The following is a 57,492-nucleotide window of genomic DNA, read 5'->3' as shown; positions in this document are numbered from 1 at the left end:
CCGTCTCACCGTCTGCGGACCCGACGAGTACCGCGGCAGCGAAGCCCTGGTCCACCCGGCGATGGCCGCCGGCCCGGACGCCCGCGTCCTGCTCCTCGGCGGCGGCGACGGCCTCGCCCTGCGCGAGGTGCTCCGGCACCGCGGCGTCCGCTCCGTCCGGCTCGTCGACGCCGACCCCGAGCTCCCCCGGCTCGCCCGCACCGACCCCGGGCTCGCCGCCCTCACCGACCACTCCCTCGACGACCCGCGCGTCCACGCCACCGCCGCCGACCCGATGGCCTGGCTGCGCGGCGCCACGACCGGCGGACCGTACGACGTGGTGCTCGCCGACCTGCCCGCGCCCGCCGACGGCGGACCGGTCACCTTCCACTCCCAGGAGTTCTACGGCCTCGCCACCCGGCTGCTCTCCCCCGGCGGCCGCGTCGCCGTCCGGGCCGGCGGCGACCCGGGCGGCCTCTGGCCGATCGAGTCCGGCCTGCGCACGGCTGGGCTGCAGACCGTCCCGTACGCCGTCCAGGGCAGCGCCACCGCGAGCTGCCGCCCCGACCCGCCGGGCGCCGCCCAGACCTTCCTCCTCGCGGCCGCCGCCCGGCCCCCGCTCACCCTCGCCCCCGACGCCCCACCGCCCCGCGCCCTCACCCCCGACGCCCTCCGCGGCTCCGCCACCCGCCTCGCCGCCCTCCGCCCCGCCCACCCCCCGGCCGCCCTCACCCTGCTCGGCCCCCGCTGAGCCGGGGGCGCGGGGCGGGACACCGGTGGTCCCGGGGAAGTCGGGTGGCGGTGGGTAGGGACCGGGCGGGGTCGGGTCGGTAGGCTCCCTGACATGGAGCATGAGGTTGTCGTCCCGATGCCCGCCGAGTTGGTGCGGCAGGCCTTGCAGGATCCGGCTCTGCTGGCCCGTAGCGTGCCGGGGCTGAGCACCGAACCGGCCGCGGTCGGCGCAGGGCCGGCGGAGGAGATCGGCGGCCGGCTGAAGCTGCGGATCGGCGGCTCCACCATCACGTACAAGGGCGTGCTGTCCCTGATCGAGGGACGCGAGGGCGTGCTGACCGTGTTCGCCGAGGGCCAGGAGGCCCGCGGCAGCGGCGAGGCGACCGCCACCGTCCGGGTCAGCGTCGCGGACGGCGCCGAGGACGGCACCGCGGTGGTCCGCTTCACCGGCGACCTGAGCGCCACCGGCCGGCTCACCGAGTTCGACGAGGAGACCCTCGACGCCGCCGGGCGCCGCATGCTGGACCGGTTCGCCACCGCGCTCGCCTCCCCGGACGCCGAGCCCGAGCCGGAGAGCGAGAACGACGGCGAGGGCGACCCGGAGACCGGCAGCGAGGCCGAGGCCGGGACCGAGACCGAGACCGGGACCGACGCCAGCGTGGTGTTCATCGAGGAGCACCAGGACCAGCCCGGCGACGACCTCGACGACGACCTGTCCGACCTGATCGCCTTCTCCGACGCCGACGCCGAGCGCTTCGGCCTGCCCACCGGCGGCGGCGACGAGGACGGGCCCGAGGAGGGCGTCGCCGAGGAGCTCCCCGCCGAGCCGCTCTTCGAGTACGAGGAGGAGCCGGCGGGCGGCGGCCCGGTGCGCCGCAGCATCGTCGGCCGCTCGGCCGAGGAGGTGGACCACGCGCCGCCGCGCGGGCGGTACGCCCCGGCGCTGCCGGCCCGCAGTGCCCGGGCCCGGGCGGCGTCCCGGTGGGGCGGCGAGGCCGGCGGGATCGTGGTGCCGGGTTCGGGCGGCCGCAGCGCGGTGCCGTGGGTGATCGGCGGCGGGGTCGCGCTGCTGGGTGGCGCCGTGGTGCTGGTCAGGGCCTTGCGTCGGCGCTGACCCACGGGAGAGGGCCTAGACTGGACGCTCATGAGCAACGACCGCGACGCCCTGCTGGCACAGATCAAGGACAAGGCCGTCGTACACGGCAAGGTCACCCTTTCCTCCGGCAAGGAGGCCGACTACTACGTCGACCTGCGCCGGATCACGCTGGACGGCCAGGCCGCCCCGCTGGTCGGTCGGGTGATGCTGGACGCGACCTCGCACCTGGAGTACGACGCCGTCGGCGGTCTGACCCTGGGCGCCGACCCGGTGGCCGCCGCGATGCTGCACGCCGCCGCCGCGCGCGGGCGTGAGCTGGACGCCTTCGTGGTCCGCAAGGCGGGCAAGGCGCACGGCCTGCAGCGCCGGATCGAGGGCCCGGAGGTCAAGGGCCGCCGGGTGCTGGCGGTCGAGGACACCTCCACCACCGGTGGCTCGGTGCTGACCGCCGTCGAGGCGCTGCGCGAGGCGGGTGCCGAGGTGGTCGGCGTCGCGGTGATCGTGGAGCGCGGCGGCGCGGCCGCGGTCGAGGCGCAGGGCCTGCCGTACGTGACCGCCTACAACCTGGACGACCTGGGCCTCTGAGCCCGGCCGGACCTGACAGCACGAAGGGGCCGGGTCCTGTTTCACGTGAAACGTGAGACGGGACCCGGCCCCTTCGCGTGTACTGCGCGAAGCCCCGGTGCTCAGCCGCGCCGGTGGCGGCCGCCGCTCTGCACGGCGTCGGCCTCGGTGCTCTCCACGGCGCCGCCGGCCTTCCGCTTCTTGCGCTCGCGCAGGACCTCGATCAGGATCGGCGAGATCGAAAGCAGGACGATCAGCAGCACCGCCGGGATCAGGTACTTGTCGATCACCGGGGCGAGCGCGTCGCCGAAGAAGTAGCCGATCAGCAGCATGGACTCGGTCCAGAGCACGCCGCCGACGACGTTCCACAGGAAGAACGTCCGGGCGGGCATCTCCAGGGTGCCCGCGACCGGGTTGAGGAAGGTCCGGACGATCGGCATGAAGCGGGCCAGCACCACGGCCTTGCCGGGCCCGAACTTGTTGAAGTACTCCTCCGCCTTCATCACGTACTCGCGGCGGAAGATCTTCGACTCGGGCTTGTCGAACATCTTCGGCCCGACCTTGACCCCGATCAGGTGCCCGAGCTGGGCCCCCGCGACCGCGGCCACCGGGGCGCCGACGAGCAGGACGGCGATCGGCAGCTTGGCGCCGTCGCCGAGCACCGACGAGGCGGCGTTCGACGCCGCGACGCCGGCGATGATCAGCAGTGAGTCACCCGGGAAGAAGAAGCCGACCAGCAGGCCGGTCTCCGCGAAGATGATCGCGATCAGCCCGATGGCGCCGACGGACGAGATCAGTGATTTGGCGTCGAGAAGGTTGACGGCCAGCTGGTTGTAGTCCACGGCCGCAGGATAGCTGGCCGTTCTGTCCGGAGGCTTCGCCCGGCAGGTGTATCCGGTGTCCGCCGAACGTCGTAGGAGCGGGCCGTCCGCGTCGTCGCCGGCGACGGTCCGACTGGCGGGCTCCTGCTGACCTGCGGGCACGAGTCTGGGAGGATGGCACGGGCGTCCGGTCCGCAGCGGCACACCACCCTCATTGCCGTACCGCGGAGGTCGCTCGAACCTTGGTGCCGGAGAGCCACACCGCAGCGCCGCGCGTCGGCGGCCGGCACGGAGTCGTACCGAAGGCGTACACAGCGTCGGACAGCACCGTCCGTACGCCGCAACCCGACAGGAGCGGATCGCATGCCCATCGCAACTCCCGAGGTCTACAACGAGATGCTGGACCGGGCCAAGGCGGGCAAGTTCGCCTACCCGGCCATCAACGTCACCTCGTCGCAGACGCTGCACGCCGCACTGCGTGGTTTCGCCGAGGCCGAGAGCGACGGCATCATCCAGATCTCGACCGGTGGCGCGGAGTTCCTGGGCGGCCAGCACAACAAGGACATGGTGACCGGCGCCGTGGCGCTGGCCGAGTTCGCGCACATCGTCGCCGCCAAGTACGACATCACCGTCGCGCTGCACACCGACCACTGCCCGAAGGACAAGCTGGACGGCTACGTCCGCCCGCTGCTGGCGGTCTCCGCCGAGCGCGTGGCCAAGGGCCAGAACCCGCTGTTCCAGTCGCACATGTGGGACGGCTCGGCCGAGACCCTCGCCGACAACCTGGCGATCGCCCAGGAACTGCTGGCCCAGGCCGCCGCCGCCAAGATCATCCTTGAGGTCGAGATCACCCCGACCGGCGGCGAGGAGGACGGCGTCACGCACGAGATCAACGACGAGCTGTACACCACCGTCAACGACGCCGTGCGCACCGCCGAGGCGCTGGGCCTGGGCGAGAAGGGCCGCTACCTGCTGGCCGCCTCGTTCGGCAACGTGCACGGCGTCTACAAGCCGGGCAACGTCGTGCTGAAGCCGGAGCTGCTGCGCGAGCTGCAGGACGCGATCGGCAAGCAGTACGGCAAGACCGACCCGTTCGACTTCGTCTTCCACGGCGGTTCGGGCTCGACCGCGGCGGAGATCGCCACCGCGCTGGAGAACGGCGTCGTGAAGATGAACCTGGACACCGACACCCAGTACGCCTTCACCCGCCCGGTCGTGGACCACATGTTCCGCAACTACGACGGCGTGCTGAAGGTCGACGGCGAGGTCGGCAAGAAGAACACCTACGACCCGCGCACCTGGGGCAAGCTCGCCGAGGCGGGCATGGCCGCCCGCGTGCTGGAGGCCGCGCAGCAGCTGCGCTCGGCCGGCAACCGCCTGAAGTGAGCCCGGTGGCCGGGCTGAGCCCGGCCACCGTGTGAACGCGGATGCGCCCCCCGGTGGACTTCACCGGGGGGCGCACCTGTGTTGTGGGTCCGCTGCCTCAGCAGCCGTGCGGGTCTACTGCTTCAGCTCCGCGTACGCCTCCGCGCTGCTGTCCTTCAGGAACTGCCAGCAGCGGGCCTCCTCCTCGGTGTCCTTGATCGCGCCGGCCGCCCGTGCAAGCCCGGCCAGGCAGCGCAGGAAGCCGCGGTTGCCGCGGTGCTCCCACGGCACGGGGCCGTGGCCCTTCCAGCCGTTGCGGCGCAGTGCGTCCAGGCCGCGGTGGTAGCCGGTGCGGGCGTAGGCGTAGGACTCGACGTAGCGGCCGGCCGCGTAGGCGTCGTCGGCGAGCATCGCCCAGGCGAGGCAGAAGGTCGGGAAGTCGGCGGCCACCTGGGTGGGTGAGGCCGATTCCTCCGCCAGCATGCGGTAGGGCTGCTCGTCCTCCGGGAGAAGGGTCGGGTCGGGGCCGTCGAGAAGATTCCGGTGAATCGCCATGCAGGCAGTCTGCCACCCGAGACGCCAGGGTCAACCGCCGTCCCGGGATCAGCGGCGGCCGCCGGGCGTCTGCATACCCGGTATGTGGACATTCACCCGTTCGCCATGTCAGGGTGTCGATCATGCCCGCAGCCAGATCCGCCGCCAGGAGCAGCAGTGCCCGCGGCCGCCGACGCCGCCGGCCGCCGCGCCGGCTCGGGCCCGGCATGCTCGCGGCGCTGGTCACGGCGGTGGCGGTGCTGGGCGGTACAGCGGCCGTGCTGACCCGCTCCTTGGACGCGCCCGACGGCGGGCCGACCGCCCAGGCGCGGATCGCCCCGCCGACCGAACAGGCCCCCTCGCCCGCCGGCCCGACACCGACCCCGACGCCGACCGACACCCCGAGCGAGCCCCCCGCCCCGCCCTCGCCGCCCGCCCCCACCACGCCCGACCCCGGCCCGGCCAAGGGCGCGGGCACCTTCAGCATCGCCGCCGCCACCGCCCAGCCGGTCGGACGCGGCACCGTGCGCCGCTACCGGGTGGAGGTCGAGGACGGCATAGGCATCGACGCCGCCTCCGCCGCCGCCCAGATCCACGGCTTCCTCGGCGACAAGCGCGGCTGGACCAACGACCGCAAGAACGGCTTCCAGCTGGTCGCCGGCGGCGGGTACGACTTCACCGTGAAGATCGCCTCGCCGGCCACCGTGGACCGGATCTGCGGCGCCTCCGGCCTGGACACCCACGGCGAGGTGAACTGCAACGTCGGCAACCAGGTGCTCGTCAACTCCAAGCGCTGGAACACCGGTTCACCGCAGTTCAACGGCCCGCTCGACGAGTACCGGGCGCTGATCATCAACCACGAGGTCGGCCACCGGATAGGCCACGGGCACGAGACCTGCCCCGGCCCGGGCAAGCCGGCGCCCGCGATGATGCAGCAGATCTACGGGCTCAAGGGCTGCGAGCCGAACGCCTGGCCGTACTCGGAGAACGGCACCTACCTCAGCGGGCCGTCGGTGCCGTAGGACGCCCCCTGAAGCGCGGCTACCCGAGCACCGGCAGGTACTCCCGCAGGTCGCTGCGCTCGCCGGAGGCGGAGACCGCCGCCGCGTCCACCGCGGCCGCCCAGTCGGCCCGGCCGGTGGCCAGCCGGATCCAGGTCAGCGGGTCGGTCTCGACCACGTTCGGCGGGGTGCCCCGGGTGTGCCGGGGGCCCTCGACGGCCTGCACGACGGCGTACGGCGGGATCCGCAGCTCGACCGCGCCGCCCGGCGTGCGGTCGGCGAAGGCGTCGGCCAGCAGCCGGGTGACGGCGGCGACGGCCTGGCGGTCGTGCGGGAAGCCGTCGAGGCCGAGCGCGGCGGCCAGGTCGTCGGCGTGCACGACGGCCTCCACCAGCCTGGTCACCAGCATGTCGGCGAGGGTCATCGAGCCGAGCCGGATCTCGAACCGCCGTACCGGGTCGGCGGCTTCGGGCCGGTCCAGCAGGCCGGTCAGCGCGTCCGCCGCCCGGGTGAAGGCCTGCGCCACCGAGGCCGCGTCCCCGCCGAAGTCGCCGGCGGCCCTCGCCCGGGCCTGCTCGTCGAGCAGCGGCGCGACCGTGCCGACCGCGGCCACCCACCCCGGCAGGTCCAGCGGCGCCCGCCCCTCCAGCGGATCGTCGAGGTGCTCGGGGACGAAGGCGAGCTGGACGGCGAGGTGCGCGATCAGCTCGCGGACCGTCCACTCCCCCAGCCTGGTCGGCCGGGCCAACCACTGCTCGGCGTCCGGGCGTTCACAGAGCTGCCGGACGGCGTCGCGCAGCGCGCCGGTCTGCGCCGCGAGCGCGGTGCGCACCTTCTGCGGCTGGTAGGTACGGGGCTTGGGGGGCATGGCCCCCAACATACGCCGAAGGGCGGACGGCCCCGTCGGACCGTCCGCCCCTCGAACCGTGCGGGTCAGGCGAGCAGAGCCTCGATGACGCCGGTGTGGGCGTCCTTCAGCTCGGCCAGCGAGACGGTGAACTGGCCCTGGACGTCCAGGGATTCGCCGTCCACGACACCGATGCGGGTGGCCGGCAGGCCGCGCGCGGTGCACATGTCGTTGAACCGGAGCTCCTCGCTGCGCGGCACCGCCACGACGGCGCGGCCGGCCGACTCGGAGAACAGGAACACGAACGGGTCCGCGCCCTCGGGCACGATGATCCGCGCGCCGTGGCCGCCCTTGAGGCAGCTCTCCACGAGCGCCTGGCCGAGGCCGCCGTCGGAGAGGTCGTGCGCGGCGTCGATCATGCCGTCGCGCGAGGCGGCGATCAGGATGTCGCCGAGCAGCCGCTCGCGCTCCAGGTCGACCTTGGGCGGCAGACCGCCCAGGTGGTCGTGGACCACCTGCGACCAGGCCGAGCCGCCGAGCTCGTCCGCGGTGTCGCCGAGCAGGTAGAGCAGCTGCCCCTCCTCGGCGAAGGCGGCCGGGGTGCGCCGGGTGACGTCGTCGATGACGCCGAGCACCGCGACCACCGGGGTCGGGTGGATGGCGACCTCGCCGGTCTGGTTGTACAGCGAGACGTTGCCGCCGGTGACCGGGGTGCCGAGCACCAGGCAGGCGTCGGCCAGGCCGCGGGTGGCCTCGGCGAACTGCCACATCACGTCCGGGTCCTCGGGGGAGCCGAAGTTGAGGCAGTCGGAGATCGCGAGCGGCTTGGCGCCGCCGGCCGCGACGTTGCGGTAGGCCTCGGCGAGGGCCAGCTGGGCGCCGGTGTACGGGTCCAGCTTGGTGTAGCGGCCGTTGCCGTCGGTGGCGACCGAGACGCCGAGGTTGGTCTCCTCGTCGATCCGGATCATGCCCGAGTCCTCGCCGACCGAGAGCACGGTGTTGCCGAGCACGTAGCGGTCGTACTGGTCGGTGATCCAGGACTTGGAGGCCTGGTTCGGGGAGCCGGCGACCTTCAGCAGGTCGGCCTTGAGGCCCTCGCCGGTGGTCGGGCGGGCCAGCCGCTCGCCGGTGGGGGCGTCGGCCTGCAGCGCGTCCTGCCAGCTCGGGCGGGCGTACGGGCGCTGGTAGGTCGGGCCCTCGTGGGCGACGGTGCGCGGCGGCACGTCGACGACGAGTTCGCCGTGCCAGAAGATCTCCAGGCGCTCGCCGTCGGTCACCTCACCGATGACGGTGGCGATGACGTCCCACTTCTCGCAGATCTCCAGGAAGCGGTCGACCTTGCCGGGCTCGACGATGGCGCACATGCGCTCCTGCGACTCGCTCATGAGGATCTCCTCGGGCGAGAGCGTGTTGTCGCGCAGCGGCACGGTGTCCAGCTCGACCCGCATGCCGCCGGAGCCGGCGCTCGCCAGCTCCGAGGTCGCGCAGGACAGGCCGGCGCCGCCCAGGTCCTGGATGCCCTTGACGAGCTTCTCCCGGAAGATCTCCAGGGTGCACTCGATCAGGAGCTTCTCCTGGAACGGGTCGCCGACCTGGACGGCCGGGCGCTTGGTCGGCTTGCTGTCGTCGAAGGTCTCGGAGGCGAGCACGGAGACGCCGCCGATGCCGTCGCCGCCGGTGCGGGCTCCGTACAGGATGACCTTGTTGCCGGCGCCGGAGGCCTGCGCGAGGTGGATGTCCTCGTGCTTCATGACGCCCACGCACAGCGCGTTGACCAGCGGGTTGCCCTGGTAGCAGGAGTCGAAGACGACCTCGCCGCCGATGTTCGGCAGGCCCAGGCAGTTGCCGTAGCCGCCGATGCCCGCGACGATCCCGGGCAGCACGCGCCGGGTGTCCGGGTGGTCGGCCGCACCGAACCGCAGCGGGTCCATCACGGCGACCGGGCGGGCGCCCATCGCGAGGATGTCGCGCACGATGCCGCCGATGCCGGTGGCCGCGCCCTGGTAGGGCTCGATGTACGACGGGTGGTTGTGCGACTCGACCTTGAAGGTCACGGCGTAGCCCTGGCCGACGTCGACCACACCGGCGTTCTCGCCGATGCCGACGAGCATCGCGTCCGAGTCGGGCTTCTTGTCGCCGAACTGCTTCAGGTGGACCTTGCTGCTCTTGTACGAACAGTGCTCCGACCACATGACCGAGTACATCGCGAGTTCGGCGCCGGTCGGGCGGCGGCCGAGAATCTCGCGGATGCGCGTGTACTCGTCCTCCTTGAGGCCGAGTTCGGCCCAGGGCTGGGCGACGTCCGGGGTCTGCTCGGCGTTCTTGACGGTGTCGAGGCTCATCAGGCGTTCACCAGCTGCTTCAGGACGGAAGTGAAGAAGCCCAGGCCCTCGACGGTCGGACCGGTGAGCGGCTCCACGGCGTGCTCCGGGTGCGGCATCAGGCCGACGACATTGCCGGCGGCGTTGGTGATGCCGGCGATGTCGCGGTACGAACCGTTCGGGTTACCGCATCCGTCAGCGGCATCGCCGCGGGCCACGTAACGGGCCACCACCCGGCCCTCCGCCTCCAGTTGGTCCAGGACGCGCTCCTCGGCGACGAACCGGCCCTCGCCGTTCTTCAGCGGAACGACGATTTCCTGGCCCGCCGAGTAATCCCGGGTCCAGGCGGTACCGGTGTTCTCGATGCGCAGCTTCTGGTCGCGGCAGACGAAGTGCAGCGAGTCGTTGCGGGTGAGCGCGCCGGGCAGCAGGTGCGATTCGCAGAGCACCTGGAAGCCGTTGCAGATACCGAGGACCGGCATTCCCAGCTTCGCCTGCTCGATGACGGTGTCCATCACGGGCGAGAAGCGGGAGATCGCGCCGCAGCGCAGATAGTCGCCGTAACTGAATCCGCCCGGCAGGACGACGGCGTCGACCTGGTGGAGATCCTTGTCACGGTGCCAGAGCGCGACCGGCTCGGCGCCGGCCAGGCGGACCGCGCGCTGGGCGTCACGGTCGTCGAGGGAGCCGGGGAAAGTGACGACGCCAACGCGGGTGGTCACTTCGCCGCCTCCTCGACGCGGACGGTGAAGTCCTCGATCACGGTGTTGGCGAGAAAGGTCTCGGCGGCTTCGCGGATACGGGCGAGCGCGGCGTCGTCGACCGGGCCCTCCACTTCCAGCTCGAAACGCTTGCCCTGGCGGACGTCGGCGATCCCGGTGAATCCGAGACGGGGCAGTGCACGCTGCACCGCCTGGCCCTGGGGGTCGAGGATCTCCGGCTTGAGCATGACGTCGACTACGACGCGTGCCACTGGCACTCCCGGTGGTGTCTTCGGTGAGGCGGGGGAACTCCAGACTACCGGGGGTTTCGGGCGGGATTGCTGGCCGGGGCAGGCGACGCGCGTAGACCCGAGACCCTTACGCGGCAAGGGATCCACGCCCGTGAACCCCCGGCGGGGCCGCGCGGTTTCCACGGATTCGGCCCCCGGAACGAGAACACCCGAAGAACACCCGAATACGGCACTCCGGGACAGATCGACCCGTCCCGCACTCCGGTATCCGGCACTCCGGCGAAGACACGTGAATATCCGGAAAAGAATGCCGGACTCTTCGATTTCGACCCCCTTCGGGTGCAGAATAGGGCCACCTGTCGCGGCAAGTGCTGCGTATCCGGCGGGCCACCAGGCCTGCCCGTATGCGCTTGCGCGAGTGGTGCACATCAGGCCCCCGGACGCACCCCGCGGACCGGCGGCCGAATTGCCCGAGAGGATTGACACCCATGGCTCAGCGTGTAGTTGTCACGCTCTCCGACGACCTGGACGGCGGCGCCGCGGCGGAAACCGTCCACTTCGGCGTCGACGGGAAGTCGTACGAGATCGACCTGTCCGTGGACAACGCGGAAAAGCTGCGGGAGGCCCTCGCTCCGTTCGTCGCGGCCGGCCGCCGCCAGAGCCGCACCGGAAAGTCCTTCCGCCGCACCGCGCTCACCCCGGACCCGGCCGCGGTGCGCGCCTGGGCCCTGTCGCGCGGCATGGAGCTGCCGGCCCGCGGACGCATCCCCAAGCACGTGTACGAGCAGTTCGCCGAGGCGAACTGACCGCCCCGGGCGCCCCGGTCGCCCCGCCCGCCTGGACCGAAAGGGTGGGGCGACCACCCCGAACGATGCTGTAGAGTAATCCTCGTCGCCGCAACGGAGAGATCCGAAGAGGCGGTGGGTGCCCCACCAGGCACCGTGCGGACGTGGCTCAGTTGGTAGAGCATCACCTTGCCAAGGTGAGGGTCGCGAGTTCGAATCTCGTCGTCCGCTCGCAGTGTGCGAGCACAGCACAACTCCATAGTTAGACCTGCGGACGTGGCTCAGTTGGTAGAGCATCACCTTGCCAAGGTGAGGGTCGCGAGTTCGAATCTCGTCGTCCGCTCCAGAACGAAAGGCCCCCTCGATCGAGGGGGCCTTTCGGCATTCCCGCGCCACCTTGATCCCGGGCCCATGACATTTGTCATCGCCGACCCGTGGATCTCCACCGCCGGTTCATGACGGCGCGCACTGCCCGCCCGACCGGGGAGGCGGAAGGCTTGAGCCATGGAAACGAGCCAGCCCCTGCGCCCCGGCGACAGCGTGATCGAGGTCACCGACCTGCACCGCCACTACGGCACCGGCACCACCGGCTACCACGCCGTCCGAGGCATCGACCTGACCGTCGGCCGCGGTGAGCTGTTCGCCCTGCTCGGCACCAACGGGGCGGGCAAGACCTCCGCCATGGAGCTCATCGAGGGCCTGGCCGCCCCGTCCGGCGGCACCGTCCGGGTGCTCGGCCACGACCCCCACCGGGAGCGCGCCGCCGTCCGCCCGCGGATCGGCATCATGCTCCAGGAGGGCGGCTTCCCCGGCGACCTCACCATCGCCGAGACCGGCCGCAGCTGGGCCGGCATGACCAGCGGCGCCCGCCCGGTCGACGAGGCCCTGGAGCTGGTCGGCCTCGGTCACCGCCGTGACGTCCGCGTCAAGCAGCTGTCCGGCGGCGAGCGGCGCCGGCTCGACCTCGCGATGGCCCTGCTCGGCCGCCCCGAGGTGCTCTTCCTGGACGAGCCCAGTACCGGCCTCGACCCCGAGGCGCGCGCCGCCGTCTGGCGGCTGGTCCGCGAACTGCGCGCCCAGGGCACCACCGTGCTGCTCACCACGCACTACCTGGAGGAGGCCGAGGAGCTCGCCGACCGGCTGGCCATCATGCACGGCGGCCGGGTCGTCACCACCGGCACCGTCGCCGAGGTGATCGCCGGCCGGCCCTCCCGGATCAGCTTCGACCTCCCCGAGTTCACCGGGACCGCGCTGCCGGTCCTCGCCGGGGCCGAGATCGCCGTCGACGGCCGCAAGGTCACTGTGCAGACCGGCGGCCTCCAGCGCACCCTCTTCGAACTGCTCGGCTGGGCCCAGCAGCACGGGATCGCGCTCGGCTCCCTGGACGCCCGCAGCGCCTCGCTGGAGGAGGCCTTCCTCGCCATCGCCTCCGAGGCCGCCCACCAGGCCCCGCCCCAGTCGCCCGCCGCCCCCACCGCCCGCACCGCCCGCCGCCGCCTGATCGGATCCGCCCGATGACCACCGCCACCGCCGCCAAGACCGCCGCCGGCCCGCAGAGCACCACCGCCCGCCGACTGCTCTCCCTCGGCCGCGCCGAGGCCACCCTGCTGCTGCGCAACCGGGCCGCCCTGTTCACCGCGCTGCTGCTGCCGCTGCTGCTGATCGCCGGCCGGCGCAACATGCTCAAGCAGCAGGCCGAGTCCCACCCCGGACTGGACGTCGACACGCTGCTGATCACCGGCACCATCGGCGGCATCCTCGCCTTCGTCGTCTACTACAACCTGACCGCCGCGTACGTCGCCCGCCGCAACGAGCTGGTGCTCAAGCGGCTGCGCACCGGCGAGGCCCGGGACATCGAGATCCTGGCCGGCACGGCGGTGCCCTCGGTGAGCCTCGCCCTGATGATGTGCGCCGTGGTCGGCGTCGGCGCAGCCGCCCTCCTCAAGCTCAGCACGCCGGTGAACCCGCTGCTGCTGGCCGTCGGGCTGGTCCTGAGCATCGCCGTCTTCATCGCACTGGCCGCCATCTCCAGCGCCTTCACCAAGACCGTCGAGACCGCCGGCATCACCACCCTCCCGGTGCTGCTGGTCTCCCAGTTCGGCTCCGGCCTGCTCATCCCGCTGGAGATCATGCCCCCCGGGCTGGCCGACTTCTGCCGCCTGCTGCCCACCACCCCGGCCTTCCAGCTGATCCGGATCGGCTGGACCGGCAGCGACGGCTCGGCCGCCGCCACCGGCTTCGCCGGCACCTGGTCCACCGCCGCCCCGCACCTGGTGACCGGCGCCGTCTGGCTCGGCCTGGCGGTCTGGGGCGCGGTGCGCTACTTCCGCTGGGAGTCGCGCCGCTGACGCCCCGGCGGGCACCCTCTCTGGAAGTGCGAAGGTCAGACCCCCGTTCCGCCTCTGATATGAAGGTAGCGACACGATCTTGATCGATACGGGGAGCGATTCGATGGCCATCCAGGGGCCGGTTCGCAGATGGAAGGGCTTCGGCAAGCCCCAACGCGCCGAGCTGTACTTCCGCTGGTCGCTCTACATGGTGGCCTGGTGCATCGTTCCGGTGAACCTGGTGCTCAGCGCCTCCTCCGTCGCGAACCTCGACCGGTCGGTCGGCGCCGTCCGGGTCACCCTGGTCGTCTCGCTCGCGTCCACCCTGCTCTGCCTCCGGGCGTTCCGCACCTCGCTCGACCACTACCTGCACCGCCCCGCCGAGCACCTGCGCTGGCTGATCGTCAACAGCGCGCTCTCGGTCGCCGGTTCCTGGGCCGTCCTGCTGCTGGGCCCGTCCGCCGCCGAATCCGGGCAGCCCGGAGGAACGCCGTTCACCGCGGCGATCGCCATCGCCATGCTGTGCGCCGCCATCGGTCCGATCAGCGTGGGCCTGCCCCTGCGCCAGGTCTTCCCCGCCGGACTCGGCCTGATCCTGCTGACCGCCCCGGCGATGCTGCTGACCGGGGTGAGCCCCGCCACCACGGCCGGACTGGCGGTCGGGGCGGCGATCAGCCTGACCGCCCTCGTCGGCACCTGCCGCAGCTTCGCCTGGGTGACCGCGATCATCTGGGAACTGGAGACCGCCCGCGAGGCCCAGTCCCGGCTGGCCGTCGCCGAGGAGCGGCTGCGGTTCTCCCGCGACCTGCACGACGTGATGGGCCGCAACCTCACCACCATCGCGCTCAAGAGCGAACTCGCCGTCCAGTTCGCCCGCCGCGGGCGCCCGGAGGCCGCCGACCAGATGGCCGAGGTGCAGCGGATCGCCCAGGAGTCGCAGCGCGAGGTCCGGGACGTCATCCGCGGCTACCGCACCGCCGACCTGCACGCCGAGGCGATCGGCGCCCGCGCGGTGCTCCGCAGCGCCGACGTCGCCTGCGAGATCGACCTCGGCGAGAACGCCGACCAACTGCCGCCGCCGATCCAGTCGGTGCTCGGCTGGGTGATCCGCGAGGCCACCACCAACGTGCTGCGGCACAGCGAGGCCGCCCACTGCCTGATCCGGCTGGACCTCCAGGACGGCCGCGCCGTCCTGGAGCTGGAGAATGACGGGGTGCCCGCCGTCCCGCTCCCCTCGCTGGGCGGCGGCACCGGACTGCGCGGCCTGCGCGAACGGCTGGCCGCCCACGACGGCGAACTGACCATCCCCGAGACCGCCCAGGGCACCTTCCGGATGCTCGCCGCCGTACCGCTCTGACCCGCACCCACCGACGGAGGACCGCCCGATGACCGACCCCGCACCCGTGCGCGTCCTGCTCGCCGACGACGAGCACCTGATCCGGGGCGCGCTGGCCGCGCTGCTCTCCCTGGAGGAGGACATCACCGTGGTCGCCGAGGCCGGCTCCGGGCCGGAGGCGCTGGCGATGGCACAGGCCCACCGCCCGGACGTCGCGGTGCTGGACCTCCAGATGCCCGGCAAGGACGGCATCGAGGTGGCCACCGAACTGCGCCGGCTGCTGCCGGACTGCCGCTGCATGATCGTCACCGGCCACGGCCGCCCCGGCTACCTCAAGCGGGCGCTGGAGGTCGGGGTGCGCGGCTTCCTGCCGAAGACCGTCTCGGCGGCCGACCTGGCCGGCATCATCCGGACCGTCCGGGCCGGCGGCCGGTACGTGGACCCGGAGCTGGCCGCGGACGCGATCAGCGCGGGCGAGACCCCGCTCACCCCGCGCGAGACGGACGTCCTGGAACTGGCCGCCGACGGCACCTCGATCACCGAGATCGCCGAACGGGCGGCGCTGTCCCCCGGCACCGTCCGCAACTACCTGTCCTCGGCGGCCGGGAAGCTGGGCGCCGAGAACCGGCACGCGGCGGTGCGGATCGCCCGCGAGCACGGCTGGATCTAGGCCGATCCAGATCGGTCCAGGACCGGGCACCGGCTCGCGGGCGGCCGGGCGTCAGGCCCAGGCGGTGCCGGTCAGCCGCTCGTACACCTCGATGTACTTGGCGCGGGTCTGCTCGACCAGCTCGGCCGGCAGCTCCGGCGGCGGCTGCTCGCTGTAGCGGTCCCAGCCGGAGGCCGGGGAGACCAGCCAGTCGCGGATCAGCTGCTTGTCGAAGGACGGCTGCGAGCGGCCGGGCTGCCACTCGTCGGCCGGCCAGTACCGGGAGGAGTCCGGGGTGAGCACCTCGTCGCCGATCAGCAGCTCGCCGTCCAGCAGGCCGAACTCGAACTTGGTGTCGGCCAGGATGATGCCGCGGTCGCGGGCGATGTCCCGGGCCCGGCCGTAGACGTCCAGGGTGGTGCGGCGCAGCTGGGCGGCCAGGTCGGCGCCGATCCGGCGGGCGGTCTCCTCGTAGGAGACGTTCTCGTCGTGCTCGCCGACCTCGGCCTTGAGCGCCGGGGTGTAGATCGGGGCGGGCAGCTCGGAGCTGTTCTCCAGGCCCTCCGGCAGGGCGATGCCGCAGACCGTGCGGTTCTCCTGGTACTCGGCCAGGCCGGAGCCGGCCAGGTAGCCGCGGGCGACCGCCTCGACCGGGACCATGTCCAGGCTGCGGCAGATCAGCGTGCGGCCCTTCCAGTCGGCGGGGGCGCCGGACGGGACCTCGGTGGAGATCACGTGGTTGGGGACGATGTCGGCGATCCGCTCGAACCACCACAGGGACAGCTGGGTGAGGACGCGACCCTTGTCGGGGATCTCGTTCGGCAGCACCCAGTCGTGGGCGGACATCCGGTCGCTGGCGACCATGACCAGCTCGCCCGACTCGGTCCGGTAGAGGTCGCGCACCTTGCCGGTGTGCAGGTGGACCAGGCCGGGCACCTGGACCGGCTCGGGCTTGGTGACAAATCCGCTCAAGGTGTCTCAGTCCTCAGGGGTCGTTCGCGGGCGTGGGGCGCGCGAAAGGGGAGGTCACTGCCCCCGCAGTCTTTCACGAACCCCCGAGGCCCCGTTTCTGGCCGAGGGCGGCCCCGCTCCGGCCGAGGGCGGCACCGTTCTTGCCGGGGGCGGGCTCGTTCTTGCCGAGGCGGTCGAGCAGGTTCGCGGTGGCCCGCTGGATCCGCTCGTCGGTGAGGCCGGGGCGGCCCAGCGCGGGCGACCAGGCGAAGGTGCCGGCCGCGAACACGTACGCGCCGCTGGGCGCCCGGTACAGCGAGGTCTCCTGGTAGCGGGTGCGGCCGCCGAGGTCCTGGTACGGCGAGTGCGCGAGCAGCACCCGCTCGGTGTGCTCGGGCAGCGCCACCTTGGGGTAGTAGCGGTCGGCCTCGCCGGCGACCAGGCCGGGCAGTTCGTCGCCCTCCTGCAGGCCCGTACCGTCCCAGAGCCAGTGCGCGGTGTGCCGGGCGATCAGCGGGACGGGCGCGGCGACCCGGCCCGAGTACTGCAGGCCGAGCACCTGCTGCTCGGGCTCGCCGGCGTCCCGCCACAGCGCGCTGGCCGAACCGGGCACCCCGACGGCCGGGCTGCCCGGCTGGACCTTCTGCCGCTTGCGGCAGTTGAGCAGCCGGTTGGGTTCGCCGGAGGCGGCGGCGGTCAGCTCGACCCGCCAGTACATGGTGTTGGCGGACAGGAACACCAGCGAGGTGCCGTCGTCCCTGGCCTGCTCGACGGCCCGGCGCATCGGCTCGGACCAGTACTCGTCGTGGCCCGGGAAGATCAGCGCCCGGTGCCGCCCCGGGTCGACCAGGCCCGCGTGCAGGTCGGTGGCGGTGGCGTAGGAGAGGTCGTAGCCGTAGCGCTCGGCCCAGCGGATGAAGTCGTAGGCGTGGCCGACGTGCAGCGGCAGCCCGGCGGTGGCGTGCGGGCGGTCGAAGGAGACCGTGACGGCCGCCTCCGGCTCGCCGACCAGGCCGCCCAGGCCGTCCCAGGCGTGGTAGAGGCTGGCGCCGCTGCGGCCGTCCTCGGGGAACAGGTTGTAGGCCTGCCAGGTCACGTCCGGGACCACCAGGAGCAGCTCGGCGGCGTGCTCCCGGTCCTCGAAGTCCCGGACGGTGAACGGGATGTGGCTGCGGTGCAGCATGTCCGCGGTGGTCAGCACGGCGACGTACGCGCCGGGCTTCCAGTGCACCGGGATCTGCAACCGCCAGGAGTGCCACCAGTGGTGGCAGGAGACCGTCCGCTCGACCACCAGCGGGGCGGGCTGGGCCAGCCCGGCGATCAGCGGGCTGGACGTCATGTGGCGGGCGCCGTCGCCGCCGTAGTGGCCGATCCGCCAGACGTCCACGGTGAACTCGCGGGGCGGGTTGACGGTGACCCGGAAGTCCACCGAACCACCGGGGCGGATCACCCCGGCCGAGGCGAAGCCCTTGATCTGCTGGTCCACGTCGTTGGCGCTCTGCGGGGTGCCGACCGGCGGCTTGGGCCGGGCGCCGACCGCCAGCGGCCGCTGGCCGGGCGCGTTCACCGAGACGTACCAGGGGACGGCGCCCTCGGCGCCGGCCAGGTACTGGTCCGGGCTGCGCAGCCAGGGCAGCGGGCCCTGGCCGAAGGGGTCGGAGACGCTGTAAGCGTGCGTTCCGGACTCCCAGCGGCGGTTGAGTTCCGTGCCCACGCGCCCCTCCCAGGTGCACTTCCGCCCGGTTGGCACGTGCCCCCCGGATGTGCGTGCGGTCTAATACACCACAGAGTGCTGGCGCTCCGTCACCCTGTGGTCGCAATTGGTGCCGGGAATCTCACGCCCTCCCCCGGCCGGGCCTCCGGCCTGCGAAGACGGCCGCCCGCCGGTCGGTTTGGGGGCGCGCGCCGGAGCGCCGAGCGCCGCCTGTCCGGCTCACAACCGGACGGGTTTCTCCAGACGGACGTCGGCGGCGTCCAGCCAGGCCCGCAGCGGGCCGTCCTGGCCCTGCTCGACGGCCTGGGCGACCGGCCCGGCCAGGTCGGTACGGCGGATCCCGCCCAGCAGCAGCACCGGACCGTCCAGCCAGTCCAGGCCGGGCGCGCCGCCCGCGGTGTCCACGGCGGCGCAGCAGACCATCGCGGTGACGTGGTCGACCAGCAGGTCACGGCCGCTGCGGGCGGTTTCGAGCAGCGGGGCCGGGGCGGTCGTGCGGGCCAGCTGGGCGGCCAGCGCGGCGGCCAGCTGCTCCCCCTCGCCCTCGGCGAGCCGGACCAGCAGCCGGGTGAGCGTCGGGGAGCCGGGGCGGGCCTGCGGGGCGAGCCGGTCCAGGGCGGTCTGGAGGGCGGCAGCACGGGCCCGCCAGCCGGCGTCCACCACGTCGGCCGGGTAGTCGGTCCACTCCAGCTCGTGCCAGGCCCCGGCGGCCGGGCTGCCGAAGAACAGCTCGGCGGCGAGCCGGGAGACCGCCCGGTCGACGGTGCCGGGCTCCTCCAGCAGGTCGCAGGCGGGGCGGTCGCCGAGCCGGGTGCCGTAGCCGTCGGCCAGGCGGTCGCGCCGGGACAGCTCGGTGAGGGCGGAGACGACGCCGGCGTTGAGATGGGCGGGGTGGCGGCCGAGCCGCCAGGCGGGCAGCGCGACCCGGGTGAGCAGCCGGTCCCAGCCCGCGTAGGCCAGGCCGACCTGCTCCTGGGCGGCGATCCGCAGGCCGTAGTCGACCGTCCTGGCCTGCTCGGAGGCCCAGCTCGCGACGGAGCGCTCCAGCTCGGCGGCGTGGCCGCGGCAGGCACCGAGCAGCCGGCGGGTGATCCCGCGGGTGATCCGCTCGGCGAGCGCGGCCGGACCGCGGCGCTCCGGCCGGGGCGGGCCCGCCAGGGTGCCGCCGCCGAGGCCGGGGGCGGCACCCTGGCCGGAGTCCAGGCTGGCGTCCAGGCTGCGCAGGAAGCGACGGGCGGCGGCGATCTCCGGGTCGGCGGAGGCGGCGGTGCCGGCCACCACGGGGGCGAGCAGGGCGCGCAGTTCGCCGGCCCGCATCCACCACAGGAAGGGCGAGCCGATCACCAGGACCGGACCGGGCGGCTCGGGGTGCGGCCGCAGCGGGCGGGCCCGCCGAGCCTGCGGCACGTCCTCCAGCCAGCTGTCGCAGTCCGGGGTGAGGGCCACCGCGGAGGGCGCGGGCACGTCCAGCCGGTCGGCGAGTTCGTCGATCAGCCGGTACAGCTCGGGCGCCTCGACGCGTTTCAGCGGGACGGCCGGGGTCCGGGGCGGGACGGCCCGGTGGTAGGCGCGGGCGGTCAGCCCGGCCACCAGGAGGGTCAGCGCGGCCACTGCGCAGACCGCCCAGCGGGCGGCGTCCCACCCGGCGGCGTCGGAGGAGCCGGGTGCGCCGATCCGCCCGGTGAACCGACCCGCGAGCAGGACCACCGCGACGGCGGCGGGCATGACGGCGGCGGCCAGGGCGAGACCTCGGACCCGCAGGACCGCCTGGGCGTGAGCGCGCGCGGTGTCGACTGCGGCCATACGGTGCGGCACCCCCTTCGGAGCCCTCGGGCGCCCGGCGACGGGCCCTGAGCCGACTCGAAACGATCAGTTCCGACCGGGAAGCGGAGGCGTCCGATCCCCGGTAGTGCATGCTGTGTGGCGCTTCTGCCATGTTCGACGCACCGGCCCGGGTGGGTGTTCCGGATCGCCCCGGTTTCCACTCGTCCCGGTGACACCGCCCGGATTCCGGACGGTCACGACCGGTCCGGTGCGAAGCACCCGGGCACCCGCCCGGCCGGACGCCGTCCAGCATCCCCCCGTGGGAACACCGCTACCCGGCGGCGACCCCGGCGCACGGCCACGTCGCACTGCGATCCAGCGCACCATAAGGCCGGGCGCCCGGCTACGTCAGCCGGATGCGGGTGCTGTCACCCGATGGGCTGGAATCCGACCGCCGAACGGTGCGCCGGCCCCCGGAGTCACTCCCGCCCCGGAAACGCCGCAGGGCGCTGCGTCCATGGGGGGAAATCCCACGGTGCGCGGCGCCCTGCGGGCGGAGGCGGGGCAGGGCCTACTCGGTGGCTGCCTTCAGGGCGATGTCGGTGCGGTGCTGGCCGCCCTTGAGGGTGATCCGGTCCACGGCGGCGTACGCGCGGTCGCGCGCCTCCACCAGGTCGGCGCCGGTCGCGGTGACCGACAGGACGCGGCCGCCGGCGCTCAGCACCCGGCCGTCCTCGTCGGCCCTGGTACCGGCGTGCAGGACGAACGCGGTGCCGTCGGCCTCGGCCTCGGCCAGGCCCTCGATCGGGTCACCGGTGCGCGGCGCGGCCGGGTAGCCCTCGGAGGCGACGACCACGGTGACGGCCGCGCCCTCGTCCCAGCGCAGCGGCTCCAGCTGGTCCAGGGTGCCGGTGGCGGCGGCCAGCAGCACGGCGGCCAGCGGGGTGCGCAGCCGGGCCAGCACGACCTGGGTCTCCGGGTCGCCGAAGCGGGCGTTGAACTCGATCACCCGGGTGCCGCGCGAGGTGAGCGCGAGGCCCGCGTACAGCAGGCCGGAGAACTCGGTGCCCCGGCGGCGCAGCTCGTCGACGGTCGGCTGCAGGACGCTCTGCTGGACCTCCTCGACCAGCCCGGCGGGCGCCCACGGCAGCGGCGAGTAGGCCCCCATGCCGCCGGTGTTGGGGCCCTCGTCGCCGTCCAGCGCGCGCTTGAAGTCCTGCGCGGGCTGGAGCGGGACGACGGTGGTGCCGTCGGTGATCGCGAACAGCGACACCTCGGGGCCGTCCAGGTACTCCTCGATGACCACGCGCTCGCAGGAGGCGGCGTGCTCCAGCGCGGCCGCGCGGTCGGAGGTGACCACCACGCCCTTGCCGGCGGCCAGGCCGTCGTCCTTGACCACGTACGGCGCGCCGAAGGCGTCCAGCGCCTCGGCGGCCTCGGCCGGGGTGGTGCAGACGTAGGAGCGGGCGGTGGGCACGCCGGCCCCGGCCATCACGTCCTTCGCGAAGGCCTTGGAGCCTTCCAGTTGGGCGGCTTCGGCGGACGGGCCGAACACCGGGATGCCGACCGCGCGCACGGCGTCGGAGACGCCCGCGACCAGCGGGGCCTCCGGGCCGACGACGACCAGGGCGGCGCCGAGCCGCACGGCCAGGTCGGCGACCTGCGCGCCGTTCAGCTGGTCGACCGGGTGGACCGTCGCCACCTGCGCGATCCCGGCGTTGCCCGGGGCACAGTGCAGCTCGGAGACAGCGGGATCTTGGGACAGAGAGCGGCACAGGGCATGTTCGCGGGCGCCGCCGCCGATGACGAGGACCTTCACGCTTGGCAAGGGTAGTCGGTGGCCAGTTCCGGCCGCTCTCCGGTCCCGTCCGATCCTCCAGTCGGGGAGGTCCGTACGCCGAGGATGTCGGAGAAACCTCCAACTCGGACCGGCTCGGTGCGCACCGGGTGCCCGAGTCAGGACGGCGGGTCACCGGACCCTCCCTCGGACGGGTGAAATCTCGCCGCCCCCCGCATCCCTTCCACCTCGGGCTCCGGTGGCCGAATCCGGTAACGATCACCGGGGAAGCGACCCCATGGTCAGCCATTTGGCGGTAAGAAGTGCTGTTGGACAACCAACGGCAGACGCCGCGTCAGCCGATGGACCGCCAGACCGCCAGACCCAGCAGTCCGCCCGCCACAGGGAGCCCCACAGGTGAGCCAGCCGGAAATGCAGCCCGAGGAGAGTGCCTGGGGCAAGGAGATCGGCGAGGAGGACCCGCCCGCCGCGACCATCGCCCGCCAGGCGTCCACCCGCCGACGGACCGATCTGAGCACTCGACAGTTCCCCCTCGGGGACTGGGGCGAGCCGGCCGAGCGCCTGGAGGAGCTGTACCGCTGGTCCGAGGAGCGGGCGGTCGAGGCGATCGAGTGGTACCGCAAGGACCGGATCTGGAAGCGCCGCTGGGCGCGCCTGCTGCGGTTCGGCACGGCCGGCTTCGCGGTGGGCGGGGTGACCGCGCCGCTGGTCGACCTGACCGGCGCGGTCTCGCACGGCACCAGCTGGGGCTACGTCGGCCTGGCCCTCGCCGCCGCCTGCTACGGCACCGACCGGGTGTTCGGCCTCACCTCCGGCTGGATGCGTGACGTCAGCACCGCGCAGGCGCTGCAACGCCGGCTGGAGGCCTTCCAGTTCGACTGGGCGTCGGAGTGCGTGCGCGAGGTGCTCGGCCCGACCGAGGGCACCGCGGGCGAAGCCGCCGAGCGCTGCCTCGGCGTGCTGCGCCGGTTCTGCGAGGACGTCTCGGACATGGTCCGCACCGAGACCTCGGAGTGGATGCTGGAGTTCCGCGCGTCCATGACCCAGCTGCCCACCCAGGCCCCGGGCACCTGGGGCGGGCGCAGCGAGAACGGGGTGGGCGCCCAGGTGCGGGTGCTGCCGCCGCCGGGCACCCGGCCCACCATGCCGCGCCAGCGGCCGCCGGAGGGGCCGCTGCGGTAGCGGGCGGGAGGGCCGCCTGCCGTGGCGGGCGGGAGGATGCAGCGGGCGGCGCCTCGGGCGGAAGGCGGCCGGGCGCCTCAGGCGAAGACCACCATCGAGCCCTGGGCGAGGCTGCGAGTCGCCGCCGCGTACAGGCCCGCCCACGCGTGCCGCTCGCGAGCGAAGGGGTGCAGGTCGTCCAGCGGCGGCCCGAACGGCTGCTCCAGGCCGGTCGGGCCGAGCGGCCGGGTCGGGCCCGGCGGGTTGAGCGGGTCGAGGCCCAGCGCCGGGGCGACGGCCTGCAGTTCGCGCAGCAGCCCGTGGCTGGAGCCGAGCGGACCACCGGAGGCGAGCAGTGCGTCGTCCACCAGCGGCGCCGGGAACTCTATCGGCACGTAGGCACCCGCGTGGTCGAAGTGCCAGACCAGGTGCGACTGTTCGGCGCTGCTCTCGAACATCTCCAGCAGCTGCTCGTAGTCGCCGCCAAGCGAGTCCACCGGCGTGATGTCCAGCCCGGTGAGGCCCAGCAGGTAGGCGCGGCGCAGGAAGTGCAGCGAGTCGTAGTCGAAGGCGGCTATCGGCTCGACCGCCCCGCTCAGCCCCGGCACGTACTGGTAGACCGGCACCTCGGGCAGCCCGCGGGAGGCCAACACCGAGTTGTAGAGGGCGAGATCGTCCCTGAAGGGATTGTCGGGGCTGTGGCTCAGCACGTCCACGAGCGGGACGAGCCAGAGGTCGCAGGCCATGGCCGGCAGTTCCTCTCCGGGCGGCGGGGTCGCCCGCAGGACGGGACGACGACGGGGGCGGGGTCGGTACCCGGACGGCCGTTGTGCGGGACGCCCGGTTCGACGACCGCCCACCCTACCGGCCCGGGGCGGGGCGCGGGTCGGGCCGTCCCTGCGGTGCGTCCGGGGGCGGTTCGGGCAGCCGCCGGCCGAACCGGCCGTACGGCACCGAGCGCGGCTGCGGCACCAGGCCGAGGCCCAGCCCGAGTTCGCGGCCGAGCTCCCGGCCGACCTCCCGGCCGACCTCCTCGCCCGGCCGGCGTCGGCCCCTCCCGACCTGGTCGAACGCCTGGCCGGGAACCGGTTCGGCCGCCACCGACGGGACTTCGGCGGACGGGGCCGGCGGCACGGGCTCGCCGCCCAGGAACCCGCCGCCGGGCCCGCCGCCATCGGGCTCGCCGTCCAGGGGTTCGCTATTCAGGAGTTCGCTGTCCAGAGGCTCGCCGTCCAGCGGCTCGTCGTCCAGGGGTTCGTCGTCCAGGGGTTCGGTGAGCAGCCCCAGCACCGTCACCGACTCCAGCGGCCGCCCGGCCAGCCCGGCCAGCAGCCGGGCGGTGTACAGGTTGTACTCGCAGATGATCCGGTGCGCGCCGACCAGGTCCCGCGCGCCGATGGCGTCGACCAGGTCGAGGTGGCGGTCCCAGCAGATCTCGGCCAGGACGGGCAGCTCCCGCAAGTAGGGCGCGGCGAACATCCACGACTGCACCCGCAGCCAGTCCAGGTAGTCGCCGATCCGGCGGTTGCCGATCAGCGCGGCGACCTCCTGCCAGAACCGGCGGTCGCAGCCCACCATCACGTCCAGGTTCCCGGCCCGGGCGGCCCGGACCGCCGCGTCGGCCCGGCGGCGCAGCGAGGGCAGCCTGGCGAGGTCCGGCAGCGCCCGGCGGGCGGAGAACTGGCGGTAGTAGCTGTCGGTGACCAGCACCCGGGACTCGAAGATCTCCAGGAAGTCGTCCCAGCCCAGCTCGGGCACGGTGAACCCGCGGTGGTGCTCGGCCCGCAGCAGGCCCTGCGCACCGAGGTCGACCAGCGCCTCGCGGGCCGGGGTCGCCGAGACTCCGTACAGCTCGGCGATCTCCTTGACGGTGAAGTTGCGGCCGGCCGCCAGCCGGCCGGCCATCATCTCCTCGCGCAGCGCACCGGCGATCTGCTCGCGCAGGCTGTTGCGCTGGATGACGGGACGGGTGTCGCCTGCGCCGTTGCCGGGCATGCGCGCAACCTCCTGGGGCGGGCTGATCAGGCCGCCCCTCGGCGGACCGGCCAACGAGCGGCGGGGAACACGACGAGTGCTCATCTTCTCAAACCCGCCCCGAGAAGGTACAAACCAACCCCCCGGAGGCCTCCGACACCCCCGGACTCCCCCCGCCAGGGCCGTGCCGGGCGGGGCGGGGCCGAGCGGGGCGGGGCCCGGGTCAGCGCTGGACCGGCGCCGGGATCCCCAGCAGGCGGTCCCGCAGCACCGGGAACTCCTCGCGGGCCCTGCCCACCTCGGCCGGATCGAACTCGACGGTCAGCACCTGCTCCTCCGTACCGGCCTCGGCCAGCACCCGGCCCCACGGGTCCACCACGATGCTGTGCCCGGCCTGCTCGACCCCGGCGTGCGTCCCGGCGGTGTTGCAGGCCAGCACGAACGCCTGCTCCTCCACCGCGCGCGCCCGCGCCAGCAGCGTCCAGTGCTCGCGCCGCCGGGCCGGCCAGGCCGCCGGAACCACCAGCAGCTGCGCGCCGGCGTCCAGCAGCGCCCGGAACAGCTCCGGGAAGCGCAGGTCGTAGCAGGTGGCCAGGCCCAGGGTGGCGAAGTCGGTGGCCGCGGTGACGATCTCCTGCCCGGCGCCCATCACCACCGCCTCGCCGCTGTCGAAACCGAAACGGTGGATCTTGCGGTAGGTGTGCACCAGCTCGCCGTCCGGGGCGAACAGCAGCGAGGTGTTGTAGATCGGCCCGTCCGGATCGCGCTCGACGATCGAACCGGCGTGCAGCCAGACCCCGGCCGCCCGCGCGGCCGCCGCCATCGCGTCCGACGTGGGCCCGTCCAGCGTCTCGGCGCCGTCCGACCACAGGTCGTAGGCGAAGCCGCCGAGCGGCCACAGCTCCGGCAGGACCACCAGGTCCGCACCCTGCTGCGCCCGGACCAGCGCGGCGGCCCGGGCCCGCCGTTCGGCGGGCGGCTCGGCGTCGGAGACCCCGAGTTGGATCAATGAAGCGCGCACAGTACCACCGTCCACGGCAAGAGACCTACGATCGTCACCCGAAAGCGCTGCCCAGCTGTCTCCCGGCAGCGTAACGTGCGGTTAGCTTGTGCGCCCGGAAGCCGGACCATCCCGGCCGACCGGGGAGGCCGGGCGCAGAGGGCAAGGAAGCTGACGGAGGGCCGGAGATTCCCGTGACGGACAACCAGACCGTGCAGGCTTACACGGAGGCGTGGGCCCAGAGCATCGAGTCCATATCGGAGCTGGTCGCCCCCCTCCCCGAGGGCTCCTGGAACCGGGCCACCGAATGCCCCGGCTGGTCGGTCCGGGACGTCGTCTCGCACATCATCGCGGTCGAGTCCGAACTCCTCGGCGACCCCCGCCCGATCCACTCCCTGCCACGTGACCTTCGCCACGTCACCACCGACTTCGCCCGCTACATCGAACTGCCGGTCGACAAGCGCCGCTGCCACACCGCGCTGGAGATGACCAGCGAGCTGGAGTACACGATCATCCGCCGCTCCCGGGCGCTGCGGAACGCCAAGCAGATGCCCCTGGAGCCGGTGCGCTGGCCGGGCGGCCCGAACAGCCGCGACGTGCCGTACCACGAGCTGCTGCGCCTGCGGGCCTTCGACGTCTGGGTGCACGAGCAGGACCTGCGCCGCGCCCTGGGCACCCCCGGCAACCTCGACTCCCCGGCCGCCCTGATCGCCCGGGACGTCCTGCTGGGGCTGCTGCCCAAGGCCGTCGCCCACCAGGCCGGCGCCCCGGCCGGAACGGCCATGGTCCTGGACGTCACCGGCCGCGTGGAGTTCCTGCGCACCATCCGGGTCGACTCGACCGGCCGCGGCACCGTCGACGAGTCGATCAGCCTGGCCCCCGACGTCCAGCTCACCATGGGCTGGGAGACCTACCTCCGGCTCGCCTGCGGCCGCGGCCGCCCCGGCCCGGTCACCATCGACGGCGACAAGGAACTCGCCGACCGCGTCCTGTCCGCCTTCGCGGTCACCATCTGACCCCAGCCACCCCACAGCGCACGCCACCCGGCGTACACGCACGAGTGCGCGCCGGGTCGGCACCACTCGCGCATCCATCCGTCAATCCAGCACCAACACCTCACCCGTTCGACCTCGTTGTTCCGGGCACTCCCACCATCACCCGGAAGAAGGAGAAACGTCCCCATGGACGACGAACAGCAGCAGATGACTCTGGTCCGGTCCAGCTTCCCGGTCACAGGCCAACCGATCAGAGTCGTGATGATCGACGGACAACCGTGGTTCGTCACAGCGGACGTGTGCACGATTCTCGATCGAGGCAGCGCAAGCCGCGCGAGCAAGACCGTGGATCCCAAGGACACTCGCACTGTCGATATGCGATCCGTATGCCTGACTAAAAGTCAGGCATACGGCGTTTCCGCAGGTGGGAAGCTGTACAACGGCGGAAATCCCTTCCTGAACCTCGTCAACGAGGCCGGCTTGTACAGCCTGCTGATGAGGTCCAACAATCGGTCATCCAAGCCGTTCAGGGACTGGGTCACCCGCGACCTCCTTCCCTCCGTCCGTCGCGGGGACACCGACATCCCCATCCAGCAGCGACGGATGGCGGAGACCCTGACCGAGGCGATCGGGCAGAACGTACGGATCGTCGCCGAGATCAACCACGAGGACTGGCCCGGCCTGACCGTCCACTCGGACGGGACGGTCCACTGCCAGCACGGCGAGATGGTCCTCCACCTGCCGAACCGCGAAGAGGACAGCGGACCACCGTTCGGCGCCTACTTCGCCTGCCCAGGCGAGGAACGGGTCGGAATCCGGGCCAGCCGGATCGTCCCCGGCTGCCCCAAACTGAAGCTGGTGGACCTGATCCGCATGCGGCGCGAAGCACTACCCAGGTCGGACCGTGAACCCGAGCCCGATCGCGGGCTCATGTACGCAGAAGTGAACGACGGCCACATTGGCCGCATCTACGGGACGCCGCCACAGCTCGCCGAACTGCTGCGTGAGTACCGGCGCTGAACCACCGATGCCGTATACCGGGGGCATGACGCTCGAGACCCTCGCTGAAAGCTAGGGTTACGAGGTTTTCGCAGGTCAGAAACCCTACGCCCCCGCCGCCACAACCTTCCAACGCAGACGCAGGAGCTCGCCGACCGCGTCCTGCCCGCCTTCGCGGTCACCATCTGACCCCGACCGCCCCACAGCGCACGCCACCCGGCGTACACGCACGAGTGCACGCCGGGTCGGCACCACTCGTGCATCCATCCGTCAATCCAGCACCAACACCTCACCCGTTCGACCTCGTTGTTCCGGACACTCCCGCCATCACCCGGAAGAAGGAGGGGCGTCCCCATGGACGACGAACAGCAGCAGATGACTCTGGTTCGATCGAGCTTCCCGGTCACGGGGCAACCGATCAGAGTCGTGATGATCGACGGACAACCGTGGTTTGCCGTGGCGGACGTGTGCCGAGTCCTGGGCCGACGCAATCCGACCGATGCAGTCAAAGGGCTGGAGCCCCACCAGCACAGCACTGTCGACCTACGGTCGGTAACCATCGCCCAAGGTGATGGTTACGGCGTTTCCACAGGTCAGAAACCCTACCGGCAGGGAAATCCGTTGCTCGGCGTGGTGAGCGAGGCAGGACTGTACAGCCTCCTTATGAGGTCGGAGAAGCGCTCTGCTCGACCCTTCCGAACCTGGGTTACCGACGAGCTGATCCCCTCCGTCCGCCGCGGGGACACCGACATCCCCATCCAGCAGCGACGGATGGCGGAGACCCTGACCGAGGCGATCGGGCAGAACGTACGGATCGTCGCCAAGATCGACCACGAGAACTGGCCCGGCCTGACCGTCCACTCGGACGGGACGGTCCACTGCCGCCACGGCGAGATGGTCCTCCACCTGCCGAACCGGGAGGAAGACAGCGGGCCGCCATTCGGCGCCTACTTCGCCTGCCCAGGCGAGGAACGGGTCGGAATCCGGGCCAGCCGGATCGTCCCCGGCTGCCCCAAACTGAAGCTGGTGGACCTGATCCGCATGCGGAACGCGGCGCAGCAGAAGTCCCCACCGGATGACGGGCTCATGCACGCGGAGCTGCACGGCGCCCGGATCTACGGGACACCGCCGCAGATGGCCGAGATGTTGCGGGAGTACGGGCGCTGATCCGCCGGTGCCGTATACCCTCAGAAATTCTGAGACTAATCGCGTTTCCGCAGTTCAGAGACCCTACGCCCCCGCCGCGACCTTGCGGCGCAGGCGCAGGATCATCGCCGTGCCGACCGCCAGCGGGACGTACTGCCAGCAGAACGCCCAGCGGAAGGCGTCGGCCGAGTAGGAGTCGGTGCCGGCCGGGGAGAGGCCGTCCAGGAGGACGCCGATGCCGAAGAGGGTGATCATCGTGCCGATGAAGCCGCCCATGTTGACGATCCCGGAGGCGGTGCCGAGGCGCTCCACCGGGTTGCGGGCGCGGGCGTAGTCGAGGCCGACCAGTGAGGCCGGGCCGTTGCTGCCCATCACCACGATGATGGCGGACAGCAGCCAGATCGGCGGGTGTCCGCCGGGCCAGCCCAGGACGAGCGCCCAGCCGAGGGCGGTGGCCGTGATGACGGTGAGGACGATCGGCATCCGGGCTCGCGCCGAGACGGAGAGCACCCGGCCGAACAGGAAGCCGAAGGCCATGTTGCTGAGCACCAGCAGGGTCAGCATTCCGCCGGCCGCGGCCCGGGAGAGGCCCTGCGCCTCCACCAGGTAGGGCAGGCCCCAGAGCAGGCCGAAGGCGTTGCCGGGGAACTGGGTGGTGAAGTGCACCCAGAGCCCGAGCCGGGTGCCCGGTTCGCGCCAGCACGCTCGGACCTGTCGGCCGACGTTCGGCCGCGGCGCGGGCGGGTGTTCGACCGGCCGTACGGCGGCGGCCGGGGCCTCCTTGAGGAAGAGCGCGACCAGCGCGAAGACCGCGACGCCGAGCAGGGCGATCGCGGTGAAGGTGGGTGTCCAGCCCTCGCGGTGCAGGGCCTGTGCGAGCACCACGGTGGTGATCAGGTTGCCGCCCATTCCGGCGAGGCCGGTGAGCTGGGCCACGAACGGGTTCCGGGCGGCGGGGAACCATCGGGCGGCGAGCCGCAGCACGCTGATGAAGGTCATCGCGTCGCCGCAGCCGAGCACCGCCCGGGAGGCCAGCGCGGGGGCGAAGGAGGAGCTGAACGCGAAGGCCAGTTGGCCGAAGCTCAGCAGGACGACGCCGATCAGCAGCACCCGGCGCGGCCCGATCCGGTCGACGAGCAGGCCGACCGGTATCTGCATGGCCGCGTAGACCAGCACCTGGAGGATCGAGAAGGTGGAGAGCGCGGAGGCGCCGATGCCGAAGCGGTCGGCGGCGTCCAGTCCGGCCACGCCGAGGCTGGTGCGGTGGATCACCGCGAGGATGTAGACGCTGACGCCGATGGACCAGGCGAGCCAGGCCGCGCGCCCGCCGGGCGGGGACGGCGCGGGGGCGGCCGACGGCGGCGAGTCGGCGGTTCGGGGAGCGGGGACGGACAGGGGTGCGGCTGAGCGGGCGGGCTCCACGGTCATAGTGCGACCAGACTAGTCATCCCATGATGGGACGCCCAGTGCGGGGTGCGGTCGATCGTCTACGGACCGCGGATTCCACGGATTCCGCGGACCGGGCATCAGCCGGTCACCGTCCAGGACACCGACCGGGTCATGTAGCGGTCCCGGAAGGCCTCGTCCCGCACCCAGTCGGTGGTGTCCCGGACGGTCGCCGTGACGGTGGCCGTCCGGCCCGGGGCCAGGTTCAGCTGGTCGGTGTCGAGCCAGGTGCCGTCGGCGGCCTGCGGCGTCACCGCGACGCCGTCCACCTTCCACTCGACCTTCAGCTGTCGCGGGCCGGTCAGCGGCACCGGCCGGACGTTCAGCCGGGGGTGCCCGCTCACCTCGCCGGGCGGCGGCGACGGGGCGTCGGTGGGCCGGATCCTGCGGTACAGCTCCTCCATGATCGCTTCGCGCGACGGCAGGTTGTAGGCGCTGCCCAGGGTGCGCATCACCGAGTCGGGGGTGGGCCGGTAGAGGCCGTTGGCGCTGCGGTAGGCGCCGACCGTCCCGGCGCCGTCCGGGGACTGCGCGCCCAGCCAGCGCCACCACTTGGTCTGCTTCTTGCGCATGTCGTCGGCGTCGAGGGTGGCGAGGTTCGGGTACTCGGCGTCGTCCGGGGCGCTGTCGTACTCGTCGCCGAGGTCCCCCACGGTGTGTCCGATCTCGTGCTGGATGATCCGCCCGGCGTCCGGGCTGCCGCCGGCCAGGGTGGTCACCCCGGTGCCGCCGGCGCCGCCGTACTCGGTGGAGTTGGCCAGGGCTATCAGGTACTGCGGCCCGGAGCTGTCGCCCGCGTACCGGGCGGTGGCGGATTCGTCGGCGCAGAGCAGCCGGGCGGTTCCGTCGCACCAGAAGTGCATGCCGAGCGGGGTGGCGGGGTTGCGGCCGCGGCTCTCGGTCTCGGCTATCCCGGAGACCGGGGAGACCACTTCGACCCGCCGTATGTTGAAGAACCCCTGGTAGGTGCGGAACGGCTCGATGGCCATCAGCGCGTGCCAGGCCCGGTCGACCTGCTGTCGGAACAGGTCCTGTTCGGTGGCCGTGTAGCCGTCGCCGAGCAGGACCAGGGTGATCCGGTTGGCCGGGTCCCCGGTGCGGCGTATGTCGACGGTGGGGGCGGCCGTGACGGTCCGGCGGTCGGCGCGCTGTGCGCTGTGCGGCGGGACCGCCCGGTCGGCGGGGGCGCCCGGCCCGATCACGCCGAACGGCGAGGGGCCGACCAGTTCCAGGGCGGCGGGGAGTACGGCGGTGGACACCAGCACGAGCGCGGCCAGACTCCGAACGAGACGGCCAGGGTTGCCAGGTGGCATACGGGTGCGTCCTCGGGGTTCCGGTCACCCGGCGTAGCCCGGGTGGTGGAGCGAAGACGTACCCGGACGGGTGTGTCACCCCTACCGCGCGCCGAAAATGTCACCGACCTGGCCGAATGACCCTCACCTCACCAGTCATCCCAATGACTGGAATATGGCCGATGACAGGCCCCTCGTCAGCGCCTGCGGAGGTTCAGCACCAGGTGGGTGCCGAGCCCGAACAGCAGGCCCCAGAAGGCCGAGCCGATCCCGAACAGGCTCATCCCCGAGGCGCTGGCCAGGAAGGTCACCACCGCCGCGTCCCGCCCCCGCTCGTCCGCCACCGCCGCCGCCAGGCTGCCCTGCAGCGAGGCCAGCAGGGCGACCCCGGCGATCACCGCGATCAGTTCCTTCGGCAGGCCGGTGAACAGGCTCACCAGCACCCCGCCGAAGCTGCCCACCAGCACGTACAGCACGCCCGAGGACATCCCCGCGACGTAGCGGCGGCGCGGGTCGGGGTGGCTCTCCGGGCCGGAGCAGATCGCCGCCGTGATCGCCGCCAGGTTCACCCCCGGCGAGCCGAACGGTGCCAGCAGCAGCGACACCACACCGGTCGACCCGATCAGCAGCCGGTCGTCCGGCCGGTAGCCGAAGGCCCGCATCACCCCCAGGCCCGGTGCGTTCTGCGAGGCCAGCACCACGATCGTGAGCGGCAGCGCCAGCCCCACCGTGGCCGCCCAGGAGAACCCCGGCACGGTGAACACCGGCCGGGTCGGCCCGCCCGCGCCCAGGTGCAGCGGGAGTCCGACGGTCAGCGCCGCCAGCACCCCGCCCACCAGCAGCGCCACCGGGACGGCGTACCGCGGGGCCAGCCGCTTGGCCAGCAGGAAGGCCGCGAGGCTGCCGACCACCAGCACCGGCGCGCCGTGCACGGCGCCGAAGATCCCGGCGCCGAAGGAGAACAGGATGCCCGCCAGCATCGCGTTGACGATCCCGGTCGGCACCGCCGCGATCAGCCGGCCGAACCAGCCGGTCACCCCGAAGAGCGTCACCACCACCGCGCTCACCAGGAACGCCCCCACCGCCTCCCGGTACGGGTACGCGCCCAGGCTGGTCACCAGCAGCGCGGCGCCCGGGGTGGACCAGGCGGTGATCACCGGGGTCCTGGTCCACCAGCTCAGCGCGAAGCCGCTCAGCCCGCTGCCGATGGCCATCGCCCAGATCCAGGACGCCGTGTGCGCCGCGTCCAGCCGTCCGGCGGCCGCCGCCGCAAGCACCACCACCAGCGGCCCCGAGAACGACACCGCGATGCAGACCAGCCCCGCCAGCAGCGCCGGCCCCGACACGTCCCGTCGCAGTGACCGGCGCTCCCCGCCCCTGTCCGGCACCGTCTCCGGTCGGACCGTCAGCTCTTCAGTCATTCCGGAAGTATCCCGAACGCCGCGCCGGGGCCCCGGAAAAGTCTTTGAAACCACCTGCAACCCCCGGCGAGGATGCACGTCTGTAGGGATGAAGTCACGTCATGTGCGTGTCCGTCATCGGCTGGTCCTGATCGCCGTCCGCCGGCCTCGCTCCCAGCGCCGGCCGACGGGCGGGCAGAAGCGGAGGGGCCTTCCCCCACACGGCGGTGTGGGGGAAGGCCCCTTCGTGGCTTCCCGTTCGCGACGTCCCGGACCGTCAGCCCCAGGTGATCAGGCGCTTCGGGCGCTCCAGCAGCGCGGCCACGTCGGCCAGCACCTTGGAGCCCAGCTCCCCGTCCACCAGGCGGTGGTCGAAGGAGAGCGCCAGCGTGGTCACCTGACGCGGGACGACCTTGCCCTTGTGCACCCACGGCATGTCCCGGATCGTGCCGACGGCGAGGATCGCGGCCTCGCCGGGGTTGAGGATCGGGGTGCCGGTGTCGACGCCGAAGACGCCGACGTTGGTGATGGTGATGGTCCCGCCCTGCATGTCGCCCGGCGAGGTCTTGCCCTGGCGGGCGGTGTCGATCAGCTCGCCCAGCGAGACGGCGAGGCCCGTGAGGGTCTTGCCGCCGGCGTCCTTGATGTTGGGGACGATCAGGCCGCGCGGGGTGGCCGCGGCGATGCCGAGGTTCACCTGGCCCTTGATGACGATCTCCTGGGCCACCTCGTCCCACTGCGCGTTGATCTCGGGGTGCCGCTTGACCGCGGTGAGCAGCGCCTTGGCGACCAGCAGCAGCGGGCTGATCCGGACGTCCCGGCCCAACTCGCCGCTCTCCTTGAGCCGGCGGACGAACTTCATCGTGCGGGTCACGTCGACCTGGACGAACTCGGTGACGTGCGGGGCGGTGAAGGCCGAGGCCACCATCGCCTGCGCGGTCGCCTTGCGGACGCCCTTGATCGGCACCCGGACGTCGCCCGTCACGGTGACCGGCACCGGCACCGCAGCACCGACCGGCCCGGCCTCGACCGGCGCCGCCGCCGGGGCGGCCTGCGCGGTGGCCAGGGCCGACGCGTGGGCGTGCACGTCCTCGCGGGTGATCACACCGTCCCGGCCGGTCGGGACGACCGCGCGCAGGTCGATGCCGAGGTCCTTGGCCAGCTTGCGCACCGGCGGCTTGGCCAACGGCCGCTCCCCGGCGGGCTGTTCGGCCAGGACGGACGAGGCGGTCGCGACCGGTGCGGCCGGTGCCGGAGCGGCCGGCACGACGGACGCAGCCGGCACGACGGGTGCGGCCGGAGCCGGCGTCGCGGTGACGGTCGTCGTGGTCGTGCGCCGGGCCCGGCGCTGGGCGGTGCCGGTGCGCGGGCCGTAGCCCACCAGCACCTCGCGCCGCTCGGGTTCGGCCGGTTCGGCCGGCGCGGCGGCGGCGACGGACGCAACAGCAGCAGCAGGAGCGGCAGGAGCCGCGGCCCCGGCCTCCCCGGCGACCGCGACCGAGATGATCACGGTGCCGACGTCGACCGTCGCGCCCGCGGGGAAGAAGAGCTGCTCGACGACCCCGTTGAACGGGATCGGCAGCTCCACCGCCGCCTTGGCGGTCTCCACCTCGCACACGACCTGCCCGTCGGTGACGGTGTCACCGGGCTTGACGTACCAGCTGAGGATTTCGGCCTCGGTCAGGCCCTCGCCCACATCGGGCATCTTGAACTCGCGGAGCGAGCGAACTTCGGTGGTCATCTTCGCTCCCCCGGATCAGTACGCGAGTGCGCGGTCGACGGCGTCGAGCACGCGGTCCAGGTCGGGGAGGAAGGCCTCCTCGACGCGGGACGGCGGATACGGCGCGTGGTAGCCGCCGACCCGCAGAACGGGCGCCTCCAGGTGGTAGAAGCACCGTTCGGTGAGCCGGGCGGCCAGTTCGGCGCCCATGCCCAGGAAGACCGGCGCCTCGTGCACCACGACGGCCCGACCGGTGCGCTTGACCGACTCCTCCAGGGTGGTGAAGTCCACCGGGGAGAGCGAGCGCAGGTCGACGACCTCCAGGCGGCGGCCGTCCTCCTCGGCGGCCGCGGCGGCCTCCAGGCAGACCTTGACCATCGGGCCGTAGGCGAGCAGCGTGGCGTCGGTGCCGGAGCGCACGATCCGGGCGTCGTGCAGTCCGAGGTCGGCGGCGTCGCCGACCTCGCCCTTGTCCCAGTACCGGCGCTTGGGCTCCAGGAAGACCACCGGGTCGTCCGAGGCGATGGCCTGCCGCAGCATCCAGTGCGCGTCGTGCGCGTTGGACGGGCTGACCACGCGCAGGCCCGCGGTGTGCGCGAAGTACGCCTCGTGCGACTCGCTGTGGTGCTCGACCGCACCGATGCCGCCCGCGAAGGGGATGCGGATGGTGACCGGGAGCTTGATGTTCCCGAGCGCGCGGGCGTGCATCTTGGCCAGCTGGGAGACGATCTGGTCGAAGGCCGGGTAGACGAAGCCGTCGAACTGGATCTCCACCACCGGGCGGTAGCCGCGCAGCGCCAGGCCGATCGCGGTGCCGACGATGCCGGACTCGGCGAGCGGGGTGTCGATCACCCGTCCCTCGCCGAAGTCCTTCTGCAGGCCGTCGGTGATCCGGAAGACGCCGCCGAGCTTGCCGATGTCCTCGCCCATCAGGACGGTCTTCGGGTCGCTCTCCAGCGACTTGCGCAGCGCGCCGTTGAGCGCCTTGGCAATGCTGAGCTGACCGGCCATCAGTGGTTCTCCCCCGCCTCGAAGGAGGCCGCGTACTGGACGTACTCGGCCCGTTCCTCATCGACCAGCGCGTGCGGCTCGCTGTACACGTGGTCGAAGATCAGGGTCGGGTCCGGGTCGGGCATGCCGCGCACGCCCTCGCGCACCCGCAGCCCCAGCCGCTCGCTCTCGGCGTCGATCGCGGTGAAGAACTCCTCGTCGGCCAGGCCCTCCTTCTCCAGGAGGGCGCGGAGCCGGGCGATCGGGTCCTTGGCCTTCCAGGCCTCGGTCTCCTCGGTGGGCCGGTAGCGGGTGGGGTCGTCGGAGGTGGTGTGCGCGCCCATCCGGTAGGTGAACGCCTCGATCAGCACCGGGCCGTTGCCGCTGCGGGCGTGGTCGAGCGCCCAGCGGGTGACGGCCAGGCAGGCCAGCACGTCGTTGCCGTCGACCCGGACGCCGGGGAAGCCGAAGCCGGAGGCGCGGCGGTACAGCGGGATCTTGGTCTGGGTGGTGGTGGGCTCGGAGATCGCCCACTGGTTGTTCTGGCAGAAGAACACGACGGGCGCGTTGTAGACCGAGGCGAAGGTGAAGGCCTCGTTGACGTCGCCCTGGCTGGAGGCGCCGTCGCCGAAGTAGGCGATGACCGCGTCGTCGGCGCCGTCCTTGCTGATGCCCATCGCGTAGCCGGTGGCGTGCAGGGCCTGCGCGCCGATCACGATGGTGTACAGGTGGAAGTTCTTCTCGTTCGGGTCCCAGCCGCCGTGGTTCACGCCGCGGAACATGCCGAGCAGGTTGAGCGGGTCGACGTCGCGGCACCAGGCGACACCGTGCTCGCGGTAGGTGGGGAAGGCGTAGTCGCCGGTGCGCATGGCGCGGCCGGAGCCGACCTGGGCGGCCTCCTGGCCGAGCAGCGAGGCCCACAGGCCCAGCTCGCCCTGCCGCTGGAGTGCGGTGGCCTCGCCGTCGAACCGGCGGACCAGCACCAGGTCGCGGTAGAGGGCGCGCAGCTCCTCCGGGGTGGTGGTGAGCGGGTAGTCCGGGTGCTCGACCCGCTCGCCTTCCGGGGTGAGCAGCTGTACGAGCTCCGGCTGGGCGTCCTTCCCCGTGGCGCGGAGGGTGTCAGGGACGCCGGGGGCCGCCTTCTTGCGGGCCCTCGCCGTGCTTTTGACGGTCACGTTCACTCCTCGGTCTGTCCGGCCGCCCGGGGTCGCCGGTGACCGGTCCGGTCACCGCCTCGCGGGGCGCGCGTGGGTGTGCGCTCCTACTGCGGGGCAGGTGGTGATCCTGTTCCGACGGCGTCCCTCACGAGAACGTTACCCAGCGTCCGCCCTTGGCGCGCTTGCGCTAGGACGTCCTACTTGTTCAGGGCTTACAACCCCGAGGGTGCCGCGGGCAGCGCGCCGTCGGAAGGGTGGGGGTGACGGACCGCGTGACGCAGCTCTCAATTCGGGCGCCTTCAGGACACCAGCGCACGTTATCCGGGCGCGGGCCCGTACGTAAGGGGGTTCTCGGTATCGGTTTTGGACCGCCCCGGCCGGACCACCTGGCTGCGGCACCAGGGACGATAGGTCTTCCGTACGGTGATATGGGAGGCTTTGGACGTGACTGATAACGGACAAATCAGGGTGTTCCTGCTCGACGATCACGAGGTTGTCCGGCGGGGCGTGCACGATCTGCTCTCGGTCGAGGACGACATCGAGGTGGTCGGCGAGGCCGGCACCGCCGCCGAGGCGCTCACCCGGATCCCGGCGGTCCACCCCGATGTCGCGGTGCTCGACGTCCGGCTGCCGGACGGCAACGGGGTCGAGGTCTGCCGGGAGATCCGGTCCCGGATGCCGGAGATCAAGTGCCTGATGCTGACCTCGTTCTCGGACGACGAGGCGCTGTTCGACTCGATCATGGCGGGCGCGTCCGGCTACGTCCTGAAGGCGATCCGCGGCACCGATCTGATCACCGCCGTCCGGGACGTCGCGGCCGGCAAGTCGCTGCTCGACCAGGTCGCCACCAGCCGGGTGCTGGCCCGGCTGCGCGACGGCGGCGAGAAGGAGGACGAGCGGCTGGCGCAACTCACCAAGCAGGAGCGCCGGATCCTCGATCTGATCGGCGAGGGGATGACCAACCGTCAGATCGGCAACGAGTTGCACCTGGCCGAGAAGACGGTGAAGAACTACGTCTCCAGTCTGCTCGCCAAGATGGGCATGGAGCGACGCACCCAGGCAGCGGCCTTCGTGGCACGGCACCAGGCGGACCAGCAGCACTGACCAGAACAGCGATCACAGAACTGACGACTTGTCAAGGGCCCCCGCACGGGGGCCCTAACCTCTGGCTGTGACTTTCAGCCAGACCCTCTCCTGTTCCCCGGCCCGCCCCGACCTCTCCGCGCCGCCGATAGGGACCCTCAGTCCGCCCGTCCCGCGCGCCGCACTCGCCGAGGTCCTGGGCCGCTACCGGGCGGGGGGGCTGCTGACCGCCGAACCGGTCGCCGAAGGCCTACTGAACCGCGGTTACCGGGTCACCACCGAGACCGGCGCGTACTTCCTGAAGTGCTACGTCGACGCCGCCACCGCCAGCCGCCCGAAGATCGTCGCCCACCACCGGGCGATGGCCGGGCTCCAGGCCCTCGGACTGCCCGTCGCACCCCCGCTGACCTGCGCCGAACGAGCCGGCACGGTGGCCGGCTACGGCGGCCGGCTGTTCGCGCTGTTCCCCTGGGTGGATGGCCGACACCGGCACGGTACCGACCTCTCCCCGCCGCAGTGCGACGCGCTCGGCGCGCTGCTCGGCCGACTGCACGGCGCGCTCGACGACGTGTGCGCCCCCTTCGAACAGCCCCCCGGCTACCGCACCGCCGACCCCCTCGACAGCGCCGACCTCGCCCGCGACCTGCGGCGCCACGCCCGCGACCACCGCCCGTACGGCGACCTGGACGCGCTGGTCGAACGGCGGCTCACCGAACGGCTGGAACTGCTCGCCGAACACGCCCACCGCCGCCCCGCCCCGCAGACCGCCCCGCCCACCGGCTGGACCCACGGCGACTTCCACGGACTCAACCTGCTGTACGGCGACGGCCCCGACGGCGGCCCGGTCGCGGCCGTCCTGGACTGGGACAAGCTCGGCCCGCAGCCGCGCGCCGAGGAGGCCGTCCGCGCCGCCACGCTGCTCTTCAACGACCGGGCGTCCGGCACCCTCGACCTGGTGCGGGTCCGCCACTACTCGCAGTCCTACCGGGCCACCGGGGCCGCCACCGCCGAACACCTGGCCGCCGCCGTCCACCGGGTCTGGTGGGAGCGGCTGAACGACTTCTGGATGCTCCAGTGGCGCTACCAGCGGGCCGACCACCGGGCCGACCCGCTCTACCCCGCCTCGGCCGGCCAGTTGACGTGGTGGTGCCAGGAGTACGAACAGGTCCTGGACGCCTTCGCCAACTGACCGGTGTCAGCCCGGCCCGATCAGGGCGTCGCCGGCGGCTGGGTCGCCGGCGGCTGGGTGGCCGGCGGGTTCGACTTGGTCACCGGCGGCTGCGTGGCCGCCCCCGTGCTGCCGCCGCTTCCCGTGCTCGGGGTGGTCGGCGCCGTGCTGGGCGTGCCGGGCGCCGTGGTGGGGGGCGGGGTGTGGCTGGGGGTCTGGCTGGGCGACGGGGTCGTCGAGTGCTTGCCCGAACCCGGCGACGGCGACATGTTGTTGTTGCCGTTGTTGTTGCCGCCGTTGTTGTTGCCGTTGTTGTTGCCGCCGTTGTTGTAGCTGCCGCCGTTGCTGCCGTTCTCGGTCGGCTGCGTCGGGCGCCGGCTGCCGGTGTTGGACGCGGGCGGGCTCTGCGAGCCGCTCTGGGGCGGCGTGCTGGGCTCGGTCGTGCTGACCGCCGGGAGCGGCGTCGGCGGCACGATGTGCGAGTTCCCGGGTTCGTTGCCGCTGAACGCGAACGCCATGCCGACCCCGGCCGCGAGCAGCACGGCCACTGCGCCGGCCACCCAGGCCCACGGCCCGCGCCGACGGCCGGAGTCGCCGTCGTCGTCGCCACCGTAGGGGCCGCCGGCCCCCGGGTAGGGCGTCGACGGGGTGTGCGGGCCGCCCGGGCCCCCCATCCCCTGGTAGGGCAGCACCGAGGTCTGGTCGCCGGGGCCGATCGCGCCGAAGGCCGCGGTGGCCGCGGTCTGGTCGGGCCGGATCACCTGGGTGGCGTCGGTGTTCCCCTGCCCCGCGGCGGCCAGCCCGGCCGTCGCGCCGGCCCAGCCCGCGCCGCCCGCGCCGTGCATCTCGCGCAGCGCGTGCTGGAGGTGCGCGCGGAACTCGTCGGCGTCCTGGAAGCGGTCGTCCGGGTTCTTGGCCAGCGAGCGCAGCACCAGCTGGTCCAGCCCGACCGGCACCCGGCCGTTGGCCTGCGAGGGCGGCACCGGCATGTCCTGGACGTGCTGGTAGACCACCGAGAGCGGGGTGTCGCCGGTGAACGGCGGGCGCAGCGCCAGCAGTTCGTACAGCATGCAGCCGGCCGCGTACAGGTCGGAGCGGTGGTCGACGGGCTTGCCGAGGGCCTGCTCGGGCGAGAGGTACTGCGGGGTGCCCATGACCATGCCGGTCTGGGTCATGGTGCTGGCCGTGCCGGTCAGCGCCCGGGCGATGCCGAAGTCCATCACCTTGACGGCGCCCGCGGTCGTGATGATCACGTTGGCGGGCTTGATGTCCCGGTGGACGATGCCGTTGCGGTGGCTGTAGGCCAGCGCCTCCAGCACCCCGGCGATGATGATCAGCGCCTGGTCGACCGGCGGCGCGTCCTCGTCCACCAGCAGCTCGCGGACGGTCCGGCCCTCGACCAGCTCCATCACGATGTACGGCGTGGACTCGTCCCCGGCGTACTCCTCGCCGGTGTCGTAGACCGCGACGATCGAGTGGTGGTTGAGCCCCGCGACGGCGTGTGCCTCGCGGGTGAACCGCAGCCGGGCGATGTCGTCCTGGGCCAGCTCGCCGCGGAGCAGCTTGACCGCGACCGTCCGGCCCAGCCGTACGTCCTCGGCCGCGAACACCTCGGCCATACCGCCGCGGCCGAGCCGGTAGGTCAGCCGGTAGCGGCCGTCGCCGACCGTGCCCAGCGGCGCGGCCATGCCGCGGCCGGGGGTCTGCGGGCCGCCGGGCCCGACCGGGGGAAACGCGCTGGTCGCGGCGTCGTTGCCGGGTCCGGGCATCCTCGGCGTCCCGCCGGTCCGGCCGTCAGCTCCGGCACCCGTTCCGTCATCCGGCTGCTGCGTCTGTGCCATCGCTCCTCGCCCCGGGCGTTCGCTCGGATCGCGGTGCCCTGTCGCTTCGTATCCCCGAACGCTACCGCCTCCGGCGCGGGCCCGTGGCACGCCCGAACCGGCCGGAAAGCGTCAGAGCAGGCCATTCCGGTCGACCGGGAGGTCAACCACCAGCACCACTGCGGGCCGCTCACCGGTGGTGTGCCCGGTCTTGGTCTTCGTCTTGTTGTCCTGCGCCTTGTTGACCACGATCGCGATGATGATGCCGGCCAGCACGAGCACGCCGACGATGATCCCGATGACGACCGCGGCCGTCGAACAGCCGCCGCCGCTGGGCGCCTTCGGCTGCTGGTACGGCGGCATCGGCTGCGGCGGCGGGGTGTGCGCCCGCTGCGGCGGGGCCTGCTGCAGGTACTGGGGGTGCGGCGTGTGCGGCCCCTGCGGACGCGGCGGCTGGAAGGCCGGCGGCGGCGTCCGGTACTGCGGCTGCTGCGGCTGCTGCGGCGGCGGCGGCGCCTGCTGGAGGTACTGGGGGTGCGGGGTCTGCGGTCCCTGCGGACGCGGCGGCTGGAAGGCCGGCGGCGGCGTCCGGTACTGCGGCTGCTGCGGCGGCGGAGCTTGCTGCGGGTACTGGGGGTGCGGGGTCTGCGGCGCCGCGTGCACCGAGCGCGGCCCCTCGTTGATCACCAGCGGCGTGCTGGCCTGCAACGGGTGCCCGCTGCCGCCGCCCTTCGCGGCCGCGATCAGCCGCTCCGCCTCGTCCCGCATCGCCGCCGCGCTCTGGAACCGGTGCGCCGGGTCCTTGCGCAGCGCCTGGGCGACGAAGGCGTCCACCGCCGGGGTGACCGACCGGTTGAGGGTGGACGGCGCCGGCGGCTCCTCCTGGACGTGCTTGTAGGCGATCGAGAACGCCGAGTCGCCGTCGAAGACCAGCTGCCCGGTGAGCATCTCGAAGAGCATCACGCCGACCGAGTAGAGGTCGGAGCGGGCGTCCACCGGCTTGCCGAGCGCCTGCTCGGGCGACAGGTACTGCGGGGTGCCGACCACCATGCCGGTCTGCGTCATCGACGTGGCGCCCGGTTCCAGCGCCCGGGCGATGCCGAAGTCCATGACCTTGACGTTGCCCTTGCGGTCGAACATGACGTTGCCGGGCTTGATGTCGCGGTGCACCAGGGACATGTCGTGCGAGGCCTCCAGCGCGTTCAGCACGCCGACGATGACCCGCAGGGCCTCCTCGGTCGGCATCGCGCCGTACTGGGCGACCGCCTCGTTGATCGCCTCGCGCAGGCCCTTGCCGTCCACCAGCTGCATGACGATGTACGGGGTGCTGGAGCCGTCCGGCGCGACGTCCTCGCCGCTGTCGTACACCGTGACGATGTTCGGGTGCTCCAGCCGGGCCACCGCCTGCGCCTCGCGGCGGAACCGCTCCTTGAACGAGGCGTCCCGGCCCAGCTCGTTGTGCATGCTCTTCAGCGCGACCTGCCGGTCCAGCACGCTGTCGTACGCGAGGTGCACCGAGGCCATGCCGCCCTCGCCCAGCAGCCGCTGCAGCACATAGCGGCCGTTGCCCAGGGAGGAGCCTCCGACCGCCGCGTTGCCGTGCTCGCTCATGGTCCTCTGCTCCCCCTCGGCGCGGCCGTGGCGCCGCGACCGTGACGTTCGGTCTCGTCCGTGCGTGGTGGGCCGGGCCCGCGGGCCTGGCGGACCCCTGCCGCGGCGGTACGACCGGCCTGCGACAGGGGTCAGGGTATCGGCTGACGCCGACGGTGATCGGTCCAGGGCCGGTCCTGCCCCCGGACCGCCGGCGCCGTCCGGCGGCGCCCCGGCCCGGGGCGGACCGTCGTGGTACGTCCGGTGTCGGCGGCCCGTTACAGGTACGGGCCGGAACGGATGCCGCGGCCCTGGCCCGGCTCGTCCTCGTCCAGTTCACCGCCGTGCAGACCGGGCGGCAGCGCCCGCCGCATCTGCTCCAGCTGGGCCCGCGCCGCCATCTGCTGGGCGAACAGCGCGGTCTGGATCCCGTGGAACAGGCCCTCCAGCCAGCCGACCAGCTGGGCCTGGGCGATCCGCAGCTCCGCCTCGGTCGGAATGATGTCCTCGTTGAAGGGCAGCGACAGCCGCTCCAGCTCGGCGACCAGCTCGGGGGCCAGGCCGAGCTCCAGCTCCTTGATCGAGCTGGCGTGGATGTCCTTCAGCCGGGCCCGGCTGGCCTCGTCGAGGGGCGCCGCCCGGACCTCCTCCAGCAGTTGCTTGATCATGCTGCCGATGCGCATGACCTTCGCGGGCTGCTCGACCATCTCGGTCACCGGGAGCTCACGCGGCAGGTCGCCCTCGTCCTCGTCCCCCGCCGAGCCGGCGAACCCCTGGCCCACGGGCAGCCCGTCCGGTCCGACGATCAGCACCTTCTGGCCGTCCTGCGACTGCCCGCCCGCGGCCTGGAATGGCTGCTGAAACGAGCGCTCGTTCATCGGATTCGTCATGAACAACATTCTCTCTCACTGGGGTTGGTCGGGCGGAAGCCCCCGTACAACCGCCGTCCTGAGCCACCGCTGACGACGGTACGCCCCCGGGCGCCGCCCCGGAATCCGTACGGATACTCAGCTCCCGGCCCGCCCCGGCCCCCCTGGGGCGTGCACACACCCCTCACGGAACCTCCCCCGCCGCACCCGCCCCGCGACTCAGCCCCGGCGCAGCCGCAACCCGATCAACCCCAGGCCGCAACCGATCAACCCCAGCCCCGCGCCCAGCGGGAACTGGACTGTCGAGGCGTCCCGCCAGCGGGCGGGCAGGACGGCGGGGACGGCGGCGGCGATGGCCTGGGCGGTCGCGGCGGCGGCGTCCGATGCGGCGGCGGCGTTCGGTGCGGCGGCGGCGTTCGGTGCGGCGGCGTCCGCCGTGTCCGGGGCGCCCTGGTCGGCCTCGGGCTGGTCCCCCGCACCGACCTGCCCGGTGCTCCGGTCAGGAACCTGGTCGGGGTTCTGCTCGGGAACCTGCGCAGGGGCCTGCCCGGGAGCCTGCCCGGGAGCCCGGTCCGGGGCGGTGTCGGCGTGCTCGGGCACCCACACCGCCCAGCGTCGGTACACCCGGGCGTCGCCCCGACCGGGGCGCGGGTGCTGCGGCGGCCCGACCGCCGGAACGGCCTCGGGCTCCGGCCCGCCCACGGCGGCGGGCTCGGCGGTGAACGGGGGCGGCGACGACGACGCCGGCCCGACGGCGGCGGCCGCCGAAGCGGCGGCCAGCGGGAGCGTGAGCCCGAGCACGGCCGCCGCGATCAGTCGCTGGGCCCGGCCCGGGCCGGTACGGCGGGTACGACGGTGGTGCGGCGCGGCGGGCAGCGGCCCGAGGAGGTGCGTTGGTGCGGCCACGGTCGGAGGTCCTTCCGACGGCCGACCGCGCGCGGCGGGGTCGGCGGCGGGACAGCTCCGAACCAGCCTCACACAATCCGACGATCAGGGCATTTCGGATGTTCCGCCCCGGGCCGCAGCCCCGCGGACCCGACTCAGGCCCGCAGCACGACCTTGCCGACCTGCTCCCCCGCCTCCAGCGCCCGGTGCCCGTCGCCGGCGTCGGTCAGCGGCAGCACCCGGTCGATCACCGGCTTCACCACCCCGGACTCCACCAGCGGCCACACGTGCTCGCGCACCGCCGCCACGATCGCCGCCTTCTCCGCCAGCGGGCGCCCGCGCAGATTGGTGGCGATCACCGCGGCGCGCTTGCGCAGCAGCGCGTTGAGGTCGAGCTCGCCCTTCACGCCGCCCTGCAGTCCGATGATCACCAGCCGCCCGTTGACGGCCAGCGCGTCCACGTTCCGCTGCAGGTACTTGGCGCCCATGATGTCCAGGATCACGTCCACCCCGGCCCCGCCGGTGGCCTCCTTGACCGCCTCGACGAAGTCCTGCTCGCGGTAGTCGATCGCGATGTCGGCACCGAGTTCGACGCACCGGGCCAGCTTCCCGGCGCTGCCCGCGGTCACCGCGACCCGCGCGCCGACCGCCTTGGCCAGCTGGATCGCCATGGTCCCGATGCCGCTCGCGCCGCCGTGCAGCAGCACCGTCTCGCCGGGCCGCAGGTGGGCGGTGAGGAACACGTTGGACCACACCGTGCAGGCGACCTCGGGCAGCGCGGCGGCCTCCTCGAAGCCCAGGCCCTTGGGCAGCGGCAGCAGCTGTCCGGTCGGCACCGCGACGAGCTGCGCGTACCCGCCGCCGGACAGCAGCGCGCACACCTCGTCGCCGACCGCCCAGCCGGACACACCCGGGCCGAGGGCGGCGATCCGCCCGGCGCACTCCAGCCCGGGGTAGGGCGAGGCGCCGGGCGGCGGGTTGTAGTGGCCCTGCCGCTGGAGCAGGTCGGCGCGGTTGACGGCGGTGGCCGCCACCTCGACCAGGACCTCGCCCTCGCCGGGCACCGGGTCGGGCACCTCCGCCCACACGAGTGCCTCGGGACCGCCGGGTACGGGAATCGTCATCGCATACATGCCCCGAACCTACTGCGCGTCACGGCGAGGAGGGGGCAAGGCCCGCGTCAGCCGGTCGACTTGATCACGATCACCCGGTCGGTGAGCTGGAGCACGGCGGCCTCGGGCTCGCTGTAGTTGAGCACCCGCCGGCCGCGGACCACCGCGACCACCAGGTCCTCGCACGCGCGCGGGCTGTGCCCGGCCTCGGCCCGGGTGACGGGGCGCTCGACCACGTCCAGGCCGTTGCCGTAGGTGAGCAGGTCCTCCATCACCGCGCCGGCGTGCGGGCTGAGCATCGACAGGCCGAGCAGCCGCCCGGCCGAACTGGAGCTGGTGACGACGACGTCGGCGCCGCTCTGCCGCAGCAGCGGGGCGTTCTCATCCTCCCGGACGGCCGCGACCACAGTGGCGCCCTTGTTCAGCTGGCGCGCCGTCAGCGTGACCAGGACGGCGGTGTCGTCCCGTTCCGGCGCGATCACCACCCGGGCGGCGGTGGGCACCTCGGCCCGCAGCAGCGTGTCGGTGCGGGTGGCGTCGCCGACCACGCCGACCAGCCCGTGCCGGGCGGCCTGGTCGATCACCTTGCGCTGCGGGTCGACGACGACGATCTCGTCCTTCTTCACGCCCTGCCCGAGCAGGGTGTCGACGGCGCTGCGGCCCTTGGTGCCGTACCCGATGACGACGGTGTGCTCGCGCACGGTGGACCTCCAGCGGTTCAACCGCCACTGCTGGCGGGTTCGTTCGGTGAGCACCTCCAGCGTGGTCCCGACCAGGATGATCAGGAACACCACGCGCAACGGGGTGATCACGAAGATGTTGGTGAGCCGGGCGCCGTCGCTGTACGGGGTGATGTCGCCGTACCCGGTGGTGGACAGCGTCACGGTCGCGTAGTACGCCGCGTCCAGGAAACTGACCCCGCCGCCCGCGTTGTCGTTGTAGCCGTCCCGGTCGACGTAGACGATCAGCGTCGTGGCGACCAGGACGGCGAGCGCCACCAGCAGCCGGGAGCCGACCTGCCGGACGGCCGGCGCGCTCCGCCGGGCGGGCAGCACGATCCCGGCGTCCGACCACGGCTCGGTCCCCGGGGCGGGCGCACCCCGCAGCCTGCTCATGCGGTCGCCTCCCCGCTGTCGTGGGACGCGCACGCCCCGGTGGGCCCGTTCACGGTGCCTCCAACAGTTCGACGGGTGCGCCGGCCGCCGCGCCGCCGGGCGGTACCACGGCCAGCGCCTCGGCCCGGGCGAGACCGCGCAGCATCGCGGGCCCGTCGAAGGCGAGTGGGACGACGCCGTCGGCGGTGTGCCGGACGGGCAGCAGCCGGGTGTCCACCGGGTGCCCGGGCAGGCCGACGGCGGCGGGTGCGAGGGCCGGGGTGACGGCGGACCGCCCGCTGCGGGCGTGCAGCAGCGGCAGGGCGAGGGTGACCGTCCCGGCGACGGCGGCCAGCGGGTTGCCGGGCAGCCCCACCAGGTGCCGCCCGCCCGGAAGCCCGCCCCCGGCGGGGCCGGCCGACGGGGATGCGGCCGACGGGAGTTCGGCCAGCAGCATCGGGTGTCCGGGGCGGACGGCCACGCCGTCCACCAGCAGCCGGGCGCCGGCCTCGGCGAGGGCCCGGTGCAGGAAGTCGACCGGGCCGGCCGCCGTTCCGCCGGTGGTGACCACGATGTCGGCGGTGGAGTGCCGCAGCGCGTCCCGGAGCAGCCCGAAGTCGTCCCGGACGGCCCGCACTTCGGCCACCTCGGCACCGGCCGCCCGCAGCCAGGGCGGCAGCAGCGGCCCGAGCGCGTCCCGGACCAGGCCCGGACCGGGGACGCCCGAGGCGAGCAACTCATCGCCGAGGACGAGCAGTTCGACCACCGGGCGGCGGCGCACGGCGAGCCGGTCGTGACCGCAGGCGGCGGCCAGGCCGAGCACGGCCGGGCCGACCGGGACGCCACCGGGCAGCAACGCCTCGCCGCGGCGGCACTCCTGGCCACGCGGGCGGACGTCCTGACCGGTGGTCAGCGGGTGGCGGCCGCAGTCGTGCAGCAACGTGCCGTCCGTGCGGCCGTGCTCACGGCGCAGGACGGCGGTGGCGCCCGGCGGCAGTTGGGCGCCGGTGGCGATCTCGACGGCGGCGCCGTCGGCCAACGGCACGGACGCCGCCCGGCCGGCCAGCACCCGCCCGGCGACCCGCCAGGGGCCCGGCCCGGCGACCGCCCAGCCGTCCATCGCGGAGGTGTCGAAGGCGGGCAGGTCGGTCAGCGCGGTGAGCGGCTCGGCGAGGGTGCGGCCGAGCGCCTCGGCGAGCGGCAGCCCGACCGCCGGCAGCGGGCTCAGCCCGGCCCGGCGGGCGGCCTCGCGGGCCTGCGCCCAGCTCAGCACGCCGGGACCGGTCGACGGGGCGGCCACGGTGGTCTGCCCGACGGCGCTCACGCCTCGCCCGGCCCGGCGGCGGCGCTCCAGCGCTCGGCGAGCGCGGCGGTCCGCCGGGCGGCCTCGGCCACGGCCCCCGGCCCGCCGCCCTGCTGGGCGGCCGCGTAGCCGATCAGAAAGGCGGTCAGCGGCGCGGCCGGGCGGGCCACCCCGTGCGCGACCACCCGGGTGAGGTCGAGCAGTCCCCGGACGTCGACGTCCAGGTCGATGCCCAGGTCGGCCCTGACCTCGGCGATCCAGTCTTCCAGCGTGCGCTCCATGCGCCCATGCTGCCTGATCGGCGGTTTCCCCGGAGTGTTCGCCCCGTGTGCGGCGCGCGTCGTTTCCCGCACGGACGCCCGCGCGGGCCGTGCACACGGACCCCGAGGGAGCCCCTACGACCGGTCGCGCTCCCGGGCCTGTTCGAGGTCCTCCCAGGTGTCGCAGTCGTAGGCGACGTTGTCGGTGTCGGCCACCAACTGCCGGGCGAGAGCGCCGGTGAGGCGGCGCAGCGGGAGGCCGGCCGGATCGCCGAGGGCGGCCAGCGCGGTGCGCAGCGGGGCGGTGCGGTAGGCGGCGGCGAGCGGCTGGTCGCGCCCGCCGGCGTCGACCAGGACGGCGGCGTCGACGGCCGGGCCGGCCTCGGCGAGGGCGGTGACCAGCCGGTCGACGGTCCGCCGGTCCAGGAACGGCAGGTCGGCGGCGAGCAGCAGCACGGTCGGTGCGGTGACCAGGTCGAGTCCGGCGGCGACGGCGGCGACCGGCCCGCCGCCCGGCGGCTGCTCCCTGGTCCAGCGGACGCCGGTGCGCGCGGTCGGCCGGCCGGGGCCGACCACGACGGTGGTGCGGGCGCCCGCGCAGGCGGCGAGCACCCGGTCGAGCAGGGTGGTCTCGCCCACGGTCAGCCCGGGTTTGTCGGCCCCGCCGAGGCGACGGGCGGCCCCGCCGGCCGGGACGATCACGTCGTAGGGCGTCATGCGGCCAGTATCCGCCCTACTCGGCTTCGCCCTTCCGGGGCTCCGTGCGCTCCTCGGTGATCTCGTCCTCGACGATCTCCGCCTCGACGATCTCGCCTCCTCGCGCCGCCCGGGCGGTGTTGGCGGCGGCGCCCAGTTCCAGGATGGCCGGCAGCGTCAGCTCCCCGTACCGCTCGTTCATCGCGGTGACCAGTGCCTCCGGGTCGTCCGGGTGCACGGCCAGCAGCCGGTCGAAGTCCTGGAGGTACTCGCCGGTGAAGGCGAGCACCCGGGCGGCGTCGTCGCCCTGGTCGGGGGCGCGGTGGCCGGCGATGACCCGGTCCACGCCGAGGTCGGCGATCCGGCCGAGGTTGTGGCCCCAGGTGGTGCGCTGGGCCGGGGTGGTGTCGGCGGTCCAGACGTGGGTGCCGTTGTAGGCGAAGTCCCCGGCGATCACCGTCCGGATGCTCGGCACGTGGACGACCGTCGAGTCGCCGCAGTCGGCCTGGCCGAGCAGCAGCACGGGGATGACCTGGCGGTCGAGCATGAGGGGCTGCGGCAGCAGCGGGGCGGGGATCAGCGGGTGGTCCGGGATGTCGTCGCCGTAGACCGGCTTCCACTGGGCGACCTTGGCGGCGGCGGTGCGCCGGATGCCGTCGACCACGGCGGGCGCGGCCAGCAGCCGGGCGTCGGGGAAGAGCTTCAGCACCTCCTCGGCGCCGAAGTAGTGGTCGGGGTGGTGGTGGGTGACGACGATGGCGAGCAGTCGGCGGCCCTTGCCTGCGACCCATTCGGCGAGTTCGCGGCCGGCGCTGCGGGTGAGCTGGGCGTCGACCAGGATCGCGGTCCGCTCGCCGAGGATCAGGGTGGAGGTGGCGAAGAAGGCCGATTCGGGGCCGGTGAAGACGGCGACCTCCAGCGGGCGGGCGGGCCGCTCGTGGTCCGGGGCGGCGGCCTCGGCGGCCGTGCGCTCCGCGCCGGCGCCCTCCTCGGGCGGGGACGACGTCACTGGCTGCTCCCTCTGGTCGGCGGTCGGACTTCCTGCGCCCTACAGCATGGGAGTACCGGTGTCGGATTGCGCGGAAGGCGCGCCCGGCGGGGCGCGCCTTCCGGCTCAGGTCACATCGCGGTTCGGACGGCCGGCGCCTTGGCGTCGTGGGCGGCCTGCCCCAGGGCACGAAAACGCCCGGGGCCCGTCCGTCGTGACAGCGGACGGGCCCCGGGCGGTTACGTCGTGGAGGTTACGTCGTGGAGCTCAGCGCTTGATCGCGCCGCGCAGGCGGGCCAGCCGGTCGGAGACGCCCCAGGCGGTCACCCGCCACAGCGCCTCGACGACGATGTTGCGGCTCATCTTGGACGCGCCCAGCTCGCGCTCGACGAAGGTGATCGGCACCTCGGCCACCTTGAACCCGGCCTTCACCGTGCGCCAGGCCAGGTCGACCTGGAAGCAGTACCCGGCCGAGGCCACCTCGTCCATGCCCAGGCCCAGCAGGGTCTCCTTGCGGAACGCCCGGTAGCCGCCGGTGACGTCCCGGATCGGCACGCCGAGCGCCAGCCGCGAGTAGGTCGAGCCGCCGCGGGAGAGCAGCAGGCGCGACTTCGGCCAGTTCACCACCCGGCCGCCCGGCACCCAGCGCGAGCCCAGCACCAGGTCGGCGCCGCGCAGCGCGCCCAGCAGCCGGTCCAGTTCCTCGGGCTGGTGCGAGCCGTCCGCGTCCATCTCGACCAGGACGTCGTAGCCGTGGTCGATGCCCCAGCGGAAGCCCGCGAGGTAGGCGGCGCCCAGGCCCTCCTTGCCCTTGCGGTGCATGACGTGCACGTTCGGGTCCTCGGCGGACAGCTTGTCGGCCAGTTCGCCGGTGCCGTCGGGGCTGTTGTCGTCGGCGACCAGCACGTGGGCCTCGGGGACCGCCGCCCGCACCCGGCCGACGATCCGCTCGACGTTCTCCGCCTCGTTGTAGGTCGGAATGATCACCAGGACCCTGCCGAGATCAGCAAAACTCTGCTGGTTCACGGTCACGTACAAACCTCTCGGCCGATGGCGGGGAGTGTCAGAACACCATCGCCCGCACTCTGGAACGCGGCTCCGCCGGCAGCCCGCCGACGGAGTGACCACGGTGGAAACTGCTGTGCAGGGCGGAGACTACTGCGTCCTGGCATCCTACTACCGCGCCCGGGAACCACCGGTCCGGCCAGGGCACTCCCCTCCGGTACCCGCCGTTTCCTCGCGGGCGACACCGGTCGGCTAGGGTCGATGACCTTGCCCGTGCCCGGACCCCCGCACCGCCGGGCCCGTTGCCCCGACGATCCGGCACACCCGCCACCCAGCGAAGGAGTAGGACCGCGCGCATGGACAGGCTCATCAACACCGTCCGCCCGTACGCCTGGGGGTCGCTGACCGCCCTGCCCGAACTGCTCGGGCAGGAGCCGACCGGCGAACCGCAGGCCGAGCTGTGGATGGGCGCCCACCCCGGCGACCCGTCGCGGGCCGACCGGGGCGAGGGGCCCCGCCGGTTGGACGAGCTGATCGCGGCCGACCCCGAGGGCGAACTCGGCGCCGCGACCGTCGCCCGGTTCGGTCCGGCCCTGCCGTTCCTGTTCAAGATCCTGACCGCGGGCATCCCGCTGTCCATCCAGGCCCACCCCACGATCGCCCAGGCCCGCGCCGGGTTCGCCGCCGAGAACGCCCTCGGCATCCCGCTGGACGCCCCCGAGCGGAGCTACCGCGACGCCAACCACAAGCCCGAGATGGTCTGCGCGCTGGGCGCCTTCGAGGGGCTCTGCGGCTTCCGGCGGCCCGCCGAGGCGGCCAGGCTGATGGCCGGGCTCGCGGTGCCCGGGCTCGGCCCGCTGATCGACCTGCTGGCCGTCGAGGACGAGGCCGAGGCGCTGCGCGGCACGCTGGCCGCCATCCTCACCATGGACGGGAAGGCCGCCGAGGAGACCGTCCGGGAGACGGCCGCGGCCCTGGCCCGCACCGACCCGGCCGGCGACTACGGGCCGTACGCCCGGATCGCCGAGGACTTCCCGGAGGACCGCGGTCTGATCGCCGCCCTGCTGCTCAACCACTTCCGGCTCCGGGCCGGCGAGGCGCTCTACCTGGACGCCGGCGTGCCGCACGCCTACCTGGCGGGTGCCTGCGTCGAGCTCCAGGCCAACTCCGACAACGTGCTGCGGGCCGGCCTCACCCCCAAGCACATCGACCTGCCCGAGCTGCTGAAGGTCCTGGTCTTCGAGGCGGGCGCCCCCGAGCTGCTGCACCCCCGCCCGGTCGACGGCACCGCCGGCGAGGAGCTCTACCCCGTCCCGATCGACGAGTTCCGGCTCTCCCGCTTCGTCCTGGACGGCCGGGACCGCGAGATCGACGGCCGCGCCCCGCAGATCCTGCTCTGCACCGAGGGCACCGCCCGGCTCACCGCCGCCGACGGCACCACCCTGGACCTCGCCCGCGGCCGGTCGGCCTTCCTCCCCGCCACCGGCGCCCCCACCCGGCTGTCCGGCACCGCCACGACCCTCTTCCGCGCCACCGTCACCGTCTGACGGCACCCGGGGACCACGCGCCGAAGGCTCGCCTCCTAGGTAGGAGGCGAGCCCTCGGTGTGTCCGTGCGGCGGTCAGCCGACCCGTTGCCCCGGGCCGCCGGCGCCGACTTCGACCGGCACCTGATCCTTCTCCTGATCCTGGCTCCCGCCCTGGCCCTTCTCCCCGGACTGGGCCGGAACAGCCCCGGCGGCCTCGCCGGTCGCGGGCGCCCCGATCGACACGGCGGCCGCCGGCTGCAGGGCGCTGCCCGGCCAGCGGCGCTCGACCGCCTTGGCCACCTTGCGGCCCAGCTTCTGCACGGGCAGCTCCACCAGCCGGTACATCACCCAGCTCGCCAGCATGATCACGACGAGGTACTCGGCCGTCCAGATCAGCTTGCCGCCGGTCGTCGGCGGCACCTTGGGCACGTGCAGCAGCGGCTGGATGGTGTGGACCAGCGGGACGTGCAGCAGGTAGAGCGAGAAGCTGATCCCGCCGAGCCAGGTGAGCGGCTTCGGGAAGCGGCGCTTGCGCAGCGCCATGCCGATGCCGAACGTGATCCAGGCCCCGAGGTAGGAGCCGGCCCAGGCCATCCAGCCGGCCGTCCAGGTGTTCTGCTCCATGCCGTCACGGTTGTACATCCAGGCGACGGCCACCCCCGCGACGACCACGAAGCCGCAGCACAGGATCGCCTGGAGGCGGTCGATCTGGCGGTTCTCGGCCCGGTAGATCGCGGTGCCCGCGAACATCGTCGCGAAGATCATCAGGGTCTCGAACATCGGGGCCCGGCTGTTGTTGTACATCAGCACGAAGCCCAGCAGACCGAGCGTGATCGCCCCGACCCGGGTCAGGTTCGGCCGGCCGCTCAGCACGCAGGCGAAGCCGAACAGCACGATCAGGACGGAGCCCCAGACCAGGTTGCGGGTCGAGGTGATGTCGCTGGTCAGCGTGTGGGAGGCGATGGAGGTGCCGAAGAGCAGCGCCACGCCGGCGAAGCCGACCGCGATCGGGCCGCTGCGGCGGTGCTGGCCGACCGTGAAGAGCGCGGTGACCATGTAGTAGAAGACCATCTCGTAGCTGAGGGTCCACATGACGCCCAGGCCGTTCCAGACGCCCATGAAGTCCTGCAGCATGGTCGAGTTGGCGGCCACGTAGATCAGGTCGTGATCGGTGGCGAAGAGCGCGACCGAGCCGTCGCCCTTCGGGATGATGGCCAGCGCCACCGTGATACCGATGATCACCGGCGGCCAGAGCCGGAAGATCCGTCCGATCCAGAACGCCCGCACGTCCCCGCGACGCTCCAGCGAGGCCGGGATGATGTAGCCGCTGACCAGGAAGAACAGCATGACGCCGTAGAGGCCCAGGTCGGCGTGCCACCAGATGAAGGACGCCACCCCGTCCGGCAGCATCTTCAGGACGTCGAAGTGGTGGAGCGCCACCACCAGGGCGGCCACGCCGCGAAGCGCGTCGAGCCAGCCCAGCCGACTGGCCGACCCGCTCGCCCGAGCCTTCGTGCTTCCCCCGGCCCGGCGGGCGGACAGCTGTCGTATCGTTTTCACCGCACGGACAGTAGCTCATCACACTGCTGCGTTGGCCTCGGTGACGGTCGGACGAGGCCCCCCGGTGCCCCTCGTCGGTGCCAGGTCCTGTCCTAGTCCCGGGTCATGTCGACGAAGCGCGAGTAGTGGCCCTGGAAGGCCACCGTGATGGTGGCGGTGGGGCCGTTACGGTGCTTGGCGACGATCAGGTCGGCCTCGCCGGCGCGCGGGGACTCCTTCTCGTAGGCGTCCTCGCGGTGGAGCAGGATGACCATGTCGGCGTCCTGCTCGATCGAGCCGGACTCGCGCAGGTCGGAGACCATCGGTCGCTTGTCGGTGCGCTGTTCGGGGCCACGGTTCAGCTGGGAGAGCGCGATGACCGGGACTTCCAGCTCCTTGGCCAGCAGCTTCAGGTTTCGCGACATGTCGGAGACCTCCTGCTGGCGGTTCTCGGCCCGGCGGGAGCCGCCGGACTGCATCAGCTGGAGGTAGTCGATGACGACCAGCTTGATGTCGTTGCGCTGCTTGAGCCGACGGCACTTGGCCCGGATCTCCATCATCGACAGGTTCGGGGAGTCGTCGATGAACAGCGGCGCCTCGCTGACGTCGGGCATCCGGCGGGCGACGCGGGTCCAGTCGTCGTCCGTCATGTTCCCGGAGCGCATGTGGTGCAGCGCGACCCGGGCCTCGGCGGACAGCAGGCGCATGGCGATCTCGTTGCGGCCCATTTCGAGCGAGAAGATCACGCTCGGCAGCTTGTTCTGGATCGAGCAGGCGCGGGCGAAGTCCAGCGCCAGGGTCGACTTGCCCATCGCGGGGCGGGCCGCGATGACGATCATCTGGCCGGGGTGGAGGCCGTTGGTGAGCGCGTCGAAGTCGGCGAAGCCGGTCGGGACGCCGGACATCTGGCCGTTGCGGGAGCCGATCGCCTCGATCTCGTCGAGGGCGCCCTCCATGATGTCGGCGAGCGGCGCGTAGTCCTCGTTGGTGCGCTGCTCGGTGACGGCGTAGATCTCCGCCTGGGCGGCGTTGACGATCTCGTCGACGTCGCCCTCGGCCGCGTAGCCCATGCCGGCGATCCGGGTGCCGGCCTCGACCAGGCGGCGCAGGACGGCGCGCTCGTGGACGATCTGGGCGTAGTACTCGGCGTTGGCGGCGGTCGGGACGGAGTTGACCAGGGTGTGCAGGTAGGAGGCGCCGCCGACGCGCTGGAGCTCGCCGCGCTTGGTGAGCTCGCCGGCCACGGTGATCGGGTCGGCCGGCTCGCCGCGGGCGTACAGGTCGAGGATCGCGCCGTGGACCATCTCGTGCGCGGGCCGGTAGTAGTCGGCCGGCTTGAGCACCTCGACCACGTCGGCGATGGCGTCCTTGGACAGCAGCATGCCGCCGAGGACGGACTGCTCGGCGGCGAGGTCCTGCGGGGGGACGCGCTCGAAGCCGTCCGCGCCGCCCTGGCCCTCGTCGTCGCCACGGCGCTGCCAGCCGCCGCCACCGCCACCGCTCTGCGAACCGTCGCGCTGGGAGCCGCTCCGGCCGCCCTTGCCGCCCTTCTGGAAGCCGCCCTCGCGGCCGCCGCCGTCGCGGTTGCCGTCCCGGCCGCCGCCCTGGCCGGAGCGGCCACGGGAGACCGGGAGCCGGTCGCCGGGCCCGTCGGGGAAGGACGCGTCGTCGAAGGCGCCGGCGGGGAAGGGGTCCTCGGCGGGCTGCCAGTCCTCCTCCGGCGGCGGGGCGTCGTGGTCGTCGTACTGGGGGCCGGTCACGCGTGTTCCCCGATCAGCGAGTGGTGCGAGTTGGAGCGGGTCTTGCCGGTGGCTGGGTGGAGCGGAGCCGCTCCTCTTTGTACGCCACGGCACCGACAAATCGGACGCCGGGGCGGGCGGGAGTGTCGGGCGGAGGGCCCACGCTAAGGCGCCGGGAGCCGTTCAGCCAAGGCGGTTATCCACAGGGGGTGTGGACGAGCGGCCCTGGGCTGTGGAGAAGTGCCGCAAAGCTGTGGACGCCCCTGTGGAAGGCCCTGTGGATAACCAGACCATCTGTCCACCGTCAACCTGTTGACCAGGTATTACCTCTTTCCGGGCCTGTGCATGAGAAATTCTTCACACACAGCCGGACCCCCGCGGGCGCGAAGCGGGTCGAACGCCTCGCTCAAGAATTCGAGTAATAGACAACTGCCACTAGCAGTCATTACCTGTGGATGAGTAGCCTGGAGCCCATGACCGCCCCTCCCGCAGCCCCGACCCCCTCCAGACGCCGGCACGACCGGGAGATCCTCGCACTGGCCGTCCCGGCCTTCGGCGCGCTGGTCGCCGAACCGCTCTTCCTGATGGCCGACTCGGCGATCGTCGGCCACCTCGGCACCCCACAGCTGGCCGGGGTCGGCATCGCCGCCGCCGCGCTGTCCACCGCGACCGGCGTGTTCGTCTTCCTCGCCTACGCCACCACCGCGGCGGTGGCCCGCCGGATCGGTGCCGGGGACCGCCGCGGCGCCGTCCAGCAGGGCGTCGACGGCATCTGGCTCGCCCTCGGTCTGGCCGTCCCGGTGGTGCTGCTCACCGTGCTGCTGGCCCCCTGGGCGGCCGACGTCCTGGGGGCTTCGGAGACCGCCGCCCCCTACGCCGTGACGTACCTGCGGATCAGCGCCCTGGGCATCCCCGCGATGCTCATGGTGATGGCCGCCACCGGCGTGCTGCGCGGCCTCCAGGACACCCGCACGCCGCTGCTGGTGGCGATCGCGGGCTTCGCCGCCAACATCGGCCTGAACGCCGGCCTGGTGTACGGCGCCGGGCTCGGGGTGGCCGGCTCGGCCTGGGGCACCGTGCTCGCGCAGACCGGGATGGCCGCCGTCTACCTGGTCGTGGTGGTGCGCGGGGCGCGGCGCGAGCACGCCTCGCTGCGGCCGGACGCGGCCGGCATCCGGGCCAGTGCGAGGGCGGGCGGTCCGCTGCTGGTCCGGACGGTCAGCCTGCGCGCGGTGCTGATGATCGCCACCGCGGTGGCCGCCCGGCTGGGCGACGACCAGGTGGCCGCGCACCAGATCACCATGACGCTGTTCAGCTTCCTGGCCTTCGCCCTGGACGCCATCGCGATCGCCGGCCAGGCGATCATCGGCCGCTACCTGGGCGCCGAGGACATCCCGGGCGCCAGGGCCGCCACCCGTCGGATGGTCGAGTGGGGCATCGGCTCGGGCGTGCTGCTGGGTCTGCTGCTGGTGGCCGCCCGCCCGCTGTACGTCCCGCTGTTCACGCCCGATCCGGCGGTGCAGGGGCAGTTGGACACCGCCCTGCTGCTGCTCGCGCTCAGCCAGCCGGTCGCCGGCCTGGTCTTCGTGCTGGACGGGGTGCTGATGGGCGCCGGGGACGGCCCCTACCTGGCCTGGGCGGCGATCGCGACCCTGGCGGTGTTCACCCCGGCGGCGATCGCGGTGCCGGCCACCGGCACCGGGCTGGCCGGGCTGTGGTGGGCGATGAACCTGTTCATGCTGGTCCGCGCGGCCTTCCTGGTCGGGCGGGCGCGCGGCGGCCGCTGGCTGGTCACCGGGGCCGTCCGGAGCTGACGGCGCCGGGGCCGAGGGCTCCGGCACGGAATGCGCCGACACCGAATGCGCAGGGGCCGAACGCTCCGGAACACGACCGAGGGGCCGGGACCCCGGGGTGTTCGGCCCCCCAGCCCCAGGGTAAGGAACAAAGCCACGACCTCGGCCCCGGCCGGGGGTGGGGGTTTTAAAACAAAAACACAC

The 57,492-nt window shown here is 73.1% G+C and carries 48 protein-coding genes, 2 tRNA genes and 2 pseudogenes (1 of these 52 only partly in view); 20 read left to right on the top strand and 32 right to left on the bottom strand.

The window, feature by feature from the left end:
• From ACFV6D_RS09790 to pyrE, 3 genes are all read left to right on the top strand, one after another.
• Positions 1-730 carry the final stretch of a polyamine aminopropyltransferase gene (locus ACFV6D_RS09790; RefSeq protein WP_380559056.1) on the top strand. Its footprint begins 905 nt before the window's first position, so the window shows 730 of its 1,635 coding nt (coding positions 906-1,635); its start codon lies beyond the left edge, outside the window; it ends in the stop codon at positions 728-730.
• Positions 731-823: 93 nt separating this feature from the next.
• On the top strand, positions 824-1,825 hold the full coding sequence (locus tag ACFV6D_RS09785; protein WP_380559054.1) for an SRPBCC family protein: 1,002 nt from the start codon (positions 824-826) through the stop codon (positions 1,823-1,825).
• 30 nt (positions 1,826-1,855) lie between these two features.
• Entirely contained in the window at positions 1,856-2,392 is a 537-nt protein-coding gene (gene pyrE / locus ACFV6D_RS09780; RefSeq protein ID WP_380423334.1) for an orotate phosphoribosyltransferase, read from the top strand.
• Positions 2,393-2,493: 101 nt separating this feature from the next.
• Here pyrE and ACFV6D_RS09775 read toward each other — a convergent pair whose 3' ends face one another.
• Positions 2,494-3,213 carry a DedA family protein gene (locus ACFV6D_RS09775; protein ID WP_079135742.1) on the bottom strand — a complete coding sequence of 240 codons (720 nt, stop codon included), beginning with the start codon at positions 3,211-3,213 and terminating at the stop codon, positions 2,494-2,496.
• A gap of 342 nt (positions 3,214-3,555) precedes the next feature.
• Here ACFV6D_RS09775 and fbaA point away from each other — a divergent pair, with 342 nt between their 5' ends.
• A complete protein-coding gene (gene fbaA, locus ACFV6D_RS09770; protein ID WP_063348525.1) occupies positions 3,556-4,578 on the top strand; it encodes a class II fructose-bisphosphate aldolase in 1,023 nt (340 codons plus the stop codon).
• Between the two features lie 114 nt (positions 4,579-4,692).
• Here fbaA and ACFV6D_RS09765 read toward each other — a convergent pair whose 3' ends face one another.
• On the bottom strand, positions 4,693-5,112 hold the full coding sequence (locus ACFV6D_RS09765) for a DUF3151 domain-containing protein (RefSeq protein WP_063348524.1): 420 nt from the start codon (positions 5,110-5,112) through the stop codon (positions 4,693-4,695).
• Positions 5,113-5,234: 122 nt separating this feature from the next.
• Between ACFV6D_RS09765 and ACFV6D_RS09760 the strand changes: the two genes are divergently transcribed.
• The gene (locus ACFV6D_RS09760) at positions 5,235-6,113 is read left to right on the top strand and encodes a DUF3152 domain-containing protein (RefSeq protein ID WP_380559052.1); all 879 of its coding nucleotides are present in this window, start codon (positions 5,235-5,237) and stop codon (positions 6,111-6,113) included.
• 19 nt (positions 6,114-6,132) lie between these two features.
• Here ACFV6D_RS09760 and ACFV6D_RS09755 read toward each other — a convergent pair whose 3' ends face one another.
• The 4 genes from ACFV6D_RS09755 to purS form a co-directional block, all read right to left on the bottom strand.
• A complete protein-coding gene (locus ACFV6D_RS09755) occupies positions 6,133-6,960 on the bottom strand; it encodes a sterol carrier family protein (protein ID WP_380559050.1) in 828 nt (275 codons plus the stop codon).
• A gap of 65 nt (positions 6,961-7,025) precedes the next feature.
• Positions 7,026-9,281, bottom strand: coding sequence for a phosphoribosylformylglycinamidine synthase subunit PurL (purL, locus tag ACFV6D_RS09750; protein ID WP_063348521.1), 2,256 nt, complete (start codon positions 9,279-9,281; stop codon positions 7,026-7,028).
• Positions 9,281-9,982, bottom strand: coding sequence for a phosphoribosylformylglycinamidine synthase subunit PurQ (purQ, locus tag ACFV6D_RS09745; protein ID WP_363579827.1), 702 nt, complete (start codon positions 9,980-9,982; stop codon positions 9,281-9,283). The genes purL and purQ overlap by 1 nt, the downstream gene beginning before the upstream one ends.
• The gene (gene purS / locus ACFV6D_RS09740; protein WP_045692676.1) at positions 9,979-10,233 is read right to left on the bottom strand and encodes a phosphoribosylformylglycinamidine synthase subunit PurS; all 255 of its coding nucleotides are present in this window, start codon (positions 10,231-10,233) and stop codon (positions 9,979-9,981) included. The genes purQ and purS overlap by 4 nt, the downstream gene beginning before the upstream one ends.
• Positions 10,234-10,700: 467 nt before the next feature.
• Between purS and ACFV6D_RS09735 the strand changes: the two genes are divergently transcribed.
• The 7 genes from ACFV6D_RS09735 to ACFV6D_RS09705 all read left to right on the top strand — a co-directional run bounded on the left by ACFV6D_RS09735 (position 10,701) and on the right by ACFV6D_RS09705 (position 15,330).
• Positions 10,701-11,018, top strand: coding sequence for an Lsr2 family protein (locus ACFV6D_RS09735; RefSeq protein WP_063348519.1), 318 nt, complete (start codon positions 10,701-10,703; stop codon positions 11,016-11,018).
• A gap of 137 nt (positions 11,019-11,155) precedes the next feature.
• Positions 11,156-11,228 (top strand) — tRNA-Gly (locus tag ACFV6D_RS09730).
• A 39-nt stretch (positions 11,229-11,267) separates the two neighbouring features.
• Positions 11,268-11,343 (top strand) — tRNA-Gly (locus tag ACFV6D_RS09725).
• Between the two features lie 158 nt (positions 11,344-11,501).
• Entirely contained in the window at positions 11,502-12,515 is a 1,014-nt protein-coding gene (locus tag ACFV6D_RS09720; protein ID WP_380339112.1) for an ABC transporter ATP-binding protein, read from the top strand.
• On the top strand, positions 12,512-13,345 hold the full coding sequence (locus tag ACFV6D_RS09715) for an ABC transporter permease (RefSeq protein WP_063348517.1): 834 nt from the start codon (positions 12,512-12,514) through the stop codon (positions 13,343-13,345). Before ACFV6D_RS09720 ends, ACFV6D_RS09715 begins: the two co-directional genes overlap by 4 nt.
• Positions 13,346-13,448: 103 nt before the next feature.
• Complete coding sequence (locus ACFV6D_RS09710) at positions 13,449-14,681, top strand: sensor histidine kinase (protein ID WP_380559048.1); 1,233 nt, start codon at positions 13,449-13,451, stop codon at positions 14,679-14,681.
• A 28-nt stretch (positions 14,682-14,709) separates the two neighbouring features.
• Positions 14,710-15,330 carry a response regulator transcription factor gene (locus ACFV6D_RS09705; RefSeq protein ID WP_350876631.1) on the top strand — a complete coding sequence of 207 codons (621 nt, stop codon included), beginning with the start codon at positions 14,710-14,712 and terminating at the stop codon, positions 15,328-15,330.
• Between the two features lie 51 nt (positions 15,331-15,381).
• On the opposite strand, the gene ACFV6D_RS09700 is transcribed toward ACFV6D_RS09705, so the two are convergent.
• The 4 genes from ACFV6D_RS09700 to purD form a co-directional block, all read right to left on the bottom strand.
• Complete coding sequence (locus tag ACFV6D_RS09700; protein WP_063348514.1) at positions 15,382-16,281, bottom strand: phosphoribosylaminoimidazolesuccinocarboxamide synthase; 900 nt, start codon at positions 16,279-16,281, stop codon at positions 15,382-15,384.
• A gap of 73 nt (positions 16,282-16,354) precedes the next feature.
• Positions 16,355-17,974 (bottom strand): N,N-dimethylformamidase beta subunit family domain-containing protein, encoded by a 1,620-nt coding sequence (locus tag ACFV6D_RS09695; protein WP_244293413.1) that lies wholly within the window; start codon positions 17,972-17,974, stop codon positions 16,355-16,357.
• A gap of 219 nt (positions 17,975-18,193) precedes the next feature.
• Positions 18,194-19,777, bottom strand: a complete 1,584-nt coding sequence (locus tag ACFV6D_RS09690; protein WP_380559046.1) for a hypothetical protein — start codon at positions 19,775-19,777, stop codon at positions 18,194-18,196.
• 532 nt (positions 19,778-20,309) lie between these two features.
• A complete protein-coding gene (gene purD / locus ACFV6D_RS09685; protein ID WP_063348512.1) occupies positions 20,310-21,557 on the bottom strand; it encodes a phosphoribosylamine--glycine ligase in 1,248 nt (415 codons plus the stop codon).
• A gap of 375 nt (positions 21,558-21,932) precedes the next feature.
• Between purD and ACFV6D_RS09680 the strand changes: the two genes are divergently transcribed.
• Positions 21,933-22,718 carry an SLATT domain-containing protein gene (locus ACFV6D_RS09680; protein ID WP_079135741.1) on the top strand — a complete coding sequence of 262 codons (786 nt, stop codon included), beginning with the start codon at positions 21,933-21,935 and terminating at the stop codon, positions 22,716-22,718.
• A gap of 77 nt (positions 22,719-22,795) precedes the next feature.
• Here ACFV6D_RS09680 and ACFV6D_RS09675 read toward each other — a convergent pair whose 3' ends face one another.
• The 3 genes from ACFV6D_RS09675 to ACFV6D_RS09665 form a co-directional block, all read right to left on the bottom strand.
• The gene (locus tag ACFV6D_RS09675) at positions 22,796-23,443 is read right to left on the bottom strand and encodes a hypothetical protein (protein ID WP_063348510.1); all 648 of its coding nucleotides are present in this window, start codon (positions 23,441-23,443) and stop codon (positions 22,796-22,798) included.
• A gap of 115 nt (positions 23,444-23,558) precedes the next feature.
• Positions 23,559-24,692, bottom strand: coding sequence for a GntR family transcriptional regulator (locus ACFV6D_RS09670; RefSeq protein ID WP_380559044.1), 1,134 nt, complete (start codon positions 24,690-24,692; stop codon positions 23,559-23,561).
• A 202-nt stretch (positions 24,693-24,894) separates the two neighbouring features.
• Complete coding sequence (locus ACFV6D_RS09665) at positions 24,895-25,692, bottom strand: carbon-nitrogen family hydrolase (RefSeq protein WP_380369791.1); 798 nt, start codon at positions 25,690-25,692, stop codon at positions 24,895-24,897.
• A gap of 173 nt (positions 25,693-25,865) precedes the next feature.
• On the opposite strand from ACFV6D_RS09665, the gene ACFV6D_RS09660 reads away from it, so the two are divergent.
• The 3 genes from ACFV6D_RS09660 to ACFV6D_RS09650 all read left to right on the top strand — a co-directional run bounded on the left by ACFV6D_RS09660 (position 25,866) and on the right by ACFV6D_RS09650 (position 28,832).
• Positions 25,866-26,687 (top strand): maleylpyruvate isomerase family mycothiol-dependent enzyme, encoded by an 822-nt coding sequence (locus tag ACFV6D_RS09660; RefSeq protein WP_380489446.1) that lies wholly within the window; start codon positions 25,866-25,868, stop codon positions 26,685-26,687.
• A 165-nt stretch (positions 26,688-26,852) separates the two neighbouring features.
• The gene (locus ACFV6D_RS09655) at positions 26,853-27,686 is read left to right on the top strand and encodes a Bro-N domain-containing protein (RefSeq protein ID WP_380489448.1); all 834 of its coding nucleotides are present in this window, start codon (positions 26,853-26,855) and stop codon (positions 27,684-27,686) included.
• A 333-nt stretch (positions 27,687-28,019) separates the two neighbouring features.
• A complete protein-coding gene (locus tag ACFV6D_RS09650) occupies positions 28,020-28,832 on the top strand; it encodes a Bro-N domain-containing protein (protein ID WP_380489450.1) in 813 nt (270 codons plus the stop codon).
• Positions 28,833-28,895: 63 nt separating this feature from the next.
• Here the strand turns inward: ACFV6D_RS09650 and ACFV6D_RS09645 are convergent, their stop codons facing one another.
• The 6 genes from ACFV6D_RS09645 to pdhA all read right to left on the bottom strand — a co-directional run bounded on the left by ACFV6D_RS09645 (position 28,896) and on the right by pdhA (position 36,834).
• Positions 28,896-30,239, bottom strand: coding sequence for a nitrate/nitrite transporter (locus ACFV6D_RS09645; RefSeq protein WP_380559042.1), 1,344 nt, complete (start codon positions 30,237-30,239; stop codon positions 28,896-28,898).
• 98 nt (positions 30,240-30,337) lie between these two features.
• Entirely contained in the window at positions 30,338-31,516 is a 1,179-nt protein-coding gene (locus ACFV6D_RS09640) for a M64 family metallopeptidase (protein WP_380423326.1), read from the bottom strand.
• A gap of 230 nt (positions 31,517-31,746) precedes the next feature.
• Positions 31,747-32,970, bottom strand: coding sequence for a benzoate/H(+) symporter BenE family transporter (locus tag ACFV6D_RS09635; protein ID WP_380423325.1), 1,224 nt, complete (start codon positions 32,968-32,970; stop codon positions 31,747-31,749).
• A 256-nt stretch (positions 32,971-33,226) separates the two neighbouring features.
• Entirely contained in the window at positions 33,227-34,690 is a 1,464-nt protein-coding gene (locus ACFV6D_RS09630; RefSeq protein ID WP_380559040.1) for a dihydrolipoamide acetyltransferase family protein, read from the bottom strand.
• Between the two features lie 15 nt (positions 34,691-34,705).
• Positions 34,706-35,680: an alpha-ketoacid dehydrogenase subunit beta gene (locus ACFV6D_RS09625; protein ID WP_063348502.1), complete on the bottom strand. Its 975-nt coding sequence runs from the start codon at positions 35,678-35,680 to the stop codon at positions 34,706-34,708.
• The gene (gene pdhA / locus ACFV6D_RS09620) at positions 35,680-36,834 is read right to left on the bottom strand and encodes a pyruvate dehydrogenase (acetyl-transferring) E1 component subunit alpha (protein ID WP_063348501.1); all 1,155 of its coding nucleotides are present in this window, start codon (positions 36,832-36,834) and stop codon (positions 35,680-35,682) included. The genes ACFV6D_RS09625 and pdhA overlap by 1 nt, the downstream gene beginning before the upstream one ends.
• Positions 36,835-37,260: 426 nt before the next feature.
• On the opposite strand from pdhA, the gene ACFV6D_RS09615 reads away from it, so the two are divergent.
• The gene (locus ACFV6D_RS09615) at positions 37,261-37,920 is read left to right on the top strand and encodes a response regulator transcription factor (protein WP_063348500.1); all 660 of its coding nucleotides are present in this window, start codon (positions 37,261-37,263) and stop codon (positions 37,918-37,920) included.
• A gap of 67 nt (positions 37,921-37,987) precedes the next feature.
• Positions 37,988-39,088, top strand: coding sequence for a phosphotransferase (locus ACFV6D_RS09610; RefSeq protein ID WP_380489454.1), 1,101 nt, complete (start codon positions 37,988-37,990; stop codon positions 39,086-39,088).
• 20 nt (positions 39,089-39,108) lie between these two features.
• On the opposite strand, the gene ACFV6D_RS09605 is transcribed toward ACFV6D_RS09610, so the two are convergent.
• From ACFV6D_RS09605 to ACFV6D_RS09555, 11 genes and pseudogenes are all read right to left on the bottom strand, one after another.
• Positions 39,109-40,755, bottom strand: a complete 1,647-nt coding sequence (locus ACFV6D_RS09605) for a protein kinase (RefSeq protein ID WP_107453050.1) — start codon at positions 40,753-40,755, stop codon at positions 39,109-39,111.
• Between the two features lie 264 nt (positions 40,756-41,019).
• Entirely contained in the window at positions 41,020-42,498 is a 1,479-nt protein-coding gene (locus ACFV6D_RS09600) for a protein kinase (RefSeq protein ID WP_380559038.1), read from the bottom strand.
• Between the two features lie 257 nt (positions 42,499-42,755).
• Positions 42,756-43,367, bottom strand: coding sequence for a bacterial proteasome activator family protein (locus tag ACFV6D_RS09595; RefSeq protein WP_208869088.1), 612 nt, complete (start codon positions 43,365-43,367; stop codon positions 42,756-42,758).
• A 198-nt stretch (positions 43,368-43,565) separates the two neighbouring features.
• Entirely contained in the window at positions 43,566-44,252 is a 687-nt protein-coding gene (locus ACFV6D_RS09590) for a hypothetical protein (RefSeq protein WP_380423322.1), read from the bottom strand.
• Between the two features lie 134 nt (positions 44,253-44,386).
• Positions 44,387-45,364: an NAD(P)H-quinone oxidoreductase gene (locus ACFV6D_RS09585; RefSeq protein WP_380423321.1), complete on the bottom strand. Its 978-nt coding sequence runs from the start codon at positions 45,362-45,364 to the stop codon at positions 44,387-44,389.
• Between the two features lie 47 nt (positions 45,365-45,411).
• Positions 45,412-46,458 carry a TrkA family potassium uptake protein gene (locus ACFV6D_RS09580; RefSeq protein ID WP_079135735.1) on the bottom strand — a complete coding sequence of 349 codons (1,047 nt, stop codon included), beginning with the start codon at positions 46,456-46,458 and terminating at the stop codon, positions 45,412-45,414.
• Between the two features lie 49 nt (positions 46,459-46,507).
• Positions 46,508-47,761 carry a molybdopterin molybdotransferase MoeA gene (locus ACFV6D_RS09575; protein WP_380423320.1) on the bottom strand — a complete coding sequence of 418 codons (1,254 nt, stop codon included), beginning with the start codon at positions 47,759-47,761 and terminating at the stop codon, positions 46,508-46,510.
• Positions 47,758-48,039, bottom strand: a pseudogene (locus ACFV6D_RS09570) (DUF6457 domain-containing protein); the annotation flags it as partial. The gene ACFV6D_RS09575 and the pseudogene ACFV6D_RS09570, both read right to left, overlap by 4 nt.
• Before the next feature lie 108 nt (positions 48,040-48,147).
• Positions 48,148-48,717 (bottom strand): annotated as a pseudogene (locus tag ACFV6D_RS09565) (molybdenum cofactor guanylyltransferase); the annotation flags it as partial.
• A gap of 16 nt (positions 48,718-48,733) precedes the next feature.
• Complete coding sequence (locus ACFV6D_RS09560) at positions 48,734-49,705, bottom strand: MBL fold metallo-hydrolase (RefSeq protein WP_380559036.1); 972 nt, start codon at positions 49,703-49,705, stop codon at positions 48,734-48,736.
• A 246-nt stretch (positions 49,706-49,951) separates the two neighbouring features.
• Entirely contained in the window at positions 49,952-50,716 is a 765-nt protein-coding gene (locus ACFV6D_RS09555) for a polyprenol monophosphomannose synthase (RefSeq protein WP_380428610.1), read from the bottom strand.
• 329 nt (positions 50,717-51,045) lie between these two features.
• Here ACFV6D_RS09555 and manA point away from each other — a divergent pair, with 329 nt between their 5' ends.
• Complete coding sequence (manA, locus tag ACFV6D_RS09550) at positions 51,046-52,236, top strand: mannose-6-phosphate isomerase, class I (RefSeq protein ID WP_380428612.1); 1,191 nt, start codon at positions 51,046-51,048, stop codon at positions 52,234-52,236.
• 74 nt (positions 52,237-52,310) lie between these two features.
• Here manA and ACFV6D_RS09545 read toward each other — a convergent pair whose 3' ends face one another.
• Both ACFV6D_RS09545 and dnaB read right to left on the bottom strand, forming a co-directional pair.
• Entirely contained in the window at positions 52,311-53,777 is a 1,467-nt protein-coding gene (locus ACFV6D_RS09545) for an acyltransferase family protein (RefSeq protein ID WP_380559034.1), read from the bottom strand.
• 92 nt (positions 53,778-53,869) lie between these two features.
• Positions 53,870-55,516: a replicative DNA helicase gene (gene dnaB, locus ACFV6D_RS09540; protein WP_380559032.1), complete on the bottom strand. Its 1,647-nt coding sequence runs from the start codon at positions 55,514-55,516 to the stop codon at positions 53,870-53,872.
• A 452-nt stretch (positions 55,517-55,968) separates the two neighbouring features.
• Here dnaB and ACFV6D_RS09535 point away from each other — a divergent pair, with 452 nt between their 5' ends.
• Complete coding sequence (locus ACFV6D_RS09535) at positions 55,969-57,309, top strand: MATE family efflux transporter (protein ID WP_380428616.1); 1,341 nt, start codon at positions 55,969-55,971, stop codon at positions 57,307-57,309.
• Positions 57,310-57,492: the final 183 nt, after the last annotated feature.

Source organism: Kitasatospora sp. NPDC059812 (assembly GCF_042732075.1).
Classification (GTDB): domain Bacteria; phylum Actinomycetota; class Actinomycetes; order Streptomycetales; family Streptomycetaceae; genus Kitasatospora.
Note: the sequence above shows the minus strand (reverse complement) of the source record. Positions and strands in the feature narration are given on the sequence as shown.

Coding starts and splice junctions, on each gene's coding strand:
- ACFV6D_RS09580 (WP_079135735.1), bottom strand. CDS start 46,458: ATGAGCAGGCTGCGGGGTGCGCCCGCCCCGGGGACCGAGCCGTGGTCG.
- ACFV6D_RS09720 (WP_380339112.1), top strand. CDS start 11,502: ATGGAAACGAGCCAGCCCCTGCGCCCCGGCGACAGCGTGATCGAGGTC.
- ACFV6D_RS09595 (WP_208869088.1), bottom strand. CDS start 43,367: ATGACGAATCCGATGAACGAGCGCTCGTTTCAGCAGCCATTCCAGGCC.
- ACFV6D_RS09760 (WP_380559052.1), top strand. CDS start 5,235: ATGCCCGCAGCCAGATCCGCCGCCAGGAGCAGCAGTGCCCGCGGCCGC.
- ACFV6D_RS09755 (WP_380559050.1), bottom strand. CDS start 6,960: ATGCCCCCCAAGCCCCGTACCTACCAGCCGCAGAAGGTGCGCACCGCG.
- ACFV6D_RS09635 (WP_380423325.1), bottom strand. CDS start 32,970: ATGACTGAAGAGCTGACGGTCCGACCGGAGACGGTGCCGGACAGGGGC.
- manA (WP_380428612.1), top strand. CDS start 51,046: ATGGACAGGCTCATCAACACCGTCCGCCCGTACGCCTGGGGGTCGCTG.
- fbaA (WP_063348525.1), top strand. CDS start 3,556: ATGCCCATCGCAACTCCCGAGGTCTACAACGAGATGCTGGACCGGGCC.
- ACFV6D_RS09650 (WP_380489450.1), top strand. CDS start 28,020: ATGGACGACGAACAGCAGCAGATGACTCTGGTTCGATCGAGCTTCCCG.
- ACFV6D_RS09645 (WP_380559042.1), bottom strand. CDS start 30,239: ATGACCGTGGAGCCCGCCCGCTCAGCCGCACCCCTGTCCGTCCCCGCT.
- ACFV6D_RS09585 (WP_380423321.1), bottom strand. CDS start 45,364: ATGTATGCGATGACGATTCCCGTACCCGGCGGTCCCGAGGCACTCGTG.
- ACFV6D_RS09735 (WP_063348519.1), top strand. CDS start 10,701: ATGGCTCAGCGTGTAGTTGTCACGCTCTCCGACGACCTGGACGGCGGC.
- ACFV6D_RS09675 (WP_063348510.1), bottom strand. CDS start 23,443: ATGGCCTGCGACCTCTGGCTCGTCCCGCTCGTGGACGTGCTGAGCCAC.
- pyrE (WP_380423334.1), top strand. CDS start 1,856: ATGAGCAACGACCGCGACGCCCTGCTGGCACAGATCAAGGACAAGGCC.
- ACFV6D_RS09625 (WP_063348502.1), bottom strand. CDS start 35,680: ATGGCCGGTCAGCTCAGCATTGCCAAGGCGCTCAACGGCGCGCTGCGC.
- ACFV6D_RS09710 (WP_380559048.1), top strand. CDS start 13,449: ATGGCCATCCAGGGGCCGGTTCGCAGATGGAAGGGCTTCGGCAAGCCC.
- purL (WP_063348521.1), bottom strand. CDS start 9,281: ATGAGCCTCGACACCGTCAAGAACGCCGAGCAGACCCCGGACGTCGCC.
- ACFV6D_RS09705 (WP_350876631.1), top strand. CDS start 14,710: ATGACCGACCCCGCACCCGTGCGCGTCCTGCTCGCCGACGACGAGCAC.
- ACFV6D_RS09535 (WP_380428616.1), top strand. CDS start 55,969: ATGACCGCCCCTCCCGCAGCCCCGACCCCCTCCAGACGCCGGCACGAC.
- ACFV6D_RS09605 (WP_107453050.1), bottom strand. CDS start 40,755: ATGGCCGCGCCGCTGGGCACGGTCGGCGACGGCCGCTACCGGCTGACC.
- ACFV6D_RS09690 (WP_380559046.1), bottom strand. CDS start 19,777: ATGGCCGCAGTCGACACCGCGCGCGCTCACGCCCAGGCGGTCCTGCGG.
- ACFV6D_RS09630 (WP_380559040.1), bottom strand. CDS start 34,690: ATGACCACCGAAGTTCGCTCGCTCCGCGAGTTCAAGATGCCCGATGTG.
- ACFV6D_RS09765 (WP_063348524.1), bottom strand. CDS start 5,112: ATGGCGATTCACCGGAATCTTCTCGACGGCCCCGACCCGACCCTTCTC.
- ACFV6D_RS09785 (WP_380559054.1), top strand. CDS start 824: ATGGAGCATGAGGTTGTCGTCCCGATGCCCGCCGAGTTGGTGCGGCAG.
- ACFV6D_RS09670 (WP_380559044.1), bottom strand. CDS start 24,692: ATGCCCGGCAACGGCGCAGGCGACACCCGTCCCGTCATCCAGCGCAAC.
- ACFV6D_RS09715 (WP_063348517.1), top strand. CDS start 12,512: ATGACCACCGCCACCGCCGCCAAGACCGCCGCCGGCCCGCAGAGCACC.
- ACFV6D_RS09655 (WP_380489448.1), top strand. CDS start 26,853: ATGGACGACGAACAGCAGCAGATGACTCTGGTCCGGTCCAGCTTCCCG.
- ACFV6D_RS09600 (WP_380559038.1), bottom strand. CDS start 42,498: ATGAGCGAGCACGGCAACGCGGCGGTCGGAGGCTCCTCCCTGGGCAAC.